Here is a 45,302-nt window from a genome sequence, read left to right as displayed (position 1 = left end):
CCTCAACCACCGGTTGCGACCAGCACACGCTGGTTGAGGTGCGAGCGAAGCGAGCCTCGAAACCCGTCTTGCCGACAGTCGGCCCCGATCGAGACCGACCGTCGGCCCACCAGGTTTCGAGACGGTCGCTACGCGACCTCCTCAACCACCGGTTGCGACCAGCACACGCTGGTTGAGGTGCGAGCGAAGCGAGCCTCGAAACCCGTCTTGCCGACAATCGGCCCCGATCGAGACCGACCGTCGGCCCACCAGGTTTCGAGACGGTCGCTACGCGACCTCCTCAACGACCGGGCGCGGGCGGGGGTGCGGCGTCAGTCGACGTCCATGAGCTGGCGCTCGACCCGGAGCACCGCGAGCTCGTGCTCGAGGTCGCCGCTCATCGCGAAGGCCAGACGCAGGTGAGGCAGGGCCTCCTCCAGGCGCGACTGGCGCTCCAGCGCACGTCCGAGCGCGTGGCGGGACCAGACGTCGTCGGGGGTCTCCTCGACCAGGGCCCGCAGCTCGTCCTCGGCCTTCTTCAGCTGGACGCGGATCAGGTAGGCCCAGGCCCGCAGCGTGCGCAGGCCGGTGTTGGTCGGGTCCTCCGCGAGGGCCGGCTCCAGCACCTCGAGCGCCTCGACGGCGCCGCGGCGGGCCAGCAGGTCGTGGGCGACCCGGTAGGCCGACTCGGGGCCGGCCTGGCCCGGGAACACGACCGGCGGCGCGGTCAGCTCGTACAGCTCCTGCTCGTCCCGAGGGTCCATGACGTCCATGGTGCGTCAACCGCGGATCAGGCGACAGGATTCCCGGCCGGTCGGTCGTGCAGGATCCGCTGGAAGAGCAGGTGGTCCTGCCACTCCCCCGCGATGAAGAGGTACGACGCCGCCCGCCCGTACTCGATGAACGCGCTGCGCCGCAGCACCCCCTGCGAAGCGGTGTTGTGGACCAGCGTCCCGGCCTCCAGCCGGTGCAGCCCGAGGGCGATCGCCTGCTCGACGGCGTGACCGACCGCGGCGGTCGCGAGGCCACGGCCGAGGTGGTCGCGGTCGACCCAGTAGCCGACGCTGCTGCTCTGGAAGACGCCGCGCACGACGTTGTTGAGGTTGACCCGGCCGACCAGCTCGTCCCCGCTCAGGAGCACCCAGGACGCGCCGAGCCCCCGTCGTACGACGTCGAGACGGGCCACCACGTCGGCCGCCTGGCCCGCCGGCGAGAAGAACGCCGGCGGGCGGACCGGGTCCCAGGGAGCGAGGTGCTCGCGGTTGCGGTCGTAGGCCGCGGCGAGCGCAGCCGCGTGGTCGGTGGTCAGCTCCTGGATCGCGTAGCCGTCGGGTAGCACCCGCCCATTGAACCCGGCGGAGGTTCCGACTTGTGGATCGCCCGAGCACGCCCTGTTACCCACCCGGAGATGTCCCGGCGTCATGGTGACCCGATGAGGAGAGGAGAGCAGATGGACAGGGCACAGTTCGACAGGTTCCGCGTCCGGGTCGACGAGGCAGCGCGCCACGCGTGCCACGCGCTCCTCGCGCTGGACGCCCTGCGGACCTCCGACGACCCCGAGGAGCGCGCCGCCTACAGCGACGTCCACGACCTGATCGCCGACCTCAGCAGCCTGCGGGTCGAGCTGGACCGGTGGCCGGAGCCGGTCGACGACTAGCCCGCGATCGCGTCCAGCTCGGCGACCGCGTCCGCGGGCAGGTGCAGGTCGGCGGCCGCGACGTTCTCGCGCAGGTGGCCGACCGACGAGGTGCCCGGGATGAGCAGGATGTTGGGCGAGCGCTGCAGCAGCCAGGCGATGGCGACGGCCATCTTGCTCGCCCCGAGGCGAGTCGCGACGCCGTCGAGGGCCGCGGACTGCAGCGGGCTGAAGCCGCCGAGCGGGAAGTAGGGCACGTAGGCGATGCCCTGCTCGGCGAGGCTGTCGATCAACGCGTCGTCGCCGCGGTGGGCGAGGTTGTACTCGTTCTGCACGCACACCACCGGCGCGATCGCCTGCGCCTCGGCGACCTGCGTCGCCGACACCGTCGACAGGCCGATGTGCCGGACCAGGCCCTCCTGCTGGAGTCGGGCCAACTCCTCCATCCGCGCGCCGATCGAGGCGTCGGGCTCGTCCATGATCCGCAGGTTGACGACGTCCAGGGCGTCGAGGCCGAGGTTGTCGAGGTTGTCGAGGACGCCCTGGCGCAGCTCGGCCGGCGACTGGGCGGGGAGCCAGGCGCCCTCGCCGTCGCGACGGCCGCCGACCTTCGTGACGATGACCAGGCCGTCGGCGTACGGGTGCAGAGCCTCCTTGATGATCTGGTTGGTGACGTGCGGGCCGTAGAAGTCGCTGGTGTCGACGTGGTCGACGCCGAGCGCGAGCGCCTCCCGCAGGACGGCGACCGCGGCGTCGCGGTCGGCGGGCGGACCGAAGACGTGCGGGCCGGCGAGCTGCATGGCGCCGTACCCGAGCCGGGAGACGGTGAGGTCGCCGAGTGCGTAGGTGCCGCCGGGGGTCAGGGTGCTGGTGGTCATGGCTCCAGCGTGCGTCGTCCCTCGCGGGCGACCCAGTTCCCTGCCGATCCTGGGAGTGGCAGGACCAGGGACGCCCCCGGGAGCCGGGCTAGGTTGGCGGACGTGAGCGACGACAACCTCCTCGGCGACCACCTCCGCGCCCGTCGCGAGCAGGTGACCCCCGAGATGGTCGGGCTCCCCGTCCACGGCGTACGACGGGTCGCGGGCCTGCGGCGCGAGGAGGTCGCGCTGCTGGCGGGGATCAGCTCCGACTACTACCTGCGCCTGGAGCAGGGCCGCGACCGCAACCCGTCGGTGCAGGTGCTGGAGGCGCTGGCCCGGGTGCTGCAGCTCGACGCGACGGCGACCGACTACCTCCTCGGACTCGGCTCGCCCCGGCCCCGCTCGCGCACCCGCCGGCCGCGCCGCGAGACGGTGCCGCCGCAGATCGCCCAGCTGCTCGAGGTGATCGGCCTGCCGGCGTTCGTGGAGGGTCGGTTCCTCGACATCCTGGCCGCGAACCGGCTGATGACCGCGTTGATGCCGAGCGTGCAGGTCGGCGAGAACCGGCTGCGCTCCCTCTTCCTCGACCCCGCCGAGCGGGCGCTGTTCCTCGACTGGGAGACCCTCGCCCCGCGGATGATCGCCGGGCTGCGCAAGCGGATCGGCTCCGACATCGACGACCCGCGCTTCGTCCAGCTGGTCGGCGAGCTGTCCGTGGGCAGCGACGAGTTCCGCCGCGGCTGGGCCCGCCACGACGTCAAGCCGCTGCAGAGCAAGGTGATCCGGCTGGACCACCCCCAGGTCGGCGAGCTCTCGCTGGCCCAGTCGAAGCTGGCGGTCGAGGGTGCCGACGGGCAGATCCTCGCGATCTACCACCCCGAGCCGGGCACTGACAGCGCCGAGAAGCTGGCCCTCCTGGGCTCGCTCCTGCCGACTCCGGCGATCGCCCCGTAACCTCCGCGCGGCCGCTGCGTTGATCGTTTCAACGGATCGGACCCGAAGAGCTGGGGGGCCTCGGGTCCGATCCGATACCCTGCTCACGCGGATGGGCTGGCCGGGCGACCGCGTCGTACTCCCTCGGGAGGACGCCGAGGAAGGTCCGGGCTCCACAGGGCAAGGTGGTGGGTAACACCCACCCGGGGCAACCCGCGGGACAGTGCCACAGAGAACAGACCGCCTGCTCCCCTGGCGACAGGGAGGCAGGTAAGGGTGAAACGGTGGTGCAAGAGACCACCAGCGACCCGGGCGACCGGGTCGGCTCGGTAAACCCCACCTGGAGCAAGGTCAGACAGCGTGCGTCCGAGGGCTGCTCGCCCGAGCACGCGGGTAGATCGCTGGAGGCGACCGGCAACGGTCGTCCTAGATGGATGGTCGCCCATCGGGATCCTCGCAAGAGGCCCGAGGACAGAACCCGGCCTACAGGCCAGCCCATCCGCATCCGACCTCGTGGACACCTCAGGGCGAACGCCGCGGGATCCCACCGGACGGGTCACCCCTGCGGGCGGCGTGGGCCACGGAGACGAGGGACACCGGACAGCCATGACGGACGAGCACGACCGACCGAGCACGAACCACCCCCTCCACGGCGAGCGACGACCGCTGCTGACGCCCGTCCTCGGCGTCGTCGCCCTGGTCGTGCGCGTTGCCGCCGTGATCGCGTTGCTCACCTACCTGCGCTACGCGACCTGAGGCGGGCGGACCGGCGTCAGCCCTCCGAGGCGACCAGCCGGGGCAGATCGCCCGCCCGAGGGTCCGTCGTCAGCTGATCGAGCAGCACGGGCAGGGGAAGGCACCAGTTGTCCCGATCGGTGGTCCCTGGCACGTTGGGTCGCCGCTCCTCGAGCACGGCGTCCTCCAGGGTCAGCGACACGAGCAGCGACGGGGCTCGCGCCACGCGCGTGTACGCGGCGGCGACGGCCTCGGCGGCCGTGGCCGTGCTCGGCAGGCCGTCCGCCGTCACCTTGCTCAACAGCGCCTCGCGTGCGTCGCGCACGTCCTCCTCCGCCATCCCGGTCGAGCGGACCTGGTCGGCCGCGTCGGACCCGGTCCACAGCCCGGCGACGGTCGGCAGGTCGTGGGTGGTGACCGTCGCCAGGGCTGCCCGCGACCAGTTGGCGGGATCCTGGTCCTCGAACATCAGGACCCTGTACGACAGCAGGTCTCGCTCGGCGAGTGCCTCGGGCACCCCGGGCTCGACGGTGCCGAGGTCCTCGCCCACCACGACGGCACGCGCCCGGTGCGACTCCAGGGCCACGATGTCGAGCAGGTCATCGCTCGGGTAGCGCACGTAGGCACCTTCCGTCGCCATCGCGCCCTGAGGGATCCACCACAGGCGGAACAAGCCCATCACGTGGTCGATGCGGAGCCCGCCGGCACCGGCGATCGTCCGGCGCACGGACTGGATGAACGGCTCGTAGTCGGCCGCCCGCAGCCGCCACGGCACCAGCGGTGGGGATCCCCAGTCCTGTCCGAGGCCGTTGAGGGCGTCGGGCGGAGCGCCCACCGTCACGCCGGTGGCCAGCACGTCCTGCCAGGACCAGGCGTCCGCTCCTCCGCCCGAGACCCCGATGGGGAGGTCCTGGATGATCGTGAAGTCACCGGCAGCGGCTGCCAACTGCACCTCGAGCTGCCACTGCAGCCAGCGGTGGAACCCGATCTCCTCGTGGTGCATGTCCCGGAAGGCCGCGACCGGGTCGGACCCGGGGCTGCGGAGGTCCTCGGGCCAGGTCCGCCAGTCGGCACCGTGCTCCTCCGCGAGCGCGCACCAGGTGGCGAAGCCGTCGAGTTCCTCGCCCTGCTCGTCACACCAGGTGGTGAACGCGGGGGTCGTGCGCGAGCGACCGTACGCCGCGAACAGCGCGCCCCGCTTCAGGTCCCAGACCGCGTCACGGTCCACGAGGGCGGAACCCGCCACTCGGCGGACGACCCCGGGGTCGACGTGCTCCGGTGACCACCCGGGTGTCTCCTCGACCCGGAGATAGACAGGGTTGCGGAAGCGGCGGGTCGCGGGGAGATAGGGGCTCGCCTCCTGCGGGATGGTCGGCGCCACCGCGTGCAGCGGGTTGACCAGCAGGAACCCGCCACCGGCGCCTTCGGTCCAGGTGCGCAGCGTGCGGAGGTCGCCCAGGTCGCCGATGCCCCAACTGGCCGACGAGCGGGCGCCGTACAGCTGGACGGCCCAGCCCCAGGTACGGCGCTCGGGCAGCCAGCAGCGGCCAGGCGAGACGACCAGCAGCCGCTCGGGTCCCCCCGCGATCCGCATCCGGTGGTAGCCGAACGGCAGGTCGTCGGGCACCACGCCCTCGAAGCTCCGCTCCGCCCCGTCCTCGCAACGGACCCGGACCTCGCCGGGACCGAGGTCGCGGCCGCGGCGGGTCACCAGCGGCGCCCGCTCCTCCAGGTCATCCGGCGCCGTCCCGATCGCGTCGTGCAGCAGGGTGACCGTGCGCTCGTCCACCTCCTGCCGACGCCCGTCCGCGTCGACCCACTCCCGCTGCACCCCCCAGCCGTCCACCGTGTGAATCCCGTCCGTCCTGCCCTCAGCCATGCTCCCTAGTGCCCGCGATTCCCCGGGACCACCGGCCGGTCCAGCGGTACGACGTCCCCCCGGTCGACGGCCCGGACCTCCGAGGGCAGTCCGCGGCGCGCGCAGGCGTCCAAGAAGTCCGAGAGCGGCGAGCGGAAGACGGTGTAGTCGTCATGGTGGACCGGGACGGTGACGCCGGGCGCGAGGAGCTCCACCAGGTCCGCGCCCTGCTCGCCGTCCATCGTCACCAGCAGTCCCAGCACCCGGGTGCCGCCGAGGTGGACCACCGCTGCGTCGAGCGGCCCCGTGCGGTCGGTGATCTCGCCCAGCCACGGGCGGAAGAGCGTGTCGCCGCTCAGGTAGAGCCGGAACACGCCGGCGTCCGGGGCCTGCAACGTCAGGACCGTCCCCATCACCGGCGGCATCAACCGGCGCACCGGCGCCGGTGCGTGGACTCCGGGCACCGCCGTCACCGTGAGCGTCCAGCCGTCCCTCCGCAGGACGGTGCTCGCCCAGGTGGCGAGCGCCTGGGCGGCCTCGAAGCCCCAGCCGTGCAGCCGGTCGGCGGCGGCCGTGGTCGTCAGGATCGGGAGGCGCCGGTCCAGCTCGGCCCGGGCGAGCCGGTCGAAGTGGTCGCCGTGCAGGTGCGAGAGCACGACCGCGTCGAGGGCCGGGAGCTCGGCGGGATGCAGCGACGGCTCGGTCAGCCGGCGCGAGAACAGCCCCTTGCCGAGGTAGGCCCGCTGTCCGCGGTGCAGGAAGTTCGGGTCAGTCAGCAACGTGAACGGGCCGAGACGCAGGACCGTCGTCGCCGTGCCCACGAACTCCAGGGTCGGTCGCGGGGCGGTCATCGTCTTACCCCTCGCTGGTCGGCCCAGCCGAGCACGACCAGCGACGCTCCGACGGCCAGGAACGCGAGGTCCCACGCCAACGGCCCGCCGAGGTCGTCGCGCACGTGGTGTACGCCCAGCAGGTGGTGGTCCACGAGGCCCTCCGCGAGGTTGAACAGTCCCCAGCCCAGCAGCACGCCGCCGAGGTGGAACCGCCACGAGGGAGCCAGCCGCCCCTGTCGCCACTGGGCCACGGTCACCACCGACGCACCCACCACGACGAACCACGTGACGACGTGGAAGAACCCGTCGGCCATCGTGTTGACCTCCAGCCCGGCCAGGGTCCGGGGATCGCGGCCGGTGTCGCTCAGCAGGTGGTGCCACTGCAGGAGCTGGTGCAGCACGATCCCGTCGACGAAGCCTCCGAGCCCGACGCCGTACATGAGCCCGGGTGCACGGGACGGGCGCTCGTCCCCGTCGACCCGCACGTCCGCTGCCACGGTCACCACCTCCGCCTCGACCTGCTACATCGGGGTCTGGCTGCCGATGCCCCCGCGCAGGGCGCGATGGGCCAGGACGCCGAGAGCGACCATCCCCACCCCGAGCACGAGGTGCAGCCAGTTGTCGGCGTCGTTCAACGGGATCACGTTGGCGTCGCTGTGGTGGTCGACCGCCAGCCCGTAGACCCAGAGACCCAGGTAGGCGACGCCGCCGCCGACCAGGTACCGGACCGCGGTGTCCGCGCGCCGGGCGAGCAGCACGCCCGCGAGGCCGAGCGCCAGGTGCAGGAGGTTGTGGAGGACCGAGACCTGGAAGAGGCCGAGGAGCTTCGCCTCGCTGTGGTGACCGGCGAACCCGAGGTCGTCGTACCCGGTCGTGATCCCCGGGACGAAGCCGAGCACCCCCACCAGGAGGAAGGTGGCGCCTACGACGAGGGCGAGGGTGCGGGCGGTCCGGTCCCCGGTACTTGCTCCGGTGCGCCCGAGGGAGCGCGCGTGCTGGTCGGGATCGAGGGTCATGAGGGCCTTCTCGTCGTACGTCGGTGGCGCCGGCAATGGTGAGGAATCAGGGAACGAAAGAGGCCCGGACGCAGCCGTCGGCCTTGTCCTTGAACAGCTCGTAGCCTTCGACGCCCTCCTCGAGCGGGAGGACGTGGGTCGCGAGGAGATCGGTGCGCAGGGCGCCCGAGGCAACGTGCTCCAACAGGGTCGGGACGTAGGCCTGACCGTGCTGCTGGGCGGACCGGAGCGTGAGGCCCTTGTTCATGACCGCCCCCATGGGGAACTTGTCCGTCACGCCCCACACCCCGATCACCGACACCGTCCCGCCCTTGCGGCAGGCCATGATCGCCTCGCGGAGCGGCGTCGCCCGGTCGGTCTCGAGGCGGAGCGCCTGCTTGACCCGGTCGTAGGAGCCCTGCAGTCCCCGGCCCTGCGCCTCCATGCCGACCGCCTCGATGCACGAGTCCGGTCCTCGACCGCCCGTGGTGTCTCGCAAGGTCTCGTGGAGCGAGTCGACAGCGCCGACGTCGATGACCTCGGACCCGATCTCGCGCGCGAGGGCCAGCCGTTCGGGCAGCAGGTCGATCCCGATGACCCTGCCCGCGCCCATGATGCGGGCGGCGTTCTGGGCCATCAGGCCGACGGCGCCGCACCCCCACACGGCGACCGTGTCGCCGGGCCGGATCGCGGCGAAGTCGGCGCCCATCCAGCCCGTCGGCGCGGCATCGGAGACGAAGACCGCCTGGTCGTCGGTCACCCCGTCCGGGACGGGGAAGCAGTTGACGGAGGCGTACGGGACGCGGACGTACTCGGCGTGCGACCCGGCGTACCCGCCGAACGCGTGCGTGTAGCCGTAGATGCCGCCGGTCGGGTAGCCGAGGGCCACCTCCGGCAGCTCCGGCTTCGGGTGGGAGTTGTCGCACAGGGACCACTCGTCGTGAGTGCAGTGCCAGCACCGGCCGCAGCCGATGAACGACGGCACGACCACGCGGTCCCCGACCGCGAGTCCCTCCACCCCGGGGCCGACCTCGACGACCTCGCCCATGAACTCGTGGCCGATGACGTCGCCGGCGCGCATCGTGGGGATGTAGCCGCCGATGAAGTGCAGGTCCGACCCACAGACCGCACTCCGTCGTACCCGGACCACGGCGTCGCCGGGGTTGACGATGATCGGGTCGGGGACGGTCTCGACGCTGAGCCGGTTGACGCCCTGCCAGGTCAGTGCGCGCATCTCAGGAGTCCTGACCGGTCGGGTCGTGGCGGGCCGAGGGGTTGTGGTCGAGCGTCGGGATCTCCCCGGTCTCCGCGAGGGCCTTGGCCCGGCGCAGCGCCTTGTGGGCCATCGCCCCCACGGCGAGATCGCCGCCTCCGGGCATCGGGTCCTCCAGCACGAGGGTCAGCGTGACCTCGGTGCCCAGGTCCTGCGGCGCGGCGACGAACGAGACCGCACCCGACACCCGCATCGGATCGACGACGTGACCCGAGCGCGCTCGGAAGAGGACGCGTCCCGCCACGACCTCGACGGACTCCGATCGCCAGGCCGAGGGATGGCCGGTGTAGGGCTCTGCCAGGACGCGCCCCAGGCGCACCGGGTCGCTCCACAGGTCCCGGAGCTCGTCGACCCCGCGCCCGACGGTGAGCACCCGGTCCCCCTCCACCTCGTCGGGCCGGCGGGCGAGGCGGTGGAACGTCGAACTGCCGGAGCGGACCGCCGAGCGAAGGGCCCGGCGCGCAGCCGATGCCGCCTCTCGGGGCTGGACAGATGGCACGGGAGCTCCTCGGGTCGGTGCCGGAGCGGTACCCGCCCCACCCCTCGGACCCCGTCACCCCTAGGGAGGGCCCCGCGGCCAGGACGACCGGTCGGCGACGGGGTACCGCGAGTCATGGACCACTGCCTGCGCCCCGACCGATCCCGCTCATGAGCGATCGCGTCCTCCTCATCACCGGAGCCTCGAGCGGCATCGGGCTGGCCACCGCCCTGCGGGCCGGCGCCGCCGGCGACCATCTGGTGCTGCTCGCCCGCGACACCGCAGCACTCGACGGAGCCGCCGACCGGTGCCGCGCGGCGGGAGCCGGCTCCGTCCTCTCGTTCCCCACCGACGTCGGTGACGACGAGGCGGTCGCCGCTGCCGTCCGCACCGCGCTGGGCCGGCACGATCGCCTGGACGCCGTGGTCCACAGCGCCGGTGTCGTCAGCTACGGACGGACCGAGGACGTGCCCGCCGAGGTGTTCGACGGAGTCATCCGCACGAACCTCACCGGGTCGGTCAACGTGGCCCGCCACGTGCTCCCCGTCATGCGCGACCGGGGCCAGGGCGTGCTCGTGCTCGTCGGGTCGGTCATCGGTCACATCACCGTGCCGACCATGAGCCCCTACGTCCTCAGCAAGGCCGGCGTGCGTGCCCTCGCCCGTCAGCTGCGGGTCGAGAACCGCGACCTGCCCGGTGTCCGGATCGAGTACGTCTCCCCCGGCGGGGTCGACACCCCCGTCTACCAGCAGGCCGGCAACTACGCCGGCCACGAGGGACGGCCCCCGTTCCCCGTCGCCTCGCCCGAGCGCACCGCGCGCCAGGTCCTGGCCCGGGTCGAGCGGCACCACCGGCGCTCGCAGCTGAGCCTGGCCAACGAGGTGATCCGCTTCGGCCACACCGTCCTCCCCGCCGTGTACGACGCCCTCGTCACCCCGCTCTTCACGGTGGCGGCCACCGATCTCGCCCGCCCGGTCGGACCCGGCACGGGCAACGTGCTGGCCCCGCAGCCGCAGCGCCATGCCCTGCACGGCGACCAGGGCAACGCGCTCCTCGGCCTCGGGCGCAACCTGATGCTCCACACCCGCCGGGTGCTGGGCCGATGACGACGTACGACGCGGTCGTCGTCGGCGCCGGCCCGAACGGGCTCGTCGCCGCCAACCACCTGCTCGACTCCGGCTGGTCGGTCCTGGTCCTCGAGGCCCAGCCGGATGTCGGCGGCGCCGTCCGCAGCGACCGTGAGGTCCACCCCGACTTCGTCCACGACACCTTCAGCGCGTTCTACCCCCTCGCCGCCACCTCCGCCACGATCAGGTCGTTCGAGCTGGAGCGCCACGGTCTGGTCTGGCGACACGCGCCCGCCGTCCTCGGCCACCCCCTGCCGTCGGGCGAGTGGGCACTGCTGCACCGCGACCGCACGATCACTGCCGACCTCATGGACCATCAGCACCCCGGCGACGGCGAGGCCTGGCTCACCCTGTGCGAGGAGTGGGATGTCATCGGCGACTCGATCATCGAGGCGCTGCTGACGCCGTTCCCGCCGGTCCGGGCCGGCCTCGGCGCCTTGGCCCGACTGCGCCGGGTGGGCGGCCTGGACTTCGTGCGGACCCTGCTCACCCCGGTCGCCGACGTGGGGCGCCACCGCTTCGGCGGCGTCTCGCCGCGGATCCTGCTGGCCGGCAACGCCGGTCACGCTGACATCCCCCTCAACGCACCGGGCTCCGGGCTGATGGGGATCCTGATGACCATGCTCGGCCAGACCGTCGGGTTCCCCGTCCCCGAGGGCGGGGCCGGGATGCTCACCCAGGCCATGGCCGCGCGGGTCCGCTCCCTCGGTGGCGAGATCCGGTGCGGCAGCGAGGTCGACCGGATCGAGGTCGACCGAGGACGCGCGACCGCCGTACGCACCGTCCACGGCGAGCGCTTCGCCGCCCGGCACGCTGTCGTCGCCGACGTCGTCGCCCCGAACCTGTACGGCGGCCTCGTTCGCACCGACGACCTGCCCGCCCGGACCGTCCGGGCCATGCGCTCCTTCGAGATGGACCCCGGCACGGTGAAGGTCGACTGGGCGCTGGACGGCGAGGTGCCGTGGCGCCACGACCCGCCCCACGCCCCCGGCACCTTCCACGTCGCGGACTCCGTCGAGCAGATGGCCGAGGCGATGCACCAGGTCACGTCGCAGACCATCCCGGGCCGTCCCTTCATGCTCGCCGGCCAGATGACGACCTCCGACCCCACCCGCTCCCCCGCCGGCACCGAGTCCCTGTGGGCCTACACCCACGTCCCGCAGCAGATCAGCGCCGACGCCGGGGATGGGACGGTCCGCGGCACGTGGGACCACGACGACTGCCAGCGCTTCGCCGACCGGATGCAGGACCGGATCGAGCAGCTCGCCCCCGGCTTCGGTTCCCGGATCACGGCCCGCCGCGTCCTCGGACCCCGCGAGCTCGAGGCCCGCGACGCCAACCTCGTCGGTGGCGGCATCAACGGCGGCACCTCCCAGCTGCACCAGGAGCTCATCTTCCGACCGGTCCCCGGACTCGGTCGCTCCGAGACCGGCGTCCGAAGCCTCTACCTCGCCTCCGCCTCGGCGCACCCCGGCGGTGGCGTGCACGGCGCCCCCGGCATGAACGCCGCCCGCGCGGCCGTCCTCCACCGGAGGGTACGACGGTTCAGCGGGCCACTGCGCCGTCCTTGAGCTGGCCGTGAGGCGGCCGGAGCTCGTGGTCCAGCGTCACGACCACTGGATCTGTGCCCAGAGACTCTGGTCCCTGCAGCGGCGAGGCACCGCGACGCCGCACCACCAGCAAGCAGGAGGATCAGGGAACATCGGCCACGTCTCCTGTGGCTCTAGTGCGGCAGCGAATGTCGTCCGTGGCCGTCACTCCCCACCGGCCATCGTCCGGTTTGCGCAGGTCAGCGGCTGGATTCACTCACAACCAGCAGCAACCGTCCCCTCGGGGATCGTTCCCGGCCTACCGGCCAGCCCGTCCGCACACTTCTGGCCCGCTCAGTGAGCCTCTACCGATTCATCTAGCGGCAGGTCGCCGCATGCTACGGCTGTGCCCTCACTCGTCACCGCCACCTCGCGTCCCCGTCCCCAGCTCGACCGGGCCGAGCCGTGATCCTCGACAGGTTCGCCGTGACCGACCAGGTGGCGATCGTGACCGGCGCGGGGCTCGGCATCGGGCGCAGCATCGCGATCGCGCTGGCGGAGGCGGGCGCCGACGTGGTCGTGGCCGCGCGGACGAAGGCCGATCTCGACGAGGTCGTCGCCCGGGTCGAGGAGACGGGGCGGCGGGCGCTCGCCGTACCGACGGACGTGATGGAGACCGAGCAGCTCGAGCACCTGGTGGCGGAGACGCTGCGGGTCTTCGGGCGGCTCGACATCCTGGTCAACAACGCGGGTGGGACGGCGCCGCGGCCGGCGATGACGACCTCGGAGCGCTACCTGCACCACGCGCTGCACTTCAACGCCATCGCGCCGTTCGTCCTCACGAAGCTCGCCGCGCAGGCGATGGTCGACACGGCCGGCGGCGGGAGCGTCGTCAACATCTCCTCCCGGGTCGCCGACATGGTGCTGACCTCGTTCGTGGCCCACGGGGTGGGCAAGGCCGCGCTGACGCACCTGACGAAGAACGTCGCGGCCGAGCTGGCGCCCGCCGTCCGCGTGAACGCCATCGGGGTCGGGGCGATCGCGACCCGGTCGCTGTCGACCGTCATGGAGGACGAGCAGATGCACGCCGACCTGGTGGAGCGGACCCCGATGGGGCGCGCGGGCGATCCGGAGGACGTCGCGTGCGCGGCGCTCTACCTGGCGTCGCCCGCCTCGGCGTGGGTGACCGGGACCGTGGTGAACGTCGACGGCGGGTCCACCATCCCCGCCGTGCAGATCCCGGTGCCGCCGCTGGAGCCCCGACAGACCTGAGCGGCTACGCGCTCGGCTTGCGTCGTACGCCGCCGTAGAAGCCGCGCCGGACCACCCAGGGCAGCAGGACGCGTTCGATCAGCCAGCGCGGCAGCTGGATCGCGCGGCCGTCGGCGGTCAGGAACAGCAGGCCGTCGTCCTGGACGCCGAGGACCGACCCCCAGCGCGACCGGGTCGCCCGGTACGGCGCCAACGGCCGACCCGCCAGGTGGGCGCGGATGTTGGCGGCCAGGAGCCGGTCGGCGCGGTTGCGGGCGCTCGAGCGCTGCGGGTCGGTGGCGGCGACGTCGCCGACGGCGAAGATCTCCGGGTGGTGTTCCGACTGCAGGGTGGGGGTCACCGCGACGAAGCCCCGCTCGTCGAGCAGGTACGCCGGGAGCCACCCGGTGTTGGGACGGACCCGGCCGATCGCCCAGACGACGGCCTCGGCGGAGGTCGGCGGCTGCCCGCCCTGCCAGGCCACCGGCGCGTCGGTGATCGCATCGCCGGCGAAGCCGTCCGGTACGACGGCGCGGTGGCCCGGGTGCAGCCCGACCCCCAGGTCGACGAGACGGCGGCGGACCTCCGACCAGGCACGCGGGTGGTGGGCGGCCAGGGCGCGCTCGCCCGGGAAGTAGAGGTCCACCCGGTGCTCCGGCCAGCGGATCCGCAGGTTGGCGGCCACGCTGAGGGCGGCCGCTCCCCCGCCGATCACCGCGACCGACCCGGCCGCCGCGACCCGCTCGTGGTGCGTCCGGACCTGCTCGTCGACCTGCTCGCTGGTCAGCAGCGCGGACGTGCGCCAGAAGCCGTTGGTGACGCCGGTCGAGACGACCAGGACGTCGTACGGCTCGACGGACTCGCTGCCGCCGGCGAGCCGCACCCGGACCTCGCGCGCGTCGGGGTCGAGACCGGTCAGGGAGCCGTGCACGCGTCGTACGCCGTCGAGGCGCCGGTAGCGGGAGAAGTCGACCCGGTTGTCCGCCGCCCAGTCGTCGGGCCGCGCGAGGCGGACGCCGAGCTCCTGGCCGCTCACGACCTCGGGCTTCGAGGAGATCCCGACCACGTCGACGTGCCGGGCCAGGTGGATGGCGGTCAGGACGCCGATGTCGCCCAGGCCGGCGATGACGACCCGGGGGGGGCTCACGGGGACGGGAGGCGCGGCGGCGTGACGTTGCGGTCGGGGCTCGGTCCGGGGGCGGACATCCCCGCTCCCGGGACCCAGGAGGTGCGGCCCAGGAGGTCGCCGACCTCGGCCAGGTTCATCAGGTCCATCTCGTAGTCGAACAGGCCGTCGCCCGCATAGTGCAGGACCGAGAAGGCCGGCGCCTGGTAGGGCCGACCGTCCTCCCAGGTGCCGGGCAGACGGTTCCACCAGAACGTCACGACGCGGTCGCCCTCGACGAGGGTCCACTCCTCGGGGAAGCTCCAGCCCTCCAGCCCGGCCATCGACATGTCGAAGAACCTGGTGAGGGCGTCGCGACCCTCCACCCGCCCCCAGGCCGGGTCGATGAACACCACGTCCTCGGTGAACCAGGCGGCGATGGTCGACCAGTCGGCCTCCCCCGCGACGCACCGCTCACGCTGGGCCACGTAGGCCCGGTAGGCGTCCAGCGCCTCGCGCTCGCGTTCGTTCAGCTCCGACACCACTGGCACCCCTCCGCCCGGCCGGCACCCTCGAGCGGGGCATCGGGAAGGCGAACCTAGGCACCGTGACCGTGTCGATCAACCGACCGTCCCGGTCAGAGGCCGGACGCTGGCGGTCTCCGCACCGACAGCCCCCGGAGCCCCTGGAGCCCCCGGAGCCCCTGGAGCCCCTGGAGCCCCTGGAGCCCCTCAGCAGCAAAAGCTCATCAGGCTGCCTAGGATTCGGCCCATGTCCGATTCGCCCGAGGGCCAGCGCAAGCGCCCGGGGGGCCGCAGCGAGCGAGTGCGCCGCGCGGTCATGGACGCCACCGTGCGGTGCCTGCTGGCCGGCGGGACCGAGGGCTTGTCGATCCCGCAGGTCGCGGTGGAGGCCGGGGTCGCCGAGTCGACGATCTACCGGCGGTGGGGGGATCCGATCCACCTGGCCGCCGAGGCGATGACCGAGCTGGTCGCGAACTCCGTCCCGGGGCAACCGACCGGCGACCTCCGCGACGACCTCGTCAACCTGCTGGAGCAGATCACCGCGATCTTCTCGGTCCCGGGCATGACCGGCATCCTCGGATCCATCATCGTCCTCGCCGAGGACGAGCGCATCGCTCGAGCGCGGGACGCGTTCTGGGCCACCCGGTTCGAGATCTCGGCCGCCATCATCCGGCGTGCCGTCGAGGACGGAGCCCTGCCTGCGGACACCGTCGCCATGGAGCTCGTCGAGCTGCTCGTCGGTCCCGTCTACTTCCGCATCGGCGCCGGTCTGTCGCTGGACGGCTTCTCCCCCGCCCGACACACCGACCGCGTGCTCCTGGCCTTCGCCGCCGGGTGACCCGAGCGACGCCTCGGGCCTACTCCCTCTCCGCCGCTCCGCCCGCAGCGCCCGCCGCCTCGCCGGGAGCCGGTACGGCGCGGATCGCGGCCTCGAGCAGACGGTGCTCCAGCGACCGAGGGTCTGCCCTGGGTCGCCGAGCGCCGACACCCCGGAGGTCCACGAACACCAGCACGGGCACGGACAGGCCCGGCACCGCTGCGGCCTCCGACTCGATCCGGGCCTTCAGCGCGTCGCCGTACTCCGCCCACTCGCGACGACGTCGCTCGTCCGGCCCGGCACCGGGACCCCTCCCGGAACGTCGGGCGAGGATCTGCTCGACGTCGACGGTGATCGCCACCGGCTCCGTGCGGTGCTCCCACAGGCCTCGCTCCTCCTCGCGCCCGCGCAGGGCCAGCTCCTCGCCCGCGTGGTCCGCCGCATCGGCCGGGCCGATGGTCCCGCGCAGCAGGCGGCGGATGGCCCGGGCCTCCCAGGAGTCGCGACTGCCCGCCAGCACCGCCTCGACGCCGCCGACGTTGGCGGCCGCACCGGCCAGCGCGACCGCGACGAGCTCGGCCCAGTCGGTCCACTCGGCCTCGTCGTCCGCGCCGGTCCGTGGACGTTGGAGCCGGGCCGCGTCCGTCAGGGCAGTGATGACCGCCTCGAGCCGGGCGACGACCTCCTCGCGGTAGGCCCTGAGCCCGTCATCGGCCGGCCTCCGTGGCGCGACATCCATGGCGCGATCCCTCCCCCTCGTGGATCCGACCCTCACCTTATTGCAGGTTCACCTTGCGTTAAGGGGTGGATTCTCCTCAGGGCGACCCACGCGGGGCCGATCGACCCATCAGCGCAGCGGCGTGCCATCGGCGGGCCCGCTCACCGCGTCGGCCCACCCACGTTGCTCGAACAGAGGGGAATCGTCATGTCCTGGAAGTCCTGGTCCGCACGAGCGAGGACCGAGGAGGCTCCGCGCTACGAGCAGGCCCGAGCCGACGCCCAAGCGGTCGCCGCCGTCGTGTCCGCCGTCAGCGACGCCACGACCCTCGACGAGGCAGTCACCTGCGCGCTGGAGACCGTGCGGGACCGTTACGGATGGGTCTACGGCTCCTACTGGAAGGTCGACCCGGACGCCGGCGCACTCGTCTTCGTCCGCGAGTCCGGAGAGGCGGGCGAGGAGTTCCACCGCGTGACCCGTACGGCGTCCTTCGCCGAGGGCGTCGGGCTCTCGGGCCGGGCCTGGCGGACCCGGGACCTCGTGTTCGTGCCCGACCTGGGCGAGCTCACCGACTGCGTGCGGGCGCCCGCCGCCCAGCGCGCCGGCGTCCGCAGCGGCGTGTGCTTCCCCATCGTCGAGAACGGCGAGGTCACCGGCACCATGGACTTCTTCTCCACCGAGTCCGTCGACCTGTCGCAGGAGCGGCTCGCGTCGCTCCGGGCCATCGGGGTCCTCATCTCGCAGACCGTCAGGAGACTGGCGTCGGCCGCGGTCCAGGAACGGGCCGCACAGGACATCGCCGCGGTCACCCGGGTGCTGCAGGAGGTCACGGCGGCCCAGAGCCCCGAGGCGGCCCTCTCGGCAGCGCTCGACTCGATCCGGACCGGCTTCGACTGGACCTACGGCTCCGTGTGGAGGATCGACGAGGGCGAGCGGTGCCTGCGGTTCAGCCAGGAGTCCGGCGACGCAGGCGAGGAGTTCCGCCGGGTGACCCGGTCCGCGTCGTTCGCCGAGGGCGTCGGCCTGTCGGGCCGTGCGTGGAAGGCACGCGAGCTGATCTTCGTGGAGGACCTCGCCGAGGTCACCGACTGCGTCCGGGCGCCCGCTGCCCGACGAGCGGGGGTGAAGTCCGGGGTCTGCCTGCCCATCATGATCGGCGGCGTCGTCGTCGGCACCCTGGACTTCTTCGCGAACCGGACCCTCACCCTCTCCGCCGGACGCCGCAGCGCTCTGCAGAACACCGCGCTGCTGATCGGTCAGGCACTCGAGCGGTTCGAGAACGCGGCCCGTCTCGACACGGCCGGCCGGGAGCTCGTCGTGTCGATCGAGGAGGTCGAGCGGAACGTCCTGGCCGCCACGACCGTGGCCCAGGACGGGAGTCGTCTCGCGGACGACGCCAACCGCGACGTCGCCGCCCTCGGGGCGGCCAGCACCCGGATCGGGGAGGTCGTCAAGGTCATCGAGGGCATCGCCGCCCAGACCAACCTGCTGGCGCTGAACGCGACCATCGAGGCCGCCCGGGCCGGTGATGCGGGCCGTGGCTTCGCCGTCGTCGCCGGCGAGGTGAAGGAGCTCGCGAGCGAGACCGCGACGGCCACCACCACGGTCTCCGAGACCATCTCCACCATCCAGGACCAGGTGGGTCGGGTGATCGCGTCGCTCGGCGAGATCGGTCACGTCGTCGAGCAGATCAACCAGACCCAGGAGGTCATCGGCGGCGTCCTGACCGAGCAGGTCGCGGTCACCCGCGCCATCCTCGGCTAGGGCGTCGCCACCGCCGGAACCGTCCCCGCCGAGGGCCCTCCCCCCTCGCGTCGGACGGCCCGGCGCGGGTCGACGCCTAGGGCCGCCCGCAGGTCGTGAAGCGCACGCGGGTGCTCCAGGCGCGGCGGGCCTGGCCGCGGGCGACGCGGACGTCGACCTTCAGCACGTACTTCCGACCCGGCCGGAGAGCGGCCCCGTTGATCGCGCGGCCCACCTTGACGCGGCCGAGACGCAGGGAGGTTCGCTTCACCCGCCACCCACGGGCCGCTCGGACCTTCACTCCGGCGGGAGCGCTGACCGCCGGCAGGCAGGACACGGGGACCGTGAGCCGGACCCTCCCGAACGGCACCCTCGAGGTGACGGTCCGGGTCAGGGCGGGCAGCCGGATCGGCCGGGCGACGAGCGAGCTGCGGTCGGTGGCGACCCAGACCACCCACCCGCGCCCGCTCGGGGCGGTCGCGATGCGCGCGTCGACGTCGGTCGTCGTCAGTCCGACCGGGAACTCCTTCAGGGCGCCCACACCCGCCGTCTGGTGATTGCCGACCGCGAGCCGGTCGCAGCCGATCGCGACCGAGGCGAACCGGCCACTGGCGTCCGTGTGCAGGTCCCTGCCGCCGGTCGCGCAGGACTGGCCCGGGAGGCCGGCCACCGGACGTCGGAAGGCGTGCCGCGACGGGTCCCAGCTGGCGACGACCGAGCGGTCCCCACCCTTCTTCCGATCCCGTGCGGTGGCCAGGAGGCGGATCCCACGTCGGGTGGCGGCCAGCCGCGCGGTGCCGTGATCGGTCTCGGTCCCCGCCACCGCCCGGAACGCGCCCCAGGAGCCCGAGCCGGACGGCTTCCAGGCGACGCGGACCGGATCGGCATCGGCGGCGTACTCGCCGATCAACATCACGGTCGAGCGGCCGTCGTCGACCATCTCGACGTTGCCGACCGGGTACGGCGCCCGCACCGTGGAGGGTGCCGCGGCCAAGGTGTCGTAGTGGTAGAGCGTGCGCGCGTCGTCGTCGGGGCCGGAGACGAGCACCGCGCCGATCCCCCGCGGCCCGGCGGCCACCGCCAGCAGGGTGGTCTCGCTGCGGACCTGGGCGACGTCCACCGCCGGACGCAGGACCCCACCGACCACCTGGGCGGTCGCGATCCGGTCCTGCATCGGGTCCCCCGTCGCGTCCGGGCCGTTGCGGTGGTGCCAGACCAGGGTGGCGCGGTCACCGGACGCGACCACGAAGAGCTGCTCGGCGCTCAGCCGCTCCAGGGCATCGATCGTCTGCACCCCTCCGGCGCACCGGGTGTTGCCGACCGGCAGCACGCACAGGTGCACCTCGGCCCCCGGCTCGTCGCCCGAGCGCGAGCTCAACCAGCCGACGTACGTCGTCCCGCGGGCGTCGGTGGCCGCGTCGAAGCGGAAGTAGGCGGCATCCCGGTCGAGGACCAGCGACGGCCCGGCCGGTCCGGGTCGAGGCCCGGGCGACCGGCCGGGGGCCGCCCCGGCGGACAGGACCGAGGTGGTGAGGAGCAGGACCGTCAGGGCGCCGAGAACGCGCAGTGATCTCACGCGCCGCATTCAACCATCCCTCGATCCCGCCACCGTGCCGCGACGCACTCGGTGCAGCGCGGGCAGCCGACCACCTGCTCAGGAGGCCCGGGCGCACCGATCGGCCAGGAGCCCGAAGGCGACTCGGAGCTCGTCCGGGCCGATGACCTCCAGGTCGGCGTCGAACCTCAGCAGCGAGGCCGCCAGCGCGGGGAACGACCATGCCCCCAGCGTGAGCCGGGTGCGCCGCTCGTCGACCGCTTCCACCATCCCGTCGCCGACGTACGGGAGCACCTCGGCGAGCGGGAGGGCGAGGACGACGGTGCCCTCGCACGGCCAGGTCGGGGCGACGTCGGTGCCCTCGCGGCCGCGGAACCGGCTGACCAGGTACGACGAGACGTCGGCGCCACCGTGGAGGTCGCGGGGTGCGAAGCGGGGGCCGGTGGGGGTGCGCGGGGTCATCCGGTCGGCGCGGTAGGTGCGCCAGTCGTCTCGGTCCAGGTCCCAGGCGACGACGTACCAGCGGCCGCGCCAGGTGACGAGGTGGTGGGGCTCGACGCAGCGGGGTGGGGCATCGGCGGGGCCGGAGGCGTAGTCGAAGCGGAGGACCTCGCGGGCGTGGACCGCGGCGCCGATCGCGACGAGGACCCCGCTGCCGACGTCGGAGGGAGGGGCAGGTGGGCGGACGACGGTCAGCGGGAGCGCCTCCAGGCGGTGGCGGAGGCGGGACGGCAGGACGCGGCGCAGGGTGGTCAGGGCGCGGAGGGCGGCGTCGGCCACCCCGTCGCCGAGGCCGGCACCGCCGGCGGCGGTGAGCTCCAGGGACACGGCGAGGGCGACAGCCTGCTCGTCGTCGAAGAGCAGCGGCGGGAGGTCGGAGCCGGCGTCGAGGCGGTAGCCGCCGTACGGGCCCCTGGCCGTCTCGATCCGGTAGCCGAGCTCGCGCAGCCGGTCGACGTCGCGGCGCACGGTCCGGACGCTGACGTCGAGGCGGTCGGCGAGCAGGTCCCCGGACCAGTCGCGGCGGGTCTGCAGGAGGGAGAGCAGCGCGAGCAGCCGGGACGAGGTGGTGGGCACGACACCGAGCATGCCCGACGTACAGGACACAACCTGTCCTGTACCTCCGCGACAGTTTCGCACGAGGCGGTCAGAGCGGCCGCCGCCGAAGGAGCACTCCCTTGTTCAACGTCCTGGGCGACCTCAACTGGCTCGCCGTCGTGATCGTCGCGGTCGCCTCGATCGTGCTGGCCGGCCTCTGGTTCGCCGTCGTCATCGTCAAGCCGTACGCCGTGGCGCTGGGCCGGGTCGGCCAGCCGGCCCCGGAGCCGAGCGTCGTCTCCGCCGTGGGTCCGCTGGTCTGCGTGGTCGTCACCACCCTGACCACCGCGGTCCTGGTGGAGGCGCTGGACATCAGCGCGACCGGCGACGCCGTCGTGTTCGGGTTGGTCGTCGGGGTCGGCTACCTGACGGCGATGACCTTCCAGATCGCGATCAACCCGAACTTCCCGCGCCCGCTCCTCTACGGCGTGATCAACGCGCCGTACTTCGTCATCACCAGCGTGCTCGGGTCGGTCGTGATGACCGCGATGCGCTGACCGGTCATCGCCTCCGCTCGAACGCGCCCAGGTCGACCCGGCCGGAGACCGGGCGCCGGACCAGGCGGGTGGGGTGGCGGTACTCCCAGCGCGCCCGCCACCGCCGGGGCACGGCGGCCCCGCGGCCGAGGGCCGGCGACCCGGCCCGCAGCCGGAAGTCGTCCGCCCGGGGATTCACGAAGCCCCTCAGCCCCACCCGGCGGTTGGCCCGCACGGACGCTCGGGCACCGGTGACGAGCTCGCCCGGGCCGACCAGCAGGTTGTTGCGCAGTCGGGCCCGACTGCCCGGGGCGAGGGCGACGTAGGTGCCGGAGGAGCGGCGGTTCACGAAGGTGTTGTTGACGACCCAGAGGAGACGGCTGCCGGTGAGCCCCTCGGCGCCGTACGAGACCAGGGCCGGGTTCTCCGACCGCGGGCCCTGGACGATCACGTTGCCCGCGACCAGCGACCGGCCGCCGTTCGGCAGGTCGATCGAGTAGCTGGCGGTGGCGCGGGCGTCGGTGATCCGGTTCCCGACGATGGTGTTGCGCGCCGCCCGGGACTTCAGCTCGTGGCCGACCGAGGCCCCGCGCAGGTAGCTGCCGGACACGGTCAGGGAGCGGACGGCGCCGACGTACAGGTGGTGGGTGTAGCCGTCCCCGGCGCCGTTGCGGACGAACCGCGAGCGGCGTACGACGACGTCGCTGCGCGGGTCGGCGCCGGTGAGGAGACCGTTCTGGTTGTCGTGGAACCAGCTGCGGGTGAGGGTCAGCCCGGTGCCCTCCTGGCGGATGCCGGCACCGTTGCCGTCCGGCACGGTCGCGCCGCTGAACTCGAGGCGGTCGACCCGGGTGCGGTCGCCGGCCACGACCCAGATCGCCTTGCCCTGCGCGCTCCGCCCGCCGGCCCGCAGGTGGGCCCGTCCCCCGACGCCGCGCAGGGTGAGGTCGTCCTGGGTCCAGGTCGCCACGTCGCCGGTGTAGGTGCCGGCGTCGATGAGCACCGTGTCGCCGTCCCGGGCGACGGCCGCGGCGGCGCTGGGGGTGGCCAGCCGGCGGCCCGGACCGACCCGCCACGTGCGGGGCGCCTCGACCGAACGGTCAGCCGCGACGTCCGGTGCCCCAGCCGCCTGAGGCGCCGTCAGCGTCACCAGGCCGAGGAGCATCGCCCCCCACGTCACCGCACCCGCCCTCACCGCACGCATCGCTCCAGTGTGCGGCACGCACCGGTCAGTCTCCGGACGCCACCGGACGCGCGGCGGCGTCCTCGTCCTCGACGAGGCCTCGGGTCTCGGCCTTGAAGATGCGCAGCGCCCGGCCGCTGCCGCGGGCGAGCTCGGGCAGCTTGGTGGCGCCGAAGATGAACACGATGACGGCCAGGATGATGAGGAGCTCGGTGGTGCCGAGGCCTCCGACGACGAGCGGGCTCATGGGTGCTCCTTCGGTGGGTGGGGCGGATCAGGACGCTCGCGCGTCGGCCGGTACGACGGCCGCGAGCCGGTGCAGCCCGGGATAGCCGGCGGCCGCGAGGTCCTCGATCAGGTCGTAGTAGCGGGTCGCGCCGCGGGTGTACGTCGGGTAGACCCGCGCCTTGCCGGCCACGTTGGCGCCGTTGAACCAGGTGTCGTGGCTGGCGTAGAGGGTCTGCCGCGCGTCGGCCTCGACCTGGGCGGTCCAACGCTCCTGCTCGTCCGCGTCGGCGTCGACCGCGTGCGCGCCCTCGGCGCGGACGGCGACGACGAGGTCGGAGATCCAGCGGGCCTCCAGCTCGCTGAGCGCCGGGACGTTGGCGGTGATGTTGGGTCCGCCAGGACCGCAGATCATGAACAGGTTGGGGAAGCCGGCGACCATCATCCCGTGCCAGGTGCGCGGGCCGTCGGCCCAGGCGTCCGTCAGCAGGCGTCCGCCGGTGCCGCGGATCGTGATCTGGTTGATCGAGCCGGTGAAGGCGTCGAAGCCGGTGGCATAGACGATCACGTCGACGTCGATGTCCCGGTCGGTGGTGGAGATCCCGGTCGGCGTGATCCCGGTGATCGGGGTGGCCCGGGCGTCGACCAGGTGCACGTGGTCGTGGTCGAAGGCGGCGTAGAAGCCGACGTCGACGCCGATCCGCTTGATCCCGACGCTGACGTCGGGCTTCGGGGTGAGCAGCGGGAGCAGCTCGGGCTTCCCGACCAGCGACGGGAGCTTCCGGCGGAGGAACTCCCCCGCGGTGTCGTTGGCGGCCTGGTTCGTCGTGAGATCGTCGTAGGTCACCAGGAAGTGGAAGCCGCCCTTGCCCCAGGCCCGGCCGTACTCGAGCTCGCGCTGCTCGGGGGTGTCGTCGAGCGCGGAGCGACCGGTGCCGGAGAGCCACAGCCCACCGCCGTTCGCGTGCCGCAACTGCTTCCGGCGCTCGGGGTAGGTGCGCTTGACCTCGGCGTACTCGTCGGGGTCGAGCCGGCCCTGCTGCGCGGGGATGATGTAGTTCGCTGAGCGCTGGAAGACGTGCAGCTCGGCGGCGACCTCGGCCACCGGGCCGACGACCTGGATGCCCGAGGAGCCGGTGCCGACGACGGCGACCCGCTTCCCCGTCAGGTCGAGGTCCGCGGGCCAGGCGGCGGTGTGGAACGACTCCCCCGCGAAGGTCTCCATGCCGGGATAGTCGGGCAGCACCCGGTGGTGCAGCATCCCGGTCGCGAGGGTGACGTGGCGGGCCAGGTACATCCCGCGGGAGGTGGTGACCCGCCACCGCAGGGCCTGCTCCTCCCACTCCAGCTCGGTCACCAGGGTCTCCAGCTGGAAGTGCCGGCGCAGGTCGAACCGGTCGACGACGTGGTTGAGGTAGTCCTCCAGCTCGGGCTGGGTCGGGTAGCGCTCGGTCCAGGACCACTCCTGGTCGAGCTCGGGCGAGAAGGAGAACGAGTAGTCCAGGCTCTCGGTGTCGCACCGCGCGCCCGGGTATCGGTTCCAGAACCACACTCCGCCGAGGCCGGAGCCGCCCTCGAGTCCGCGGACGCTCAGGCCGTGGGCGACTGCCTCGTGGACCGCCGCGATGCCGCCCATGCCGCCGCCCACGACGAGCAGGTCGAGCAGGTCGGGCTCCGGGCTGGTGCTGCTGGTCATGCGCGGTTCTCGTCTTCCGTGGGGGGTCAGGGGGTCAGGGTCGCCAGGTGGTCGAGGACCGTCCGCAGGCCGGCGGCGGCCGCCGGGGTCCCGACCCGCGAGAGGAACCCGTGGGTCGTGCCGGGCTGCGCGACCGCGGTCGCGTCGACCCCGGCGGCGCGGAGCGCCTCGGCGTACGCGAGGCCCTCGTCGACCAGCGGGTCGTCCGACGCCAGCAGCAGGTACGCCGGCGGCAGGCCGGCCAGGTCGGGAGCGAGCAGCGGGGCCGCGTCGGGGTCGTCCCGCGCGGCCGGGTCGGGCAGGTACTGGTCCCAGTACCAGCCGACGTCGGCGGTCGTGAGCGCCGCGACGTCCGCGTGCGCCTCGTGGCTGGGCCGGTCGAGCCGGTGGTCCAGCATCGGGTAGGCGAGCACCTGGGCGACGACGGCCGGTCCCCCGGCGTCGCGGGCCCGCCGGGCGCAGACCGCGGCGAGGTTGCCCCCCGCGCTGTCGCCCATCAGCACCAGCTCACCGGTGCCGGAGACCGACCCGGCCGCCCAGCGCACCGCCTCCCACGCATCGTCGAGCGGCGCGGGGAACGGGTGCTCGGGAGCGAGGCGGTAGCCGACGTTGACCACCGTCGCCCCCGCGCCGGCCGCCAGCGCGCGGCACAGCGGGTCGAAGTCCTCGATGTCGCAGAGCACCCAGCCGCCGCCGTGCAGGTAGACGACCGGCGGCAGGCCGGGCGTCGCGCCGACCGGCTCGTAGACCCGCACCCGGACCCCGGATTCCGGGGTGGTCAGGTCGTGCACCGACGCCACCGCAGCCCCCGCCGGCAGGCCGGCGCGCCCGTCCGCGACCAGCCGTCGTACGGCATGCAGGTCGAGGCCGTTGGGCATCGTGGCGGCCGCGGGACCCATCAGGCCAGGGACCCGAAGGAGCTGCGGTGGAAGACCAGCGGGGCCGCGTCGACGCCCGCGTGGTGGCGGTGGACCCGCAGCAGCACGATCAGGTGGTCACCGGCGGGCAGCTCGGCCTCCACGCTGCAGTCGAACCAGGCGCTGGCGCCGTGCAGGAAGAGCGCGCCGTCCTCGGTGGGCTCGACGGGCAGGTCGGCGAACCGGTCCCCCGAGCGGGACGCGAGTCGGCGGGCGGCACCGGCGTGCTCGGCGGCGAGCACCGAGACCCCGAGCCGCGGCGCCGGGCGCAGCCGCTCCCAGGTCGTCGACTGCAGGTCGATGCACACCGACACCAGGGGCGGGTCGAGCGAGACCGAGGTGAACGAGCTGACGGCCATGCCGACCCGCTCGCCGTCCGGGAGCTCGGCGCAGACCGCCGTCACGCCGGACGGGAAGCAGCCGAAGGTGTCGCGCAGCGCGCGGCCCCGCTCGGGGGCCGACTCGATCGCGACGCCGTCGACCTCGACGAGGTGGGCGAGGCTGCTGCTCCTGGTGCTGGTGCTGGTGCTCTTGACGGCCTGCAGGGTCATGCGAGTGCCTCCTCGGGCGCAGGGACGGTGGCCGCGTGCCGCAGCACGGGTCCCCAGACGTCGACGTAGTCGTCGATCCGGCCGTCCTCGGTGTAGGTGCGGTCGATCAGGTAGAGCCCCGGGGCGGGGATGGTGGCGCCGAGCTCGGCGAGCACCGGACGCAGGTGCACCTCGGGTGCCAGGGCGTGCACGGGTCCCCCACCGAGCATCAGCGGTACGACGACCGCGCCGCGCAGGCCGGTGCCCCCGTCGAACTGGTCGAGGAACAGCTTCAGCAGCCCGGTGTAGCTGGCCTTGAACGTCGGGCTCGCCACGACGACCAGCCCGGACGAGGCGACCAGGTCGCGAGCGGCCGCGACGGCCGGGTCGCCCCAGCCGAGCAGCCCCGGTCCGAGGTCGACCACGTCGACGGCGTGGTCGACGGGGCGGCCCGCGAGCCGCTCCGCGAGCAGCCGGGCCGCGTCGAGGGTGCGGGAGCCGGGCTTCGGGTTGCCTGCCACCACGGTGACCGGTGAGTGGATCACGCCGAGACCTTCCTAACTGACCTGTGGGGTTGTGCGACGAGGACCAGCAGACCCGCTCGGGATTTCGGGAGGTCTAGCGCCGCCGATCACCTTGATTACGCCGCCGCAGGCCGTAGCGGCACCGCCCCTGACCTGGGACGATGCCGTCAGCTCGCGCCTGTCGGCCGGGCAGCCGCGTCGCCCGGAGCCATTCCGCGCAGCTCGGCGAGCACCGAGCCGACCAGGTCGGCCACCGCGGCCGGCTCCTCGAACGCGAGCTCGCAGCCGGCCCCGGGGATGCCGGTGAAGGACGCGCCCGGCACCAGCTCGGCGGCCAGCCGGGTCCAGCGGACCATCGGCTCGCCCTCGTCCAGCCCGACCGCGCACCAGGTGGGCGTGCTGACCAGCGACAGCCGCTCGGCGGCCCGGTAGCCGTAGACGGCGTCGTAGGCGACCGTGTAGTCGGCGCCGGCCTGGAGGTAGGCGACCAGCTCGGTCGCCATCTGCTCGGGATCGTCGCGGGTGACCGACTTCAGCAGCCGCGGCACGATCCGCTCGACGACGTAGTCGCCCCGCGCGTCGGTCTCCCAGCGCTCGTAGTGGCCCTGCGCCTCCCGCTGCTCCGCGTCGTCGGCGATGACGACGCAGCCGATGAGGACGAGCCCGCGGAACAGGTCCGGCCGCAGTGCGGCCATCTCCCCCGCGATCACCGCACCGGTGTGGTGGCCGACGAGGAGCGCCGGCTGGTCGGTGAGCGCGACGACCGCCTCGAGCAGCTGCTCGGCGTACGCGGCGATGCCGGGGGTGCCGGGCAGCGGGTCGGAGCCGCCGAAGCCGGGGCTGTCGAGGGCCAGGTGCCGCACGTCCGGCAGCAGCGGCAGCACGCGCTGCCACATCGCCGAGCTGGAGGCGGTCTGGTGCAGCCAGACGACCGGTGGGGCGCCGGGGTCGCCGAGCTCGCGGAGGTGGACCTGGGCCCCGGCGGCGCCGACGTAGGCGCGGGACCCGGTCATGCGGGGACCCTCGCCGCCGTCCGGGCCGCGCCGGCCAGCTCCGCGATCCGCACCGTCTGGCGGTACGCCGCCTCGCCCGTCACGTTCATGGTGCCGACCAGCTGCATCCAGTCGACGTGCTCGGCGTACTCCTCGACCCGGGCCAGCACCTCCGCGGGCGTCCCGGCGATGCCGATCGCCTCGACCATCCGGTCGCTGACCGCGGCGGCCATCGCCTCGGGGTCGCCCGCCGCGTGGGCGGCCTCGCCGGCGGCCAGCTCCTCGTCGTATCCGAAGGGCTCGAGGAGGGTCCGCAGATACGGGATCGGGAAGTAGAACGCGATCGCCCGCCGGACGTGGTCGTACGCCGCCGCCCGGTCCTCGTCGACCCCGCAGAACCGCATGATGCCGACCCGGATCTCGGAGCGGTCCTTGCCCGCCCGGTCGAGGCCCTGATCGAAGAGGGCGGGCGCGGTCTCGGTGAGCCAGTCCCACGGGTGGATGCTGTTGAGCATCGGGCCGTCGGTGAGCTCGACCGCGGTCCGCACCATCGCCGGCAGGGTGGCCGCCATCATCATCGGCACCCGCCGCGGCGGGGTCATCCGGTGGCCGGGGAACCCGTGCGAGTGGAAGTACTGCCCGTCGACGTCGGTCGGGTGCTCGGGCGTCGCGTCGAGGCAGGCACGGACCGCGGTGAGGTACTCCCGCATCCGGCCGACGACGGGATCGAACTCCAGGCCGTGGAACCGCGTCGCCCAGGGCCGCGGCATCGGTCCGATCCCGAGGGTGTAGCGGCCGTCGCTGAGGTTGTGGATGGTCTGGGCGGCGTGGGCCATGGTCACCGGCGAGCGCGACCAGGTCGCGATGCCGGACATCAGGCCGAGCCCGGTCGTGCGGGACGCGACGGCGCCGAGCATGCCGAACGTCTCGGCCCCGGAGTCGCCGACGGTCACGAAGTCGACGCCGAGGGCCTCGATCCGCTCGGCCAGCTCGACCGAGCGCAGCAGGGGCTGGGTGCCGTGGCCGACGGAGACGCCGACCGGCAGCGACAGCGGGGGAAGATCAGAGAGCACGGCCGAGCTCCTCCCCCTCGTAGATCGCGGACGCCGTGGTGCGTGGCGCGAGCGCGTCGCCGATCCGGTGCACGACCGGCCCGTCCGGGCGGCCCGCGAGGGCGGCGTACAGGTCGTCGACGGCGGTGCGGCCCATCGCGAGCACGACGGTGTCGGCGGGCTCGTCGGTCGGCGCGGTGGCCCACTGCCAGCGCAGGCCGACCGTGTCGGCGCCGATCACCTCCAGCGAGGTCTCGCTGGTCATCCGGACCCCGCGACCGGCCAGCCGCGGGAAGGTCGTGGGCGCGTCGGCGCTGCCGTAGAGCGCCTCGCCGACCGTGGTGTTCGCGGTGACGACGTGCACGGCGACGCCCGCGGCCGACAGCAGGTCGGCCAGGCCGATCGGGAGGTACTCCCCCGTCTCGTCGTAGACCAGGACCCGGCCGCCCAGGGACGTCGGGGCGAGCCGGGCCCGCTCCAGCGCGGTGCGGATGTCGAGCACGTGATCCTGCTCCGCGCCCGGGATGCCGGGCCGATCGGGCCGCAGCGGCGACTCGCCGGTGCGCTGCCAGGTCGAGCCGGTGGCGACCACGACCTCGTCGGCGCCGAAGGCCAGCACGTCCTCGACGGTGGCCCGGGTCCCGAGCCGTACGACGACCCGCCCGTCCGCCATCGCCTGCTCGAGGTTGCCGACCATCGTGTGCCAGCGCTCGCGGGTGGGCAGCGCGCTGATCAGGTTGACGTGCCCGCCGAGCCGGTCGGCGGCCTCCCAGAGCGTGACGTCGTGCCCGCGCGCGGCGGCGACCGCGGCGGCCTTCATGCCACCGGGCCCGCCGCCGACGACCAGCACCCGCTTGGCCACGGCGGCCGGCCTCGTGTCGGTGCCGTCGAAGCCCCAGCGCAGCTCGCGGCCGGTGGCCGGGTTCATCATGCAGGAGATCCGCGGCTGCGAGGTGGTGCAGAAGTTGGCCCCGACGCAGCGCACGACGGACTGCTCGGCCCCCGCCAGCGACTTGCGGACCAGGAACGGGTCGGACAGCAGCGCCCGGGTCATGCCGACCAGGTCGGTGTCGCCGGTGGCCAGGATCGAGTCCGCCTTGCCGAGGTCGGTGATCCGGCCGACGAACATCACCTTCGCGCGCCCGGCCGCAGCGGCGCTCGCCCGCTGGGCGAACGGCTGCATGTAGGCCTCGGGCGCGTCGATCGGCGCGACGGCGTACTGCATGGAGTGGTAGCCGCCGGAGGAGACGTTGACCAGCTGGATCCCGTTCGAGACCAGCTCGTCGACGATCTCCTCGCTGGCCTCGGGGGTGATGCCGTGCTCGCCCAGCCACTCGTCGAAGGAGAGCCGGACGCCGATCACGAAGTCGGGCCCCACCCGCTCGCGGATCGCCCGGGCGGCCTCGACGATGATGCGGGCCCGCTTGCGCGGGGTGCCGCCGTACGCGTCGGTCCGGCGGTTGTACGCCGGGCTCAGGAACTGGCCCAGCAGGTAGCTGTGCGCCGCGTGCAGCTCGACCCCGTCGATGCCGGCCAGCTTCAGGTTGGCCGCGGCGTCGGCGTGCCCGGCGACCAGCTCGTCGATCTCCCGCTGCCCCATCTCGAGCGGGATCTCGCGGTCCCGCGGCGAGGCGACCCGGGACGGTCCCCAGAGCGGGGTCCAGCCGTCGAAGTCGTAGAAGCCGCGCATGTGCACGCCGATGTGGAAGAGCTGGACCAGCACGACGGTGTCGAGGTCGTGCAGCGTGCGGGCGAGCTTCTCGTACCTCCAGATGGCCCGCTTGTCGATGCCGCTGACCGAGTTCTTGAACGCCCCGCGTGCGGAGGCGTGCACGCTCGCGCCCTCGGCGATGACCATGCCGACCCCGCCCAGCGCCCGCTCGCGGTAGTAGGCGATGTGCCGCTCGGAGAGGATCCGGTCCTCGCCGTACAGGAGGGTGTGGGAGGGGAGCACGATCCGGTTGCGGAGAGTGACGTGGCCGAGCGAGAGCGGCTCGACGACGTGGGAGTAGGGAGTGTCCCGGGTGCCGACCGGCGGCAGATCGACGATGGTCATGAGTGGATGTCCCGCATGCGTTCGACGCCTTCCGACAGGAGGTTGAAGCCCACGACCGCGACGAAGAGCGCGAGGCCGGGGAAGAGCACGAGCCACCACTGGCCCGTGGTGATGCCGGTCTGGCCGGCGAGGATCATCGAGCCCCACTCGGCGGTCGGGGCCTGGACGCCGACGCCGAGGAAGGCCAGGCCGGCGATCACGAGGATCGCGTAGCCGAGCGACATGCCGACCTGCGCGATCACCGAGCCGATCGAGTTCGGCAGTACGTGCTGGAGCATGGTGCGGGTGCGGCTGTTGCCCATCGTCACCGCGGCCTCGACGTAGCGCTGCTGGCGCACCACGAGCACCTCGGTGGTGACCAGACGCAGGAAGATCGGCGCGTTGACGATGGCGATCGCCCAGACCACGTTGCCGACGTCGTTGCCGGCCAGCGCGACCAGGGCGATCGCGAGCACCAGCACCGGGAAGGCCTGGACGACGTCCACGACCCGCATCACGAAGGAGGCCAGCCACGGGACGCGCGACATGCCGACGCCCAGCCCCAGCACCACTCCGAGCAGCGCGCCGAGGGCAACGCCCTGGACGGCGAGGCGCAGGTCGAGCCGGGCCGCCTCGGCGACCCGCACGAAGATGTCGGAGCCGTTGGCGTCGGTGCCGAACCAGTGCGTCCCGCTCGGCGCGAGCAGCGTCGACGCCGGGTCCGGGCGGGTGGCGTCGTACGACGACAGCGCGGGGACGACGAAGGACATGACCAGCAGGAACGCGACGATCCCCAGCCCGGCCAGCAGCTGGGTGTTGCCGCTGCGGAGCACGGTGAGCACGCCCCGCGGTGCCCGCCGGGCGGTGGTGCCGACGAACTCGACCAGCGCGACCACGACGTCACGCGGGGTGTCCCCCGACCAGCCGAGGCGGGACGGCCTGCCGGCCTGCAGGACCCGTGCCGGCGTAGCCGCGGTGGTCGTGGTCGCCAGCCGCGGGTCGACGACGGCCTGGACGATGTCGACGACCAGGAAGGTCAGCAGCGACAGCACGCCGGAGACGAGCACGAAGCCTTGGACGGCGTCGTAGTCGTTGCGCGAGATCGCCTCGGCGCCGTACTGCGCGACACCGCCCCAGCCGAAGATGGTCTCGATGAGGACCGCGGCGCCGAGCATGCCGCTGACCAGCACGCCCACGTAGGTGACCGACGGCGGCAGCGAGGCGCGGACGGCGTACCACCAGGACTGCCGGCGGGACAGACCGTTGGCCTGGGCGAAGACGACGAAGTCCGCGCTCATCGTGGACCGCATCGCCGCCCGCATCAGCCGGGTGATGGGCGCGGCCATGCCGACGCCCAGCACCAGCACCGGCAGCAGGGCGTGGTGCGCGGCCGCGGACAGGGCCGGCCCGTCGAGGGCGATCGCCGCGTCGAGGAGCCGGGCCCCGGTGACCTCGGCGGGCACCGGGTCCGAGAGCGCGAGCTGCCCGGTCGGCGCCGGCGCGACGCCGAGCAGGAAGAAGAAGACGTAGATCGCCATCAGGGCCAGCCAGAAGTCCGGGACCGCGAGGAAGACGAAGCTCAGCAGCCGGACCACCATCTGCCCGCCGCGCCGCCGGGTGCGGCCGGCGTACGCCCCGGCGGGGATGCCGACGGCGAGCGCGACCACGAGGGCCAGGCCGACCAGCTCGAGCGTCGAGGCCAGCCTCGTGGTGAGGTCGGACAGCACCGGCTGGCCGGTGACCAGCGAGGTGCCGAGGTCACCGCGGAGGATCCCGGCGAGGTAGTCGCCGTACTGCGCGAGCAGCGACTGGTCCAGGCCGTACTGCGCCCGCAGCGCGTCGATCGCCTCCGGGGTCGCGTAGGGACCGGCGAGCGCGACCGTCGGGTCCCCGGGCAGCACCCGGGTCAGGACGAAGGCGAGGGTGACGACGCCCCAGAGCATCGGGACCATGAGCACCAGCCGGCGCAGCACGAGCAGCGTCACCGGGCCCGGTCGCACCCGGTCGCGCCACGCGCGGCCGACGCCCGCGACGCCGGCTCCCGAGAGCGCGGCGCCGACGGTCACAGGGAGAGCTCCTTGGCCCACAGCAGGTTCATCACGTGGCCCTGGAAGCCGGTGACCTGGTCGCCGGCCGGGACGTGGAACTTGGTCCAGGCCAGCGGGATGGTCGGGACGTCCTCGGCGAGGATCTCCTGCGCGCGGTCGAGCAGCTGGGCCCGCTCGTCGCCGGTCGCGGTCTTCAAGCCGGTGATCAGCTCGTCGATCTCCGGGTTCTGGTAGCCGAAGAGCTGCTGGATGGGCTGCGTCGCGAACAGGTGGCTGAGCTGGTACGCCGCGTTCGGGACCGCCGGCACGTCGGTGTCGTCGATGTAGAAGGGCAGCTTGCCGGCGAGCCGCTCGGTGTCGAAGGTCGTCTGGTCGAGCGCGCTGAGCTGGGCGTCGAGGCCGGCGTCGGCCAGCGAGCTCTGCACCAGGACGGCGATCGCCTCGTGGCTCGGGCTGCCGGCGAGGTAGCTGAGGGTGACCGTGGTGCCCTGGTAGTCGGCGAGCTCGGGGGCCTCGACCGCGTTGTCGCCGTACGCCCAGTGGGTGTCGGTGAAGCCGTCGAAGGACGGGACGATGTGGCTCGTCCACTGCTCGGCGTACGAGCCGTACGCCGAGGCGATGATGTCGCTGAACGGCAGCGCCTTGGCGATGCCCTGACGCAGCGCCTTGTCGGTGAACGGGGCGATGGTGTTCTGCATGCCGAGGAACGTGGTGCCGGCGCTGGCGATCTCGACGACCTGGACGCCGTCGGTGCCGGCGACCTGGTCGAGCTGGCTGGGCGAGTAGTCGTTGCCGAGCATCGACTCGCCGCGGGTGAGCAGCTGCAGCGAGTTCGCGGGCTCGGCCACGGTCCAGGTGATCGTCTCGAGGGCCGGGGCCTTCCAGTGCTTCGGGTTCGCCGTCAGGGTGGCGCGCGAGCCGTCGGAGGAGCGGTCGGCGAGCGAGAACGGGCCGAAGCCGGCGGCGTTGGTGGTCAGCCACTCGGCGGCCCACGGGTCGGCGTCGGTCGCGTGCTTCTTCATCTCGACGCTGTCGTAGATCGCCATCCACGGCGCGCCGAGCAGCTGCACGAAATAGGGCTGGGGCGCCTCGGCGAGGGTGATCGAGACGGTCTTGTCGTCGACCTTCGCCAGCTGTGCGACGTCGGTGATGCCGGCCAGCATGTAGAAGAAGCCGGGCGAGCCCTGCATGGCGAGGCTGCGCTCGACCGACCACAGGATGTCGTCGGCGGTGAGCTCGTTGCCCGCGGCGCTCTCGCAGCTGGGCTGCAGCGCGAAGGTCCACACCAGGCCCGACTCGTCGGTGGTCCAGGAGGCCGCGAGGCCGGCGTTGGCGTCGGCCGCGGCGGGCGTGCCGTCGGCGGGGACGCTGGTGTCGACGAGGGTGTCGTAGATGTTCAGCCAGACCTGGGTCGCCGGGGCGCCGGCGCCGGTGTCGGGGTCGAGGGCGACCGCCCCGCGGGTGGCCGCGACCACCAGGTTCTTGACGGCCGAGCCGCTGGGGCCGGCGCCGCCGCTCGACCCGCCGCCACAGGCGGAGAGGACCGAGCTCGCGGCCGGGATCGCGAGTGCCGCGAGGCCCATCCCGAGGATGCCGCGACGGCTGGCGACGAAGGTGGTGGTGGTCTTCATGAGGACTCCAGGGAGGCAGGGTCGAGCGGCAGCTCGGACGCGAGGAGGTAGCGGGTGTACTCGTGCTCCGGGGTCGACAGGACGGCCTCGGCCGTGCCCTGCTCGACCACCGAGCCGCTGTGGACCACGGCGATGTGGCTCGACAGCGATCGGATCGTGGGGAAGTCGTGCGAGATGAGGACGTAGGACAGGTCGAGCTCGTCTCGCAGCCGCCCGAGCAGCCGCAGGATGTCCGCGCGGACCGAGACGTCGAGTGACGCCGTCGGCTCGTCGAGGACCAGGAGCCGGGGCTGGGTCGCCAGCGCCCGGGCGATGTTCACGCGTTGCTGTTGGCCGCCCGAGAGCTGATGCGGGAACCGGGTCGCGAGCTCCGCGTCGAGGGAGACCATCGCCAGCAGCTCGCCGACCCGCGTCGTGCGCTCCGCCGCCGAGAGCCGGGTGTGCAGCACGAGCGGCTCGGCGACCGCCTCGCCGATCCGCAGCCGCGGGTCGAGGCTCTCGAAGGGCTCCTGGAAGACGATCTGCACGTCGCGGCGCAGCCGGCGCAGGTCCCGCTCGCGCAGGCCGACGATCTCCTGACCGAGCAGCCGTAGCGAGCCCTCGTCGGCCGGCAGCAGGCCGAGCAGGCAGCGGGCGAGCGTCGACTTCCCGGACCCGCTCTCGCCGATGATGCCCAAGGTGCCGCCCGCGGGCAGCTCCAGGTCCACGTTGTCCAGGGCCACGACGGGCGGGCGTCCCCGTCGTCCCGGGTAGGTCTTGCGCAGTCCCCGCACCGACACCGCGGGCTTCGACCGCACGGGAGGACCGGTCGGCGCGACGCCCTGGCTGGTCGCCAGGGTCGAGCTCACGACGCCACCGCCGCGGTCTCGTCGGGGCCCTGGTCCCAGGGCCGGGACGCCGCCACCAGCCCGCGGGTGTACGGCGCCCGCGGGCGGGTCAGCACCTCCGCCGTACGACCCTCCTCGACGAGCTCGCCCGCCGTCATCACCGACATCGTGTCGGCGAAGTGCGCGACGACCGCGAGGTCGTGGGTGATCAGCAGGACCCCGAGGCCGTGCGCCTCCTGGACCTCGCGGATCAGCTCGAGGACCTTCCGGGCGACCGTCGGGTCGAGCCCGGTCGTCGGCTCGTCCGCGATGACCAGGTCCGGCTCGCACAGCAGCGCGGTGGCGATGACCGCACGCTGGGCCATGCCTCCGGACAGCTCCGAGGGCAGCGAGCCGAGGACCCGCTCGGGCTGCGGGAGCCCGACCGAGCCGAGCAGGTCCAGGCACCGGGCGCGGCGCTGACGGCGGGTGAGGCCGGTGTGGGTGCGCAGGATGTTGTCCATCTGGCGGCCCACCGCGACCATCGGGTGCAGCGCGGTCCGCGGGTTCTGCATGACCATCGTGACGGTGCTGCCGTGGATGCCGGCGAACCCGGCCCCGGCCGGGCCGACCTGCTCGGTGCCGTGCAGCCGCACCGAGCCGCCGGTGACCGCGAGCCCGGGGGCCAGCAGCCCCATCGAGGCGCGCGCGGTCACCGACTTGCCGGACCCGCTCTCCCCGACCAGGGCGTGCATCCGGCCGGAGGCGACGTCGTAGGACACGCCGCGGACCAGCTCGGCGCCGTCGCGGTCCCGGGTGACCCGCAGCCCGTCGACGCGGAGCAGGACGGCGGTGTCCGGCTCGGCGTCGACCACCGGCTGCGGGCCGGTCGTGGTCGTGGTCATGGCTGTCTCCTCGTCGTTCGCGGTGGCTCGGTGCAGAGGACTGGGCGGCTCGACTCAGAAGGCGAGCAGGTTCTCCCGGAAGGTCTCGCCGTCGTACGACGACCGGATCAGCCCGCGCCTGCGCAGCTCCGGGCAGAGGCCGTCGGTGACCTGGGAGATGGAGAGGCGGGTCATCGGGGCGTAGACGACGAAGCCGTCGCCGTCCGCCTCGTCCATGACCTCGCCCATCTGGGACGCGATCGAGTCCGGGGTCCCGATGAACTCCATGCCGTACTTGTTCGGGCCGGTGACGACGTCGCGCAGGGTGAGGTTCTCGGTGCCCTCGATCCAGGCCTTGGCGCTGGTCGTCTCACCGTTGCCGACCTTGGTGGGCACCGGGCCGTCGAGGTCGAACTTCGAGTAGTCGATCTCCCCGCCGCTGGCGTAGGACATCCCCCAGAGCTTCTCCTCGATGGCGTCGGGGGTGAACCGGAGGTCCTGGACGCGCTGCCACTTGGCCTGCGCCTCGTCCTGGGTGTCGCCGAGGTACGGCGTCATCATGAACAGGATCTTCAGGTCGGACGGCTTGCGTCCCCACTTGACCAGCCGCTCGTCCATGTCGGCGCGCAGGTCCTTCATCGCCTGCGGCGTGCGGGCCAGGGCGAGCATCGTGTCGGCGTGCTTGGCGGCCAGCTCGCGGCCCGGCACGGAGTTGCCGGCCTGGGCGACGACCGGGCGGCCCTGCGGGCCCGGGATCGTGTTGAGCGGACCGCGGACCTTGAAGTACTCACCCTCGTGGTCGACGGTGTGCACCTTGGTGTGGTCGACGTAGCGGGGCTCCTCCTGGTCCATCAGGACCGCGCCCGGCTCCCACGAGTCCCACAGCGCGGCGACGACGTCCATCCACTCCATCGCCATCGCGTACCGGTCGGCGTGGGCCAGGTGGGCGTCGAGGCCGAAGTTCTGCGCGACCCGGTGGGTCACGGAGGTGACGACGTTGACGCCGACCCGGCCCTCGGTGAGGTGGTCGAGCGTGGTCATCAGCCGGGCGCCGAGGAACGGCGGGTACTGGATGGTCGACATCGTGGAGACGATCCCGAGGTGCTGGGTGGCCGCGGCGATGAGCGGCACCAGCGGCATCGGGTCGTTCTTGGGGGCCATCAGGCCGTACTTCAGCGCCGTCTCCATGGACCCCTTGTAGGAGTCCTCGATCATCGAGGTGTCCTCGATGAACAGGAGGTCGAAGCCGGCGCGCTCGAGGGAGCACGCGAGATCGGTGTAGATGCGGGGCTTCATCCAGTCCCGGCCGTTGTTGCCGGCCCAGGGCTGGTACCACGGGTGGATGCCGAAGCCGTCGCCGAGGAACCATCCAAGGTGGAACACGTGATGCCTGCTTTCTCGAGGGTGACGGTGCGCCCCGGGCGGGCCCTGCGGGGGTCGCCGCCGGGGACGGACAGCAGTCAACGAGGCGAGGATTTCGGGCCGCGACCCGTCCGGTCACCGTTCATTTGCGCGGTTCGGCCGTTCCCCGGTCGCCGCGCAATCGACCTGGTCGGGAGCGCGGCCGCGCTCCGGGAGGGGGACGACGGCGGACGGCGCAAGGCGTCGTACGGCGTAATGCTCAAGAAACGTCCGTAACGCCGGGAACCGGGACCGAGGACGTCCGCGGCTCGGTCGTGTGCGTGAAGCAGATCCGGTCCGACCGGTAGTGGGAGTAGCTCAGGTCGCGCGGCAGACCGTCCGCGTCGACGAGCAGCACCTCACGCACCAGGACCGGCGAGCCGGCCGGGACGCCGAGCAGCTCGGCGGTGAGGGCGTCGGCGCCGACCGCCTCGACCAGCGACTCGACGCTCCCGAGCGGGACGCCGAAGCCGTGCTCGAAGGCGGTCGCGAGGTCGGCGACCCGGACGGTCGCCCGGGCGGGCAGCCGGGACACCGGCTTGTACGTCGCCCGCACGCACAGCACCTCGCCGTGCGCGCGGACCAACTCCTCCACCATCAGGACCGGCTCGTCCTCGGCGATCTTCAGCCGGGCCCGCATCCACGGCGGCGCCGGCATCTCCTGCTCCTCCAGCCGCTCGACCGCGCTGTCCTCGACCACCTGCTGGTCGGGCGGGAGGTGCATGAGCTGGTCGGTCGCGACGTCCAGGATGGCGCCGTTCACGGTGGTGCCGACCCGACGTCGACGCTCGACGAGCCCGTCCGCGGCCAGCGCCTGCAGGGCGTCGCGGACCGCCTGGCGGCTGGCCGAGAGCTCCTCGATCAGCCGCTCCTCGACGAGGACGCCGGAGCCGCCGACGTCGCCACGTCGGATGGAGGCGCGGACCAGGTCGTAGACCCGACGCGCGGACGACTGGCGCCGGCCCCGACGCTGGGCGGAGCCGGACACCGAGCGGGGGTGGCTCACGCGCCCGGCCCCGCCGTTCACGCGGACGCGCCCGCGGGGACGGTGACGTCGCAGTGCAGGGTGACGTCGATGTTCCCGCGCACGGCACGGGAGTAGACGCACTGGGCGTGCGCCTCGGCCATCAGCTCGTCGGCCACCGGCTGCTCGACGCCGGGCAGGTGGGCGGTCAGCTCGGCCGAGAGCCGGAAGCCGTCGTCGACCTGCACGAGGTGGACGACGCTGTCCAGGGTGAACGTGGTGGCCCGGATCTTGCGGGTGCGGGCGACGTACTGGAGCGTGCTGAGGAAGCAGGCGCCGTACCCGAGGGCGAAGAGCTGCTCGGGGTTGGTGACCGCGCTCTGGTCGACCGGTCCGCCCATCGCCGGCGGGGGCTTGAGGGTGAGCGAGGGGTAGCCGGTGTCGGTCGCGGCGTGGCCGTCCCGACCTCCGTCGATGTGGGCACGAGCGGTGTAGTGCACGGTGTCTCCTTCGTCGATGGACTTATCCGACAGCCGTCGACCAGAGGAACCCGGGACGGTTACGTCCGTGGTCGCTGATCGGCGACGTCGCTGTTACGGGCGCAGGTCACACGTCCGCGCCCGCGGCCGGCACCGGGAGGCCGGTGCCGGTCCCGTCCGCGCGCGCCAGGAGGCGCACGCGGGTGGTCCAGGCGAGGACGCCGGCCAGGCCGGTCAGCGCCATCGCGATCGCGGTGGCGGCCAGGCCACCGGGGTGCAGCGGGGCGACCACCAGGCCGACCACCGCGCCGAGGCCGAACTGGAGGCCGCCGACCAGGCCGGAGGCGGTGCCGGCGCGCGCCGTACGGCCCGCGAGGGCGGCCGCCGCGCCGAGCGGCATCGCCACGCCCAGGCACAGGTTGGAGGCGAAGAAGAGGGCCAGGGTGACGCCCAGCGGGGGCAGCCCGCCCCAGGCCGCGGCGACCGCGGCCAGGGTCAGCTGCACCCCGACGCCCGCGCCCAGCGCGACGACGACCAGCCGCTCGGCGGGCACCCGCTCCAGCAGCCGCGGCGAGGCCTGGGCGCCGGTGACCATGGCGACGGCGACGGCGGCGAAGGAGACCCCGAACGCCAGGCTGCCCTGGCCGTACTCCCCGCGCAGCACCTCCGGCGAGAACGTCACGAAGACGATGACCGCGGCGAAGGCCAGGCCGGAGGTCAGGGTGGCCAGGGCGAAGGGCGCGTCGGTGAGCAGCCGCTCCCCCGCCGGCCGGGGCCCGGTGACCGAGGGCCGGGCGGGCCGCGACTCCGCGAGACCGAGCGCGGTCCAGGCCACGACGAGCGCACCCGCGACGACCAGGATCCAGAACACGCCGCGCCAGTCGGTGACGGACAGCAGCACGCCACCGATCACCGGGGAGAGGATCGTGAACGCCGCGGTGAGCAGCATCAGCCGGGCCAGCGGCCGCGCCAGGGCGCCCGGGTCGAGCAGGTCGGCCAGGACGGCGCGCGACACGGTGAGGCCGCACGCGCCGGCCAGGCCCTGGCAGACGCGCAGCACGATGAAGGCGACCGGGTCCTCGACGACCGCGCAGCCCACGCTGACCGCCGTCCAGGCCACCAGCCCGACCAGGACCGTCGGGCGCCGGCCGATCCGGTCGGCCACCGGACCCCACAGCACCTGCCCCACCGCGAGGCCGAGCAGGCAGCCGAGCAGGCTCCACGCGGCCTGGGTGTCGCTGAGCCCGAGGGTGTCGCTCACCTCCGGGAGGGTCGGGAGGTACAGCTCCATGGAGCTGGGCCCCACGACCGCGAGCACGCTCAAAAGCACCATCAGGCGGGCGGGGATGCGTGTCGTCACGTCCGCACCCAACCCGGCCGGGATGTTGCGGGCGTAACGCCGGCGCCCGCGGCCCCTTACGCCGTCGGTGCCAGGTTGCGCGCAGGTAACACCGCAGGCCGCCTGCGCTCTCGCCCGGCCGTGGAGGAGCGATCGGACCGATAACGCCACTCCCCTTTCTCAGTGACCGCCCCAGCCCCCGACAGCGTCACCACAGGATCGGCGGCCACCGTCGGGTGGGAACAGTCACCACTCAACGAGGAGCAGGAACATGGACCGATCGACACTCACCCGGATCGGCGCCGCCGGCGCCGTCGCAGGACTGGGCCTGGCCGTCGGCGGCGTCGCGCTGGCGTCCGCCGAGACCACCACCGCCCCCTCCGGGACCTCGAGCAGCGCGCACCCCGGTGGCCCGCGCGGGGACCGCGGCCAGGACGCCGAGGTCCTGGCCTCCGAGCTCGGTCTGGAGGAGTCCGTCGTCGAGGAGGCGCTGACCGCGGTCCGTGACGAACTGCGGCCCGAGAAGTCGTCCGACACCGACACCCGACCCACGCCGCCGACCGAGGAGGAGCGCGCCGAGCGCCAGGCCGCCCTGGTCACGGCGCTCGCCGCGAGGCTGGACGTCTCGGAGGCCGAGGTGGAGGCGGCGTACGCCGTCGTCGAGGAGAAGCGGGAGGCGGAGCGGACCGAGCGCCAGGCCGCGTCCCGCGCGGACCTGGTCACGCGCCTCGACGAGGCGGTCACGGCCGGCACGCTGACCGAGGCCGACAAGGCCTCGGTCCTGAAGGCGTACGACGCCGACCTGCTCGCTGGTCCCGGTGGTCCCGGCGGCCCGGGTGGCGGCCAGCCGGCCGCGGACGCCGCCGCCGAGTAGGACCAGCACGAACCGGCCGCCGTCCCCGGCTCGGGGTCGGCGGCCCTCGTCCCTCAGCCGGTCTCGGCGAGGTGGACCGCGACGACGACGATGTCGTCCACGTCGTACGACGCCCGCTCGCCGCGACCGTCGAGGTCCCCGGTCAGCCGCTCCAGGAGGTGATCGGTGAGCGCCTGCCCGTCCGCCCCGGGCGTCGCGGCCGACGCGACCTCGTGGAGGCGGGCGAGCCCGACGTCGAGGTGCTCGCCCCGACGCTCGACGAGCCCGTCGGTGTAGGCGATCAGGGTGCTCCCGGGCTCCAGGACGAGGGAGACGTCACGACGCGGCCCGGTGCCGTAGCCGAGCAGCGGCCCGCGCGCCGGGGGCGGGTCGACGAACTCGTGCCGACCGTCGGGACGCCGCAGTAGCGGGGCGGGGTGCCCGGCCGAGGACAGCGTCAGCAGCCACCGCCCGTCTTCCCGCGGCTCGAAGTGGGCGAACAGCATCGTGGCGATGGGCGGCTCGGCGTTGAGCGCGGGCAGCAGCCGGTCGATCTGCTCCAGGACGGCGGCCGGCATCAGTCGCTGGGTCGTGGCGGTGGCCTGCAGCAGGCCCTTCAGCTGCCCCATGGCCGCGGCGGCGTACACGTCGTGCCCGCTGACGTCGCCGACGACCAGCCCGAACGGACGTCGACCCTCACCGGCGGGTCCGAGGGCGCCGACGTCGAGGACGTCGTAGAAGTCGCCGCCGACCTCGGCACCGTCGGCGCTCGCGAGGTACTGCGCCTCGATCCGCACGCCCGGCAGCACCGGGATCTCGGGCAGCAGGCTGCGCTGCAGGGTCTGCGCGATCAGCGACTGGGTGGCGTAGAGACGCAGGTTGTCGAGGATCAGGCCGGCGCGTCGGCCGAGGTCGACCGCGGTGTCCACGTCGGCGTCGGTGAACGGGTCACGGCCCGTCCCCCGGTTCAGGACGACGACATCGCGCACGCCGAGGCGTCCCGGCAGACCCACCACCAGGGCAGAGCCGATCCCCAGCTCCGCAGCGCCCCTCGGCAGGTCCTCGTCGGTGAGCAGCCGCGAAGGCCGGCCGGCGAGCAGGTCCGTGACGAGCCCCTCGCGCGCCGCCAGCGCGGGCACGTGCTCGGCGTACGACGCCGCGGCCTCGGTCCGGGTCGGGTCCCGGTGGAGGGCGAGGTGCTCGGTGACGCCGCCGTGCTCGTTGACGTGGAAGAACAGCGCGACGTCCGCCAGGGTCGGGACCAGCAGCTGCAGGAGCCGGTTGCGGGCCTCCCCGACGTCGAGCTCGCCGCTGAGCGACTCGCTCGCCTGGGCCATCAGCTCCACGCGGGCCTGGGCCTCCTCGGCCCTCCGTCGGGCCCGGTGCTCGGCGGCCAGCGCGGCGTCCCGCTGCCGATCGGCCTCGATCCGCCCGCTGACGTCGCTCTGGACGCCGACGAAGTGGCTCACCAGACCGTCCGCGTCGAGGATCGGGGTCATGGTGACCTGGTTCCAGAAGGCCAGACCGTCCTTGCGGTAGTTCAGCAGCGTGGCGGTGACCGGCTCCCGAGCGTCCAGGGCCTGCCGGATCCGCGCGACCTCCTCGCGGTCGGTGCCCGGGCCCTGCAGGAAGCGGCAGTTGCGGCCGACAGCCTCCTCGAACGCGTAGCCGGTCGAGGCCGTGAAGGCGGGGTTCACCCAGACCAGGGGCATGTCGGGGAGCCGGGCGTCGGCCACCGTGAAGGACAGCCCGGTGGCCAGCACGGCCCGGTCCCGGATCTCCGCGTCCTGGTCGCCGAACGCCTCGGCGGCGCGAGCCGCCTGCTGCTCGCGGACGGAGAGGAACACCACCAACGCGTGGTCGTCGAGCATCGGCGCACCCGTCATGGGCAGGCCGACCACCCACAACGGCTCGCGGGAGGCACCCATCTCGCTCCGCCGGTGGGCCGAGACCCGCTGCCCGGGGACCGGCTCGGCGCGCAGCAGCCTCGTCAAGGGGTGGTCGGAGTCGGACAGCTCGGTGCCGGCGGAGTCCCGCAGGCGGGCCGCGTCCGACCACTCCTCCAGCGCTACGGGCAGGTCCACCCCGGGCGCCAGCTGCTGGGCGACGTCGTTCGCGTGCACGACCGACCGCGCGCCCAGGTCCACGACGAGGATCGCCGCGGGCGCGTCACCGATGACCGCGTGGAGGTCCGCGTCCAGCGGGACCGCCCCACGGTCGAGCTCCTGGTCGATGGGTCGGGTCATGCGGGCTCGGGCTCCACGACGGGTTGGGCGCGCGCCTGCAGCGAGCGCAGGCTGAACGAGGAGACGCCGTCGGCGAGCTCCTCGACGAGCGCCGCCATCAGGGCCTGGCACACGGCGGGGCGGCCGGCCGGCTCGCGTCTCGCCTCCTGCTGCAGCAGCCGCAGGTCCTGGCGGACGAGCGCCGCGCGCTGGGCTGAGAGGGAGGAGACCGGCAGCAGCAGACGCACCAGGTCGACGAACGACCCCACCTGGTCCTCGTCGCGGTCATGAGCGCGGACGACGTCCCGGGACGAGACGACCGGCCGAGGGCGCGGGCGGACCAGGGACAACGGGATCGGGTCGCGAGGGTTCATGACGGACCTCAGGCCGGGACGAGCTGACGGGCGGACGCGTACCGCACGACGTGGGGTACGCCGAGGGTCGCCGCGAGATCGGCACCGGTCTCGATCGCCGTGGTCCGGGAGGCGTTCCGTGCCACCACGGCCGCCTCCCAGCGGACCACCCAGGCTCCGTCCTGCTGCAACGTCTCGACCTCGCGGCCGTCGTTCGTCCTGCTCATCCTGTCCCCTTCGCTGTGGCGTGCCAGGTAAAAGTACCCGCCTTGTGGAAGTTTGTGCACGTCCTTCCTCAAGATCTCCACAAGACGTGGAAGTCATGCCCTATGGTTCTCGTCATGTCCTCCGATCCCGACCTGCTCTCGATCGGCGACCTGGCCCAGGCGACCGGCGTCAACGCAACGACCCTGCGGGCCTGGGAGACCCGCTTCGGCTTCCCCGTCGCGATGCGGCTGCCCAGCGGGCACCGGCGCTACCGGCGCGAGGACGTGGCGGCCGTCCGCTCGGTGGCCCAGCGCCGCGACTCCGGGCTGCGCCTCGACGTGGCGATCGCCGAGATCCTGGACTCGGCGCGACCGTCCACCGGCTCGGTCTTCACGACCCTGCGGCGCGAGCACCCGCACCTGCGGGCCGAGCGGCTGCACAAGTCGACCCTCACGGCGCTGTCCTGGGCCATCGAGGACGAGTTCTGCGCGCAGGCCGACCGCGCCCGGATCTTCGGCGCCTTCCAGACCGGAAGGCTCTACCGACCCTCCCGGGCGCGGTGGACGGAGCTCGCACGGCTCGCGGCCTCGGCGACCGTGTTCGCCGACTTCACCGGCACCGGTGATCTCCCGGACGACGCACCCGTCACCCGGATCCACCTCGACCCGGTCTCGCCGATGCGTCGCGAGTGGGTCGTCGTGTGCGACAGCGCCGACCTGCCGGTGGCCCTGACCGCCTGGGAGCTCCCCGGCCAGGAGACGGTGGCCGACTCCCGCCGGGTGTTCGAGGCGATCTGGACCGTCGAACCCGCCGCGGTGCGTGACGCTGCCCGGGCCTGCGCCCGGGTGGCCCACGAGTACGACCCGGAAGTCGGTGCTCCCCTGCTGTTCGCCCTCGCCGACGCCCCCACGCCGGTGGCCCCCGGCCTGAGCGCGCTCAACTCGATGTTCACCCGGATGCTGACCTACGTCGACCGGCACCAGGCCCGCGAGCACGAGCGCCGCTGAGCGCAGGACCGCGGCCGTGCTCCCTCCCGGGGACGACCGCGGTCGCTGCGAGCCGTCGTGGGGACGAGAACCAGCCCGCAGCACCCCTCCGATGCCCGGTCGTCCGACCATGCACACCCGGTCCGCGAACCGATCCGCCCCGACGTGCATCGGACCAGGCATGAACCTTCTCCGTACCCTCACCCTGACGGCCGTCGCCCTCGCGCTTCCCGCCGCCACCCTCGTCCCCGCCCAGGCCGCCGCCCCGAGCGAGCGCGCCCACCGGTCGTACGTCGTCAAGACGACCGCCTCGACGGACGCCGTCGTCCAGGGCCGGCGCGTCGTCCTCTCCGGCACCGTCCGCAAAGCCCGTCGCGGCGAGCACGTCCGGGTCCAGGTCCGCTACGACGGTGGCCGCTGGAAGACGTCCGACCTGTCCGACCGGGTGG

The 45,302-nt window shown here is 73.4% G+C and carries 46 protein-coding genes and 1 other RNA gene (1 of these 47 running past the window's edge); 13 read left to right on the top strand and 34 right to left on the bottom strand.

Annotated elements, in window-relative coordinates:
• Nucleotides 1–311: 311 nt before the first annotated feature.
• Complete coding sequence (locus tag V7S47_RS20375) at nucleotides 312–743, bottom strand: tetratricopeptide repeat protein (protein WP_336563283.1); 432 nt, start codon at nucleotides 741–743, stop codon at nucleotides 312–314.
• A gap of 26 nt (nucleotides 744–769) precedes the next feature.
• Nucleotides 770–1,318, bottom strand: a complete 549-nt coding sequence (locus tag V7S47_RS20370) for a GNAT family N-acetyltransferase (protein ID WP_336563282.1) — start codon at nucleotides 1,316–1,318, stop codon at nucleotides 770–772.
• A gap of 111 nt (nucleotides 1,319–1,429) precedes the next feature.
• Between V7S47_RS20370 and V7S47_RS20365 the strand changes: the two genes are divergently transcribed.
• Nucleotides 1,430–1,636 carry a hypothetical protein gene (locus V7S47_RS20365; protein ID WP_336563281.1) on the top strand — a complete coding sequence of 69 codons (207 nt, stop codon included), beginning with the start codon at nucleotides 1,430–1,432 and terminating at the stop codon, nucleotides 1,634–1,636.
• Here the strand turns inward: V7S47_RS20365 and V7S47_RS20360 are convergent.
• On the bottom strand, nucleotides 1,633–2,493 hold the full coding sequence (locus V7S47_RS20360) for an aldo/keto reductase family oxidoreductase (RefSeq protein ID WP_336563280.1): 861 nt from the start codon (nucleotides 2,491–2,493) through the stop codon (nucleotides 1,633–1,635). The two genes, V7S47_RS20365 and V7S47_RS20360, sit on opposite strands and share 4 nt — an antisense overlap.
• 102 nt (nucleotides 2,494–2,595) lie before the next feature.
• Between V7S47_RS20360 and V7S47_RS20355 the strand changes: the two genes are divergently transcribed.
• The 3 genes from V7S47_RS20355 to V7S47_RS20345 all read left to right on the top strand — a co-directional run bounded on the left by V7S47_RS20355 (nucleotide 2,596) and on the right by V7S47_RS20345 (nucleotide 4,164).
• Nucleotides 2,596–3,429: a helix-turn-helix transcriptional regulator gene (locus V7S47_RS20355; protein WP_336563279.1), complete on the top strand. Its 834-nt coding sequence runs from the start codon at nucleotides 2,596–2,598 to the stop codon at nucleotides 3,427–3,429.
• A gap of 92 nt (nucleotides 3,430–3,521) precedes the next feature.
• An RNA gene (gene rnpB, locus V7S47_RS20350) (RNase P RNA component class A) lies at nucleotides 3,522–3,910 on the top strand.
• A 104-nt stretch (nucleotides 3,911–4,014) separates the two neighbouring features.
• On the top strand, nucleotides 4,015–4,164 hold the full coding sequence (locus tag V7S47_RS20345; protein ID WP_336563278.1) for a hypothetical protein: 150 nt from the start codon (nucleotides 4,015–4,017) through the stop codon (nucleotides 4,162–4,164).
• 16 nt (nucleotides 4,165–4,180) lie between these two features.
• Here the strand turns inward: V7S47_RS20345 and malQ are convergent, their stop codons facing one another.
• The 6 genes from malQ to V7S47_RS20315 are packed head-to-tail and all read right to left on the bottom strand — an operon-like array spanning nucleotide 4,181 to nucleotide 9,475.
• Nucleotides 4,181–5,989 (bottom strand): 4-alpha-glucanotransferase, encoded by a 1,809-nt coding sequence (gene malQ, locus V7S47_RS20340; protein WP_336563277.1) that lies wholly within the window; start codon nucleotides 5,987–5,989, stop codon nucleotides 4,181–4,183.
• A gap of 38 nt (nucleotides 5,990–6,027) precedes the next feature.
• Complete coding sequence (locus V7S47_RS20335) at nucleotides 6,028–6,852, bottom strand: MBL fold metallo-hydrolase (RefSeq protein WP_336563276.1); 825 nt, start codon at nucleotides 6,850–6,852, stop codon at nucleotides 6,028–6,030.
• The gene (locus tag V7S47_RS20330) at nucleotides 6,849–7,331 is read right to left on the bottom strand and encodes a DUF2243 domain-containing protein (protein WP_336563275.1); all 483 of its coding nucleotides are present in this window, start codon (nucleotides 7,329–7,331) and stop codon (nucleotides 6,849–6,851) included. The genes V7S47_RS20335 and V7S47_RS20330 overlap by 4 nt, the downstream gene beginning before the upstream one ends.
• 24 nt (nucleotides 7,332–7,355) lie before the next feature.
• A complete protein-coding gene (locus tag V7S47_RS20325; protein ID WP_336563274.1) occupies nucleotides 7,356–7,850 on the bottom strand; it encodes a DUF4383 domain-containing protein in 495 nt (164 codons plus the stop codon).
• A 46-nt stretch (nucleotides 7,851–7,896) separates the two neighbouring features.
• Nucleotides 7,897–9,063, bottom strand: coding sequence for a zinc-dependent alcohol dehydrogenase (locus V7S47_RS20320; RefSeq protein ID WP_336563273.1), 1,167 nt, complete (start codon nucleotides 9,061–9,063; stop codon nucleotides 7,897–7,899).
• Between the two features lies 1 nt (nucleotide 9,064).
• Nucleotides 9,065–9,475 (bottom strand): hypothetical protein, encoded by a 411-nt coding sequence (locus V7S47_RS20315; protein WP_336563272.1) that lies wholly within the window; start codon nucleotides 9,473–9,475, stop codon nucleotides 9,065–9,067.
• 275 nt (nucleotides 9,476–9,750) lie between these two features.
• Between V7S47_RS20315 and V7S47_RS20310 the strand changes: the two genes are divergently transcribed.
• The 3 genes from V7S47_RS20310 (at nucleotide 9,751) to V7S47_RS20300 (ending at nucleotide 13,508) form a co-directional block, all read left to right on the top strand.
• Nucleotides 9,751–10,686, top strand: coding sequence for an SDR family NAD(P)-dependent oxidoreductase (locus V7S47_RS20310; RefSeq protein WP_336563271.1), 936 nt, complete (start codon nucleotides 9,751–9,753; stop codon nucleotides 10,684–10,686).
• The gene (locus tag V7S47_RS20305; RefSeq protein ID WP_336563270.1) at nucleotides 10,683–12,278 is read left to right on the top strand and encodes a phytoene desaturase family protein; all 1,596 of its coding nucleotides are present in this window, start codon (nucleotides 10,683–10,685) and stop codon (nucleotides 12,276–12,278) included. Before V7S47_RS20310 ends, V7S47_RS20305 begins: the two co-directional genes overlap by 4 nt.
• Before the next feature lie 444 nt (nucleotides 12,279–12,722).
• A complete protein-coding gene (locus V7S47_RS20300) occupies nucleotides 12,723–13,508 on the top strand; it encodes a glucose 1-dehydrogenase (RefSeq protein ID WP_336563269.1) in 786 nt (261 codons plus the stop codon).
• A gap of 4 nt (nucleotides 13,509–13,512) precedes the next feature.
• Here the strand turns inward: V7S47_RS20300 and V7S47_RS20295 are convergent, their stop codons facing one another.
• Nucleotides 13,513–14,634, bottom strand: a complete 1,122-nt coding sequence (locus V7S47_RS20295) for an FAD-dependent oxidoreductase (protein WP_336563268.1) — start codon at nucleotides 14,632–14,634, stop codon at nucleotides 13,513–13,515.
• Complete coding sequence (locus V7S47_RS20290; protein ID WP_336563267.1) at nucleotides 14,631–15,134, bottom strand: nuclear transport factor 2 family protein; 504 nt, start codon at nucleotides 15,132–15,134, stop codon at nucleotides 14,631–14,633. The genes V7S47_RS20295 and V7S47_RS20290 overlap by 4 nt, the downstream gene beginning before the upstream one ends.
• Before the next feature lie 229 nt (nucleotides 15,135–15,363).
• Here V7S47_RS20290 and V7S47_RS20285 point away from each other — a divergent pair, with 229 nt between their 5' ends.
• Complete coding sequence (locus tag V7S47_RS20285; protein WP_336563266.1) at nucleotides 15,364–15,954, top strand: TetR/AcrR family transcriptional regulator; 591 nt, start codon at nucleotides 15,364–15,366, stop codon at nucleotides 15,952–15,954.
• A gap of 19 nt (nucleotides 15,955–15,973) precedes the next feature.
• Here V7S47_RS20285 and V7S47_RS20280 read toward each other — a convergent pair whose 3' ends face one another.
• Complete coding sequence (locus tag V7S47_RS20280; RefSeq protein ID WP_336563265.1) at nucleotides 15,974–16,672, bottom strand: hypothetical protein; 699 nt, start codon at nucleotides 16,670–16,672, stop codon at nucleotides 15,974–15,976.
• Nucleotides 16,673–16,858: 186 nt separating this feature from the next.
• Between V7S47_RS20280 and V7S47_RS20275 the strand changes: the two genes are divergently transcribed.
• On the top strand, nucleotides 16,859–18,415 hold the full coding sequence (locus V7S47_RS20275) for a GAF domain-containing protein (RefSeq protein ID WP_336563264.1): 1,557 nt from the start codon (nucleotides 16,859–16,861) through the stop codon (nucleotides 18,413–18,415).
• Between the two features lie 76 nt (nucleotides 18,416–18,491).
• Here V7S47_RS20275 and V7S47_RS20270 read toward each other — a convergent pair whose 3' ends face one another.
• Nucleotides 18,492–19,970, bottom strand: coding sequence for a hypothetical protein (locus V7S47_RS20270; protein ID WP_336563263.1), 1,479 nt, complete (start codon nucleotides 19,968–19,970; stop codon nucleotides 18,492–18,494).
• A gap of 78 nt (nucleotides 19,971–20,048) precedes the next feature.
• A complete protein-coding gene (locus V7S47_RS20265; protein WP_336563262.1) occupies nucleotides 20,049–21,026 on the bottom strand; it encodes a helix-turn-helix transcriptional regulator in 978 nt (325 codons plus the stop codon).
• 101 nt (nucleotides 21,027–21,127) lie between these two features.
• Here V7S47_RS20265 and V7S47_RS20260 point away from each other — a divergent pair, with 101 nt between their 5' ends.
• A complete protein-coding gene (locus V7S47_RS20260) occupies nucleotides 21,128–21,544 on the top strand; it encodes a DUF1761 family protein (protein ID WP_336563261.1) in 417 nt (138 codons plus the stop codon).
• Between the two features lie 4 nt (nucleotides 21,545–21,548).
• Here V7S47_RS20260 and V7S47_RS20255 read toward each other — a convergent pair whose 3' ends face one another.
• The 17 genes from V7S47_RS20255 to V7S47_RS20175 all read right to left on the bottom strand — a co-directional run bounded on the left by V7S47_RS20255 (nucleotide 21,549) and on the right by V7S47_RS20175 (nucleotide 40,250).
• A complete protein-coding gene (locus tag V7S47_RS20255) occupies nucleotides 21,549–22,727 on the bottom strand; it encodes a right-handed parallel beta-helix repeat-containing protein (RefSeq protein ID WP_336563260.1) in 1,179 nt (392 codons plus the stop codon).
• A gap of 25 nt (nucleotides 22,728–22,752) precedes the next feature.
• Nucleotides 22,753–22,953 carry a twin-arginine translocase TatA/TatE family subunit gene (gene tatA / locus V7S47_RS20250; protein ID WP_336563259.1) on the bottom strand — a complete coding sequence of 67 codons (201 nt, stop codon included), beginning with the start codon at nucleotides 22,951–22,953 and terminating at the stop codon, nucleotides 22,753–22,755.
• Nucleotides 22,954–22,980: 27 nt separating this feature from the next.
• The gene (locus V7S47_RS20245) at nucleotides 22,981–24,627 is read right to left on the bottom strand and encodes a flavin-containing monooxygenase (protein WP_336563258.1); all 1,647 of its coding nucleotides are present in this window, start codon (nucleotides 24,625–24,627) and stop codon (nucleotides 22,981–22,983) included.
• Nucleotides 24,628–24,653: 26 nt separating this feature from the next.
• Nucleotides 24,654–25,526 carry an alpha/beta hydrolase gene (locus V7S47_RS20240; RefSeq protein ID WP_336563257.1) on the bottom strand — a complete coding sequence of 291 codons (873 nt, stop codon included), beginning with the start codon at nucleotides 25,524–25,526 and terminating at the stop codon, nucleotides 24,654–24,656.
• The gene (locus V7S47_RS20235; RefSeq protein WP_336563256.1) at nucleotides 25,526–26,095 is read right to left on the bottom strand and encodes a flavin reductase family protein; all 570 of its coding nucleotides are present in this window, start codon (nucleotides 26,093–26,095) and stop codon (nucleotides 25,526–25,528) included. The genes V7S47_RS20240 and V7S47_RS20235 overlap by 1 nt, the downstream gene beginning before the upstream one ends.
• Nucleotides 26,092–26,619 carry an NADPH-dependent FMN reductase gene (locus V7S47_RS20230; RefSeq protein WP_336563255.1) on the bottom strand — a complete coding sequence of 176 codons (528 nt, stop codon included), beginning with the start codon at nucleotides 26,617–26,619 and terminating at the stop codon, nucleotides 26,092–26,094. The genes V7S47_RS20235 and V7S47_RS20230 overlap by 4 nt, the downstream gene beginning before the upstream one ends.
• Nucleotides 26,620–26,765: 146 nt before the next feature.
• Nucleotides 26,766–27,611, bottom strand: a complete 846-nt coding sequence (locus V7S47_RS20225) for an alpha/beta fold hydrolase (RefSeq protein WP_336563254.1) — start codon at nucleotides 27,609–27,611, stop codon at nucleotides 26,766–26,768.
• The gene (locus tag V7S47_RS20220) at nucleotides 27,608–28,663 is read right to left on the bottom strand and encodes an LLM class flavin-dependent oxidoreductase (protein WP_336563253.1); all 1,056 of its coding nucleotides are present in this window, start codon (nucleotides 28,661–28,663) and stop codon (nucleotides 27,608–27,610) included. Before V7S47_RS20220 ends, V7S47_RS20225 begins: the two co-directional genes overlap by 4 nt.
• Nucleotides 28,653–30,698 carry an oxidoreductase gene (locus V7S47_RS20215; protein ID WP_336563252.1) on the bottom strand — a complete coding sequence of 682 codons (2,046 nt, stop codon included), beginning with the start codon at nucleotides 30,696–30,698 and terminating at the stop codon, nucleotides 28,653–28,655. Before V7S47_RS20215 ends, V7S47_RS20220 begins: the two co-directional genes overlap by 11 nt.
• A complete protein-coding gene (locus tag V7S47_RS20210; RefSeq protein WP_336563251.1) occupies nucleotides 30,695–32,743 on the bottom strand; it encodes an ABC transporter permease subunit in 2,049 nt (682 codons plus the stop codon). The genes V7S47_RS20215 and V7S47_RS20210 overlap by 4 nt, the downstream gene beginning before the upstream one ends.
• Nucleotides 32,740–34,356: an ABC transporter substrate-binding protein gene (locus V7S47_RS20205; RefSeq protein ID WP_336563250.1), complete on the bottom strand. Its 1,617-nt coding sequence runs from the start codon at nucleotides 34,354–34,356 to the stop codon at nucleotides 32,740–32,742. The genes V7S47_RS20210 and V7S47_RS20205 overlap by 4 nt, the downstream gene beginning before the upstream one ends.
• Nucleotides 34,353–35,204 (bottom strand): ABC transporter ATP-binding protein, encoded by an 852-nt coding sequence (locus V7S47_RS20200; RefSeq protein ID WP_336563249.1) that lies wholly within the window; start codon nucleotides 35,202–35,204, stop codon nucleotides 34,353–34,355. The genes V7S47_RS20205 and V7S47_RS20200 overlap by 4 nt, the downstream gene beginning before the upstream one ends.
• Nucleotides 35,201–36,067, bottom strand: a complete 867-nt coding sequence (locus V7S47_RS20195; RefSeq protein WP_336563248.1) for an ABC transporter ATP-binding protein — start codon at nucleotides 36,065–36,067, stop codon at nucleotides 35,201–35,203. Before V7S47_RS20195 ends, V7S47_RS20200 begins: the two co-directional genes overlap by 4 nt.
• Before the next feature lie 54 nt (nucleotides 36,068–36,121).
• Complete coding sequence (locus V7S47_RS20190; RefSeq protein ID WP_336563247.1) at nucleotides 36,122–37,429, bottom strand: NtaA/DmoA family FMN-dependent monooxygenase; 1,308 nt, start codon at nucleotides 37,427–37,429, stop codon at nucleotides 36,122–36,124.
• Nucleotides 37,430–37,667: 238 nt separating this feature from the next.
• Entirely contained in the window at nucleotides 37,668–38,453 is a 786-nt protein-coding gene (locus tag V7S47_RS20185; RefSeq protein WP_336563246.1) for a GntR family transcriptional regulator, read from the bottom strand.
• Between the two features lie 17 nt (nucleotides 38,454–38,470).
• On the bottom strand, nucleotides 38,471–38,911 hold the full coding sequence (locus V7S47_RS20180; protein ID WP_336563245.1) for an Ohr family peroxiredoxin: 441 nt from the start codon (nucleotides 38,909–38,911) through the stop codon (nucleotides 38,471–38,473).
• Nucleotides 38,912–39,017: 106 nt separating this feature from the next.
• Nucleotides 39,018–40,250, bottom strand: a complete 1,233-nt coding sequence (locus V7S47_RS20175) for an MFS transporter (protein WP_336563244.1) — start codon at nucleotides 40,248–40,250, stop codon at nucleotides 39,018–39,020.
• A gap of 250 nt (nucleotides 40,251–40,500) precedes the next feature.
• Here V7S47_RS20175 and V7S47_RS20170 point away from each other — a divergent pair, with 250 nt between their 5' ends.
• The gene (locus V7S47_RS20170; RefSeq protein WP_336563243.1) at nucleotides 40,501–41,103 is read left to right on the top strand and encodes a hypothetical protein; all 603 of its coding nucleotides are present in this window, start codon (nucleotides 40,501–40,503) and stop codon (nucleotides 41,101–41,103) included.
• A 53-nt stretch (nucleotides 41,104–41,156) separates the two neighbouring features.
• Here the strand turns inward: V7S47_RS20170 and V7S47_RS20165 are convergent, their stop codons facing one another.
• From V7S47_RS20165 to V7S47_RS20155, 3 genes are read right to left on the bottom strand one after another with little or no spacing between them, the layout of a single operon-like run.
• Nucleotides 41,157–43,328: a PP2C family protein-serine/threonine phosphatase gene (locus tag V7S47_RS20165; protein ID WP_336563242.1), complete on the bottom strand. Its 2,172-nt coding sequence runs from the start codon at nucleotides 43,326–43,328 to the stop codon at nucleotides 41,157–41,159.
• Nucleotides 43,325–43,681, bottom strand: coding sequence for a hypothetical protein (locus V7S47_RS20160; RefSeq protein WP_336563241.1), 357 nt, complete (start codon nucleotides 43,679–43,681; stop codon nucleotides 43,325–43,327). The genes V7S47_RS20165 and V7S47_RS20160 overlap by 4 nt, the downstream gene beginning before the upstream one ends.
• 8 nt (nucleotides 43,682–43,689) lie before the next feature.
• Entirely contained in the window at nucleotides 43,690–43,887 is a 198-nt protein-coding gene (locus V7S47_RS20155; RefSeq protein ID WP_336563240.1) for a hypothetical protein, read from the bottom strand.
• Between the two features lie 114 nt (nucleotides 43,888–44,001).
• Between V7S47_RS20155 and V7S47_RS20150 the strand changes: the two genes are divergently transcribed.
• Nucleotides 44,002–44,874, top strand: a complete 873-nt coding sequence (locus tag V7S47_RS20150) for a DICT sensory domain-containing protein (RefSeq protein ID WP_336563239.1) — start codon at nucleotides 44,002–44,004, stop codon at nucleotides 44,872–44,874.
• A gap of 160 nt (nucleotides 44,875–45,034) precedes the next feature.
• Nucleotides 45,035–45,302, top strand: partial view of a hypothetical protein gene (locus V7S47_RS20145; protein ID WP_336563238.1) — the start only. The gene runs 542 nt beyond the window's last position; only the first 268 of its 810 coding nucleotides appear in the window; it begins with the start codon at nucleotides 45,035–45,037; its stop codon lies beyond the right edge, outside the window.

The organism is Nocardioides sp. CCNWLW216, assembly GCF_037120545.1.
In the GTDB taxonomy this organism is placed as follows: domain Bacteria; phylum Actinomycetota; class Actinomycetes; order Propionibacteriales; family Nocardioidaceae; genus Nocardioides; species Nocardioides lianchengensis.
The sequence above is the reverse complement of the archived record's forward strand: the minus strand, read 5'-3'. Positions and strand labels throughout refer to the sequence as shown.

What these genes read in the sequence shown, in the direction of transcription:
- V7S47_RS20375 (WP_336563283.1), bottom strand. Translation starts at nt 743, where the DNA reads ATGGACCCTCGGGACGAGCAGGAGCTGTACGAGCTGACCGCGCCGCCG.
- V7S47_RS20365 (WP_336563281.1), top strand. Translation starts at nt 1,430, where the DNA reads ATGGACAGGGCACAGTTCGACAGGTTCCGCGTCCGGGTCGACGAGGCA.
- V7S47_RS20360 (WP_336563280.1), bottom strand. Translation starts at nt 2,493, where the DNA reads ATGACCACCAGCACCCTGACCCCCGGCGGCACCTACGCACTCGGCGAC.
- V7S47_RS20345 (WP_336563278.1), top strand. Translation starts at nt 4,015, where the DNA reads ATGACGGACGAGCACGACCGACCGAGCACGAACCACCCCCTCCACGGC.
- V7S47_RS20335 (WP_336563276.1), bottom strand. Translation starts at nt 6,852, where the DNA reads ATGACCGCCCCGCGACCGACCCTGGAGTTCGTGGGCACGGCGACGACG.
- V7S47_RS20325 (WP_336563274.1), bottom strand. Translation starts at nt 7,850, where the DNA reads ATGACCCTCGATCCCGACCAGCACGCGCGCTCCCTCGGGCGCACCGGA.
- V7S47_RS20320 (WP_336563273.1), bottom strand. Translation starts at nt 9,063, where the DNA reads ATGCGCGCACTGACCTGGCAGGGCGTCAACCGGCTCAGCGTCGAGACC.
- V7S47_RS20310 (WP_336563271.1), top strand. Translation starts at nt 9,751, where the DNA reads ATGAGCGATCGCGTCCTCCTCATCACCGGAGCCTCGAGCGGCATCGGG.
- V7S47_RS20305 (WP_336563270.1), top strand. Translation starts at nt 10,683, where the DNA reads ATGACGACGTACGACGCGGTCGTCGTCGGCGCCGGCCCGAACGGGCTC.
- V7S47_RS20285 (WP_336563266.1), top strand. Translation starts at nt 15,364, where the DNA reads ATGTCCGATTCGCCCGAGGGCCAGCGCAAGCGCCCGGGGGGCCGCAGC.
- V7S47_RS20280 (WP_336563265.1), bottom strand. Translation starts at nt 16,672, where the DNA reads ATGGATGTCGCGCCACGGAGGCCGGCCGATGACGGGCTCAGGGCCTAC.
- V7S47_RS20275 (WP_336563264.1), top strand. Translation starts at nt 16,859, where the DNA reads ATGTCCTGGAAGTCCTGGTCCGCACGAGCGAGGACCGAGGAGGCTCCG.
- V7S47_RS20255 (WP_336563260.1), bottom strand. Translation starts at nt 22,727, where the DNA reads ATGCGTGCGGTGAGGGCGGGTGCGGTGACGTGGGGGGCGATGCTCCTC.
- tatA (WP_336563259.1), bottom strand. Translation starts at nt 22,953, where the DNA reads ATGAGCCCGCTCGTCGTCGGAGGCCTCGGCACCACCGAGCTCCTCATC.
- V7S47_RS20245 (WP_336563258.1), bottom strand. Translation starts at nt 24,627, where the DNA reads ATGACCAGCAGCACCAGCCCGGAGCCCGACCTGCTCGACCTGCTCGTC.
- V7S47_RS20240 (WP_336563257.1), bottom strand. Translation starts at nt 25,526, where the DNA reads ATGGGTCCCGCGGCCGCCACGATGCCCAACGGCCTCGACCTGCATGCC.
- V7S47_RS20235 (WP_336563256.1), bottom strand. Translation starts at nt 26,095, where the DNA reads ATGACCCTGCAGGCCGTCAAGAGCACCAGCACCAGCACCAGGAGCAGC.
- V7S47_RS20225 (WP_336563254.1), bottom strand. Translation starts at nt 27,611, where the DNA reads ATGACCGGGTCCCGCGCCTACGTCGGCGCCGCCGGGGCCCAGGTCCAC.
- V7S47_RS20215 (WP_336563252.1), bottom strand. Translation starts at nt 30,698, where the DNA reads ATGACCATCGTCGATCTGCCGCCGGTCGGCACCCGGGACACTCCCTAC.
- V7S47_RS20205 (WP_336563250.1), bottom strand. Translation starts at nt 34,356, where the DNA reads ATGAAGACCACCACCACCTTCGTCGCCAGCCGTCGCGGCATCCTCGGG.
- V7S47_RS20195 (WP_336563248.1), bottom strand. Translation starts at nt 36,067, where the DNA reads ATGACCACGACCACGACCGGCCCGCAGCCGGTGGTCGACGCCGAGCCG.
- V7S47_RS20170 (WP_336563243.1), top strand. Translation starts at nt 40,501, where the DNA reads ATGGACCGATCGACACTCACCCGGATCGGCGCCGCCGGCGCCGTCGCA.
- V7S47_RS20165 (WP_336563242.1), bottom strand. Translation starts at nt 43,328, where the DNA reads ATGACCCGACCCATCGACCAGGAGCTCGACCGTGGGGCGGTCCCGCTG.
- V7S47_RS20160 (WP_336563241.1), bottom strand. Translation starts at nt 43,681, where the DNA reads ATGAACCCTCGCGACCCGATCCCGTTGTCCCTGGTCCGCCCGCGCCCT.
- V7S47_RS20155 (WP_336563240.1), bottom strand. Translation starts at nt 43,887, where the DNA reads ATGAGCAGGACGAACGACGGCCGCGAGGTCGAGACGTTGCAGCAGGAC.
- V7S47_RS20150 (WP_336563239.1), top strand. Translation starts at nt 44,002, where the DNA reads ATGTCCTCCGATCCCGACCTGCTCTCGATCGGCGACCTGGCCCAGGCG.